The 57,671-nt window shown below is 69.0% G+C and carries 48 protein-coding genes (2 of these 48 running past the window's edge); 13 read left to right on the top strand and 35 right to left on the bottom strand.

Going from position 1 to position 57,671, the window contains the following annotated elements; all coding sequences use genetic code 11:
• A protein-coding gene (locus AR539_RS13560) for a quinone-dependent dihydroorotate dehydrogenase (RefSeq protein ID WP_066437819.1) crosses the window boundary here: on the bottom strand, positions 1 to 739 show its 5' portion. 335 nt of this gene lie to the left of the window's left edge; 739 of the gene's 1,074 nt are visible here — the first part of the coding sequence; its start codon is at positions 737 to 739; its stop codon lies off the left edge, out of view.
• A 67-nt stretch (positions 740 to 806) separates the two neighbouring features.
• On the opposite strand from AR539_RS13560, the gene AR539_RS13555 reads away from it, so the two are divergent.
• The 3 genes from AR539_RS13555 to AR539_RS13545 are packed head-to-tail and all read left to right on the top strand — an operon-like array spanning position 807 to position 4,564.
• Positions 807 to 2,501, top strand: a complete 1,695-nt coding sequence (locus AR539_RS13555; protein WP_066437817.1) for an FAD-binding dehydrogenase — start codon at positions 807 to 809, stop codon at positions 2,499 to 2,501.
• A gap of 21 nt (positions 2,502 to 2,522) precedes the next feature.
• A complete protein-coding gene (locus AR539_RS13550) occupies positions 2,523 to 3,509 on the top strand; it encodes an alpha/beta hydrolase (protein ID WP_066437814.1) in 987 nt (328 codons plus the stop codon).
• Positions 3,506 to 4,564: an alpha/beta hydrolase gene (locus tag AR539_RS13545; RefSeq protein WP_066437810.1), complete on the top strand. Its 1,059-nt coding sequence runs from the start codon at positions 3,506 to 3,508 to the stop codon at positions 4,562 to 4,564. The genes AR539_RS13550 and AR539_RS13545 overlap by 4 nt, the downstream gene beginning before the upstream one ends.
• 74 nt (positions 4,565 to 4,638) lie before the next feature.
• Here the strand turns inward: AR539_RS13545 and AR539_RS13540 are convergent, their stop codons facing one another.
• The 3 genes from AR539_RS13540 to leuA all read right to left on the bottom strand — a co-directional run bounded on the left by AR539_RS13540 (position 4,639) and on the right by leuA (position 8,101).
• Positions 4,639 to 5,466, bottom strand: coding sequence for an isoprenyl transferase (locus AR539_RS13540; RefSeq protein WP_066439987.1), 828 nt, complete (start codon positions 5,464 to 5,466; stop codon positions 4,639 to 4,641).
• 20 nt (positions 5,467 to 5,486) lie between these two features.
• Positions 5,487 to 6,242 (bottom strand): DNA repair protein RecO, encoded by a 756-nt coding sequence (gene recO / locus AR539_RS13535; protein ID WP_066437805.1) that lies wholly within the window; start codon positions 6,240 to 6,242, stop codon positions 5,487 to 5,489.
• A gap of 119 nt (positions 6,243 to 6,361) precedes the next feature.
• Positions 6,362 to 8,101, bottom strand: coding sequence for a 2-isopropylmalate synthase (leuA, locus tag AR539_RS13530; protein WP_066437803.1), 1,740 nt, complete (start codon positions 8,099 to 8,101; stop codon positions 6,362 to 6,364).
• Between the two features lie 253 nt (positions 8,102 to 8,354).
• On the opposite strand from leuA, the gene AR539_RS13525 reads away from it, so the two are divergent.
• Complete coding sequence (locus tag AR539_RS13525; protein ID WP_066437800.1) at positions 8,355 to 10,307, top strand: M13 family metallopeptidase; 1,953 nt, start codon at positions 8,355 to 8,357, stop codon at positions 10,305 to 10,307.
• 128 nt (positions 10,308 to 10,435) lie between these two features.
• Here AR539_RS13525 and AR539_RS13520 read toward each other — a convergent pair whose 3' ends face one another.
• The 5 genes from AR539_RS13520 to AR539_RS13500 all read right to left on the bottom strand — a co-directional run bounded on the left by AR539_RS13520 (position 10,436) and on the right by AR539_RS13500 (position 15,973).
• Complete coding sequence (locus AR539_RS13520; RefSeq protein ID WP_066437797.1) at positions 10,436 to 12,010, bottom strand: LCP family protein; 1,575 nt, start codon at positions 12,008 to 12,010, stop codon at positions 10,436 to 10,438.
• Between the two features lie 115 nt (positions 12,011 to 12,125).
• Positions 12,126 to 13,103: a GTPase Era gene (gene era, locus AR539_RS13515; protein ID WP_066437794.1), complete on the bottom strand. Its 978-nt coding sequence runs from the start codon at positions 13,101 to 13,103 to the stop codon at positions 12,126 to 12,128.
• Positions 13,087 to 14,418: a hemolysin family protein gene (locus AR539_RS13510; protein WP_066437793.1), complete on the bottom strand. Its 1,332-nt coding sequence runs from the start codon at positions 14,416 to 14,418 to the stop codon at positions 13,087 to 13,089. The genes era and AR539_RS13510 overlap by 17 nt, the downstream gene beginning before the upstream one ends.
• Positions 14,415 to 14,888: an rRNA maturation RNase YbeY gene (gene ybeY / locus AR539_RS13505; protein ID WP_066437790.1), complete on the bottom strand. Its 474-nt coding sequence runs from the start codon at positions 14,886 to 14,888 to the stop codon at positions 14,415 to 14,417. Before ybeY ends, AR539_RS13510 begins: the two co-directional genes overlap by 4 nt.
• Positions 14,885 to 15,973: a PhoH family protein gene (locus AR539_RS13500; RefSeq protein ID WP_066437787.1), complete on the bottom strand. Its 1,089-nt coding sequence runs from the start codon at positions 15,971 to 15,973 to the stop codon at positions 14,885 to 14,887. Before AR539_RS13500 ends, ybeY begins: the two co-directional genes overlap by 4 nt.
• 440 nt (positions 15,974 to 16,413) lie before the next feature.
• Between AR539_RS13500 and AR539_RS13495 the strand changes: the two genes are divergently transcribed.
• Complete coding sequence (locus tag AR539_RS13495) at positions 16,414 to 17,289, top strand: GerMN domain-containing protein (protein WP_066437783.1); 876 nt, start codon at positions 16,414 to 16,416, stop codon at positions 17,287 to 17,289.
• A gap of 37 nt (positions 17,290 to 17,326) precedes the next feature.
• Here the strand turns inward: AR539_RS13495 and AR539_RS13490 are convergent, their stop codons facing one another.
• From AR539_RS13490 to hrcA, 3 genes are all read right to left on the bottom strand, one after another.
• Positions 17,327 to 18,106, bottom strand: coding sequence for a 16S rRNA (uracil(1498)-N(3))-methyltransferase (locus AR539_RS13490; RefSeq protein WP_066437781.1), 780 nt, complete (start codon positions 18,104 to 18,106; stop codon positions 17,327 to 17,329).
• A gap of 2 nt (positions 18,107 to 18,108) precedes the next feature.
• Entirely contained in the window at positions 18,109 to 19,239 is a 1,131-nt protein-coding gene (dnaJ, locus tag AR539_RS13485) for a molecular chaperone DnaJ (RefSeq protein WP_066437780.1), read from the bottom strand.
• A 93-nt stretch (positions 19,240 to 19,332) separates the two neighbouring features.
• The gene (hrcA, locus tag AR539_RS13480; protein WP_066439986.1) at positions 19,333 to 20,346 is read right to left on the bottom strand and encodes a heat-inducible transcriptional repressor HrcA; all 1,014 of its coding nucleotides are present in this window, start codon (positions 20,344 to 20,346) and stop codon (positions 19,333 to 19,335) included.
• Between the two features lie 209 nt (positions 20,347 to 20,555).
• On the opposite strand from hrcA, the gene AR539_RS13475 reads away from it, so the two are divergent.
• Both AR539_RS13475 and AR539_RS13470 read left to right on the top strand, forming a co-directional pair.
• Complete coding sequence (locus AR539_RS13475; protein ID WP_066437777.1) at positions 20,556 to 21,401, top strand: DUF3097 domain-containing protein; 846 nt, start codon at positions 20,556 to 20,558, stop codon at positions 21,399 to 21,401.
• Between the two features lie 171 nt (positions 21,402 to 21,572).
• Positions 21,573 to 21,992 carry a DUF4870 domain-containing protein gene (locus AR539_RS13470; protein ID WP_066439985.1) on the top strand — a complete coding sequence of 140 codons (420 nt, stop codon included), beginning with the start codon at positions 21,573 to 21,575 and terminating at the stop codon, positions 21,990 to 21,992.
• A gap of 108 nt (positions 21,993 to 22,100) precedes the next feature.
• Here the strand turns inward: AR539_RS13470 and hemW are convergent, their stop codons facing one another.
• Positions 22,101 to 23,339 carry a radical SAM family heme chaperone HemW gene (gene hemW, locus AR539_RS13465; RefSeq protein WP_066437774.1) on the bottom strand — a complete coding sequence of 413 codons (1,239 nt, stop codon included), beginning with the start codon at positions 23,337 to 23,339 and terminating at the stop codon, positions 22,101 to 22,103.
• Positions 23,340 to 23,381: 42 nt separating this feature from the next.
• Positions 23,382 to 25,235, bottom strand: coding sequence for a translation elongation factor 4 (gene lepA, locus AR539_RS13460; protein WP_197410639.1), 1,854 nt, complete (start codon positions 25,233 to 25,235; stop codon positions 23,382 to 23,384).
• A 190-nt stretch (positions 25,236 to 25,425) separates the two neighbouring features.
• On the opposite strand from lepA, the gene AR539_RS13455 reads away from it, so the two are divergent.
• On the top strand, positions 25,426 to 26,016 hold the full coding sequence (locus tag AR539_RS13455; RefSeq protein WP_066437769.1) for a type II toxin-antitoxin system PemK/MazF family toxin: 591 nt from the start codon (positions 25,426 to 25,428) through the stop codon (positions 26,014 to 26,016).
• Between the two features lie 197 nt (positions 26,017 to 26,213).
• Positions 26,214 to 26,474 (top strand): 30S ribosomal protein S20, encoded by a 261-nt coding sequence (rpsT, locus tag AR539_RS13450; RefSeq protein WP_066437767.1) that lies wholly within the window; start codon positions 26,214 to 26,216, stop codon positions 26,472 to 26,474.
• A 141-nt stretch (positions 26,475 to 26,615) separates the two neighbouring features.
• On the opposite strand, the gene holA is transcribed toward rpsT, so the two are convergent.
• From holA to AR539_RS13405, 9 genes are all read right to left on the bottom strand, one after another.
• Positions 26,616 to 27,635, bottom strand: a complete 1,020-nt coding sequence (gene holA, locus AR539_RS13445) for a DNA polymerase III subunit delta (RefSeq protein ID WP_066437764.1) — start codon at positions 27,633 to 27,635, stop codon at positions 26,616 to 26,618.
• A complete protein-coding gene (locus AR539_RS13440) occupies positions 27,563 to 29,347 on the bottom strand; it encodes a ComEC/Rec2 family competence protein (RefSeq protein ID WP_231728615.1) in 1,785 nt (594 codons plus the stop codon). The genes holA and AR539_RS13440 overlap by 73 nt, the downstream gene beginning before the upstream one ends.
• A gap of 320 nt (positions 29,348 to 29,667) precedes the next feature.
• Entirely contained in the window at positions 29,668 to 30,582 is a 915-nt protein-coding gene (locus AR539_RS13435; protein WP_082699365.1) for a helix-hairpin-helix domain-containing protein, read from the bottom strand.
• A gap of 79 nt (positions 30,583 to 30,661) precedes the next feature.
• On the bottom strand, positions 30,662 to 30,934 hold the full coding sequence (locus AR539_RS13430) for a hypothetical protein (protein ID WP_066437757.1): 273 nt from the start codon (positions 30,932 to 30,934) through the stop codon (positions 30,662 to 30,664).
• 12 nt (positions 30,935 to 30,946) lie between these two features.
• A complete protein-coding gene (locus tag AR539_RS13425) occupies positions 30,947 to 31,942 on the bottom strand; it encodes a DegV family protein (RefSeq protein WP_066437756.1) in 996 nt (331 codons plus the stop codon).
• Positions 31,943 to 32,028: 86 nt separating this feature from the next.
• Entirely contained in the window at positions 32,029 to 34,566 is a 2,538-nt protein-coding gene (leuS, locus tag AR539_RS13420) for a leucine--tRNA ligase (RefSeq protein ID WP_066437755.1), read from the bottom strand.
• Positions 34,567 to 34,920: 354 nt separating this feature from the next.
• Positions 34,921 to 36,435: a glycerol kinase GlpK gene (gene glpK, locus AR539_RS13415; RefSeq protein ID WP_066437751.1), complete on the bottom strand. Its 1,515-nt coding sequence runs from the start codon at positions 36,433 to 36,435 to the stop codon at positions 34,921 to 34,923.
• A gap of 52 nt (positions 36,436 to 36,487) precedes the next feature.
• Complete coding sequence (locus AR539_RS13410; protein ID WP_066437750.1) at positions 36,488 to 37,240, bottom strand: MIP/aquaporin family protein; 753 nt, start codon at positions 37,238 to 37,240, stop codon at positions 36,488 to 36,490.
• Positions 37,241 to 37,399: 159 nt separating this feature from the next.
• Complete coding sequence (locus AR539_RS13405; RefSeq protein WP_066437748.1) at positions 37,400 to 39,184, bottom strand: glycerol-3-phosphate dehydrogenase/oxidase; 1,785 nt, start codon at positions 39,182 to 39,184, stop codon at positions 37,400 to 37,402.
• A 126-nt stretch (positions 39,185 to 39,310) separates the two neighbouring features.
• Here AR539_RS13405 and AR539_RS13400 point away from each other — a divergent pair, with 126 nt between their 5' ends.
• From AR539_RS13400 to AR539_RS13385, 4 genes are read left to right on the top strand one after another with little or no spacing between them, the layout of a single operon-like run.
• The gene (locus AR539_RS13400; protein ID WP_066437745.1) at positions 39,311 to 40,273 is read left to right on the top strand and encodes a sugar-binding transcriptional regulator; all 963 of its coding nucleotides are present in this window, start codon (positions 39,311 to 39,313) and stop codon (positions 40,271 to 40,273) included.
• Positions 40,274 to 40,322: 49 nt separating this feature from the next.
• The gene (locus AR539_RS13395; RefSeq protein WP_066437742.1) at positions 40,323 to 41,201 is read left to right on the top strand and encodes an aldo/keto reductase; all 879 of its coding nucleotides are present in this window, start codon (positions 40,323 to 40,325) and stop codon (positions 41,199 to 41,201) included.
• A 39-nt stretch (positions 41,202 to 41,240) separates the two neighbouring features.
• Complete coding sequence (locus tag AR539_RS13390; protein ID WP_066437739.1) at positions 41,241 to 42,167, top strand: alpha/beta fold hydrolase; 927 nt, start codon at positions 41,241 to 41,243, stop codon at positions 42,165 to 42,167.
• Positions 42,164 to 43,264, top strand: coding sequence for a glycosyltransferase family 4 protein (locus AR539_RS13385; RefSeq protein ID WP_066437737.1), 1,101 nt, complete (start codon positions 42,164 to 42,166; stop codon positions 43,262 to 43,264). Before AR539_RS13390 ends, AR539_RS13385 begins: the two co-directional genes overlap by 4 nt.
• 25 nt (positions 43,265 to 43,289) lie before the next feature.
• Here the strand turns inward: AR539_RS13385 and AR539_RS13380 are convergent, their stop codons facing one another.
• The 12 genes from AR539_RS13380 to AR539_RS13325 all read right to left on the bottom strand — a co-directional run.
• Positions 43,290 to 45,449: a primosomal protein N' gene (locus AR539_RS13380; protein ID WP_082699364.1), complete on the bottom strand. Its 2,160-nt coding sequence runs from the start codon at positions 45,447 to 45,449 to the stop codon at positions 43,290 to 43,292.
• 243 nt (positions 45,450 to 45,692) lie between these two features.
• Positions 45,693 to 46,928 (bottom strand): methionine adenosyltransferase, encoded by a 1,236-nt coding sequence (gene metK / locus AR539_RS13375; protein ID WP_066437731.1) that lies wholly within the window; start codon positions 46,926 to 46,928, stop codon positions 45,693 to 45,695.
• Between the two features lie 78 nt (positions 46,929 to 47,006).
• Positions 47,007 to 48,293, bottom strand: a complete 1,287-nt coding sequence (locus tag AR539_RS13370; RefSeq protein WP_066437725.1) for a bifunctional phosphopantothenoylcysteine decarboxylase/phosphopantothenate synthase — start codon at positions 48,291 to 48,293, stop codon at positions 47,007 to 47,009.
• A 23-nt stretch (positions 48,294 to 48,316) separates the two neighbouring features.
• Positions 48,317 to 48,577 (bottom strand): DNA-directed RNA polymerase subunit omega, encoded by a 261-nt coding sequence (rpoZ, locus tag AR539_RS13365; protein WP_011692102.1) that lies wholly within the window; start codon positions 48,575 to 48,577, stop codon positions 48,317 to 48,319.
• Positions 48,578 to 48,616: 39 nt separating this feature from the next.
• Complete coding sequence (gene gmk, locus AR539_RS13360; protein WP_066437724.1) at positions 48,617 to 49,189, bottom strand: guanylate kinase; 573 nt, start codon at positions 49,187 to 49,189, stop codon at positions 48,617 to 48,619.
• A 24-nt stretch (positions 49,190 to 49,213) separates the two neighbouring features.
• Positions 49,214 to 49,549 carry an integration host factor, actinobacterial type gene (gene mihF, locus AR539_RS13355; RefSeq protein WP_066437723.1) on the bottom strand — a complete coding sequence of 112 codons (336 nt, stop codon included), beginning with the start codon at positions 49,547 to 49,549 and terminating at the stop codon, positions 49,214 to 49,216.
• 513 nt (positions 49,550 to 50,062) lie between these two features.
• Positions 50,063 to 50,941 carry an orotidine-5'-phosphate decarboxylase gene (gene pyrF, locus AR539_RS13350; RefSeq protein ID WP_066437720.1) on the bottom strand — a complete coding sequence of 293 codons (879 nt, stop codon included), beginning with the start codon at positions 50,939 to 50,941 and terminating at the stop codon, positions 50,063 to 50,065.
• Entirely contained in the window at positions 50,934 to 54,266 is a 3,333-nt protein-coding gene (gene carB / locus AR539_RS13345) for a carbamoyl-phosphate synthase large subunit (protein ID WP_066437717.1), read from the bottom strand. The genes pyrF and carB overlap by 8 nt, the downstream gene beginning before the upstream one ends.
• Positions 54,266 to 55,540, bottom strand: coding sequence for a glutamine-hydrolyzing carbamoyl-phosphate synthase small subunit (gene carA, locus AR539_RS13340; RefSeq protein ID WP_066437714.1), 1,275 nt, complete (start codon positions 55,538 to 55,540; stop codon positions 54,266 to 54,268). Before carA ends, carB begins: the two co-directional genes overlap by 1 nt.
• Positions 55,521 to 56,039, bottom strand: coding sequence for a PH-like domain-containing protein (locus tag AR539_RS13335; RefSeq protein WP_066437711.1), 519 nt, complete (start codon positions 56,037 to 56,039; stop codon positions 55,521 to 55,523). The genes carA and AR539_RS13335 overlap by 20 nt, the downstream gene beginning before the upstream one ends.
• Positions 56,039 to 57,430 (bottom strand): dihydroorotase, encoded by a 1,392-nt coding sequence (locus AR539_RS13330; protein ID WP_066437708.1) that lies wholly within the window; start codon positions 57,428 to 57,430, stop codon positions 56,039 to 56,041. The genes AR539_RS13335 and AR539_RS13330 overlap by 1 nt, the downstream gene beginning before the upstream one ends.
• A protein-coding gene (locus AR539_RS13325; RefSeq protein WP_066437706.1) for an aspartate carbamoyltransferase catalytic subunit crosses the window boundary here: on the bottom strand, positions 57,430 to 57,671 show its 3' end. The gene runs 796 nt beyond the window's last position; 242 of the gene's 1,038 nt are visible here — the last part of the coding sequence; its start codon lies beyond the right edge, outside the window; its stop codon occupies positions 57,430 to 57,432. Before AR539_RS13325 ends, AR539_RS13330 begins: the two co-directional genes overlap by 1 nt.

Genomic DNA, 57,671 nt, shown 5'->3' with positions numbered 1-57,671 from the left:
CCAGCGCGAGGCGGGCGACGTCGTCAATGTCCTCGTTGCTGAGGTCCGGGGCAATCTTCACCAGCAGCGGCACGTGCCGGCCGGCAGCCGTGTCCGCGGCCTCCCCCACTGCGGTGAGCAGCGGGCGGAGGGTCTCCACGTCCTGCAGCAGCCGCAGGCCGGGGGTGTTCGGGGAGCTGACGTTGACCACCAGGTAGTCGGCGGCGGGGGCCAGGCTCCGGGCGCTCACCAGGTAGTCCGCCACCGCGTCCTCGAGTTCCACCACCTTGCTCTTGCCGATGTTGACGCCGATGACGGGCCGCACCCCCGGGTGGCGGCGCTGCAGGGCGGCCCGGGCGGACTTCAGGCGGGGCGCCACGGCGGCTGCGCCGTCGTTGTTGAACCCCATGCGGTTGATCACGGCGCGGTCCGCGATGAGGCGGAACAGCCGCGGGGCGGGGTTGCCGGGCTGTGCCTGGCCGGTGATGGTGCCCACCTCCACGTGGCCGAAGCCCAGCTCGGCCAGGGCCTCGATGCCGAGGCCTTCCTTGTCGAAGCCGGCCGCAAGGCCGAAGGGGGACGGGAACGTGAGTCCGAAAGCCTGTGTCTGCAGTGCCGCCGCCGGTGCGGTGAATTTCTGCAGCAGCCGCCCGGCGCCGCAGGTGTGGACGGCCCTGATGGCCTTGAAGCCGATTTTATGGGCGCGCTCGGCGTCCATCCATGAGAAGGCCAGCCGGAAGAAGGTGGGATATACGCGCATGGCTCTAGTTTTCCGGTTCCGGCGGTCCAGACCAAACCAGCGTTCCTCCGGGCGCTAGCATGAAGCCATGACCAGCGATGATGCAGTCCGCAGCAGCGGCCCGGCGGCCCAGGGGGCACGGATCGAGGCCGACGTCGTGGTGGTCGGTGCCGGTCTCGCCGGGTTGGTGGCCGCGGCCGAGGCGTATGCGGCGGGCAGGCGGGTGGCGGTCCTGGACCAGGAACCCGAGGCGTCGGCGGGCGGCCAGGCGCATTGGTCCTTCGGTGGCCTTTTCCTGGTCAACACCCCGGAGCAGCGCCGGCTTGGCGTCCGCGACAGTGTGGAACTTGCCCTTGCGGACTGGCTCTCCTCCGCCGCCTTCGACCGGCCCGAGGACGCCCTGGCCCGGCAGTGGGCAGCAGCCTATGTGGACTTCGCGGCCGGGGAGAAGCGCGCCTGGCTCGCCGCGCTGGGGGTGCGACTGTTCCCGCTGGTGCAGTGGGCCGAGCGCGGGGGCTACGGCCCCGACGGCCACGGCAACACCGTGCCCCGCTTCCACGTCGCTTGGGGCACCGGCCCGGCGCTGGTCGCACCATTCCTCGCGAAGCTCCGTGAAGGCGTTGCCGCCGGACGGGTGTCTTTCCACTTCCGGCACCGCGCCAGCGAACTGACAATGACGGCGGGCCGGCTCAGCGGCGTCAGCGGCGAGGTCCTGGCACCCAGCACCGCCGCCCGGGGCGAACATTCCTCCCGCGTTGCCGCCGCCGCCTTCGAGGCCTCCGCCGGGGCTGTGGTCGTCACCAGCGGCGGCATCGGCGGAAACCACGACGCGGTCCGGCGGCAATGGCCCGGCGGCGGCGCCCCTGGGTCCATGCTGAGCGGTGTCCCGGCGTCGGTGGACGGCGACTTCCTGGCCGCGGTGGACCGGGCCGGCGGCCGGCTGATCAATGGCGACCGGATGTGGCACTACCCCGAAGGCATCCACAACCACGCCCCGGTCTGGCCGCAGCACGGGATCAGGATCCTCCCCGGCCCCAGCGCGCTCTGGCTCGACGCCACCGGCAGGATGCTCCCGGCCCCGCTGTTCCCGGGGTTCGACTCACTCGGTGCGCTTCGGCACATCCTCGGCACCGGGCACACGCATTCCTGGTTCGTCCTGAACAAGACGATCGCAATGAAGGAATTTGCGCTTTCCGGCTCTGAACAGAACCCGGACCTCACCGGCAAGGACCTCCGCTTGCTCGCCAAGCGCCTCAAACCGGCCGGGGACAGCCCGCTGCAGCGCTTCCTGGACCGGGGTGTCGACTTCCTGCAGGCAGACAACCCCCGGGGGCTCGCCGCGAAGATGAACTCCCTCACGGGTGCTCCGCTCATCGACGCCGCGGAGCTGGACCGGCTGGTCCGGTCCAGGGACAGGCAGTTCGCCAGCGGGTTTGGCAAGGATCCGCAGCTCGCGGCGATCCGGGCCGCCCGGCGCTTCACCACGGACAAGATCATGCGGGTGGCGCCGCCGCACAGGATGCTCGACCCCCGACACGGGCCGCTGCTGGCGGTGCGACTCTCGGTCCTGACCCGCAAGAGCCTCGGCGGGATCCAGACCGATCTGCACTCGCGGGTCCTGGACAGCGCCGGTTTCCCGGTGGCCGGGCTCTACGCCGCCGGCGAGGCGGCCGGGTTTGGCGGCGGCGGCATCCATGGGTACCGCGCTTTGGAGGGCACGTTCCTGGGCGGGTGCCTGTTCTCCGGGCGCGCGGCGGGCCGCGCCGTGGCCTCCGCCCTCTAGCCGGCAGAGAGGAAGAATCAGATGGACTGGCAGACTGACATCCTGGGTGAGGACTTCGCGGCGTGCCCTTTCCAGACAACCGGCCCGGACGGGGTCGAACGCACCGCCACCTTGGTCCGGCACATACCCGCCTCGGGCGCCGGCAGCGCACCCCGGCGTGCGGTGCTGTTCCTGCACGGCTGGAGCGACTACTTCTTCAACGAGGAGCTCGCGGAGTTCTGGACCGGCCAGGGTTTCGTTTTCTTCGCCCTGGACATGCACAACCACGGCCGGAGCCTGAGGCCCGGAGCCCACGGCGGCTACGTCGCGGACCTGGCCGACTACGACGCCGAGATCACGGCCGCGATCGGCATCATCGAGTCCCTGGTGCCCAAGGGGGCCGCTCCCCCGCCGGTGACCCTGATGGGGCATTCCACCGGCGGACTCATCGCCGCGCTCTGGGCGAGCCGGCACCCGGGCCGCGCCGCCGAGCTGGTCCTCGACAGCCCCTGGCTGGAGATGCACGGCAGCCCCGCCGTCCGTCGCGCGGCGCGGGCCATGGTGGAGCCGCTGGCGCGGTTCCGACCCGAATCCGTGATCCGGCTGCCCGAGCGGTCCTTCTACTGGCGCAGCATCAGCAGCGCCGCGGAAGGCGAGTGGGTCCTGGATGACAACTACCGGCCGCCGCGGGCGTTCCCGGTGCGGGCCGGCTGGCTCAGCGCCGTCCTGGCCGGCCAGTCCCGGGTGGAACGGGGGCTGGATATCGACGTGCCCATTCTGGTGCTGATTTCCGGCGCCAGTGCCAACGGAATGTTCTGGAAGGAGTCGATGCGCCGCACGGACGCGGTCCTGGATGTTAACACGATCGCCCTGCGCGCGCTTAGCCTGGGCCGCACCGTGACCCTGGAGCGCATCGACGGCGCCTTGCATGACGTCTTCCTCTCCGCCCCGCGGGTCCGGGCCGACGCTTATGCGCGGCTCGCCCGCTGGATCCGGGCCTACGCCACGGACGACGGCGGGCAGAAGTGACGGTACCTGCGGCCCCCACGTGGCGGCCCGACGTACTTGGCAGCCGGTTTGAGTCCCTGGAGCTGGCATTGGCTCCGGACGATGAGGGACCCGTCGTCGCTACCCTGGTCCGGCACGCCGGCGCGGGCGTCGCGGAGGACGGCTTCCCGGATGCCGGCGCAGACACACAACTCCCGGAACATCCGGCCGGTCCCGGCCGGAGCCCCCGGCCGAAAGCCGTCCTCTACCTGCACGGCTGGGCCGACTACTTCCTGCAGGCCGAACTGGCCGAACAGCTCGTGGCCGGAGGGTTCCACTTCTATGCCCTGGACCTGCGGAAGTTCGGGCGCAGCCTGCGGAGCTGGCAGACAACGGGCTATACGACCGACCTGGCCGTCTACGACGAGGACCTCGCCGCCGCACTCGCCGCCCTCAAGGCGGACGTCGCCGGCCGCACGGGCATCCGGGAAGAGCCGACGGTGCACCTGCTTGCGCATTCGTTCGGTGGCTTGGTGGCCGCGTTGTGGGCCGACCGGAACCCGGGCGCCCTTGGCACCCTCGTACTCAACGCGCCCTGGCTGGAACTGCAGGGCAGCAGCCTGATCCGGAACATTGCGATGCAGCTGGTGGAACCGCTGGCCCGCACCGACCCCAGGCGGCCGTTGCTGCTGCCCAGCATGCCCGGCTACTGGGACAGCGTCAGCGGCACAGCCCACGGCGAGTGGGATCTGGACCCGCAATGGCGGCCCCGGGCGTCGTTCCCGATCCGCCCGGGATGGACCAAGGCGGTCCTGGCCGGCCACGCTGCCGTGCAGCGGAAGCTCGAGATCACGTCCCCGGTGCTGGTGCTGCTGTCCGGACGCACCCGGATCCAGGCCGAATGGTCCGAGGGGCTGATGGACCTCGACGCGGTGATCGACGTCGAGGAAACAGCGCGCCGGGCACTCGGGCTGGGCCGCCGGACCGCCGTCTTCCGCTACCCGGGGGCTATCCACGACGTCTTCCTCTCGCGCCGCGCGGTGCGGCAGGAAGCCTACGCGGATCTGCTGCTCTGGCTGAGCCTGTATCCCGGATGACCGGCCCGGCCGGCTGACACGACCCGTCCCCGGCGGATCAGTCCGGCGGTTCACGCCATGGGTCAGGGCATGAGTCAGGCGGGGTTCTGCGGGCCGGCGGCGTCGACGGCGCCGCCGTAGCGGCGGTCACGCTGGGCGTAGATTTCGACGGCGTCCCACAGGGTGCGCCGGTCCACGTCCGGCCACAGCGTGTCGAGGAAGACGAACTCGGCGTAGGCGGACTGCCACAGCATGAAGTTGGAGAGACGCTGCTCCCCCGAGCTGCGCAGGAACAGGTCCACGTCCGGGAGGTCTGGCTCGTCCAGAAACTTCTGGATGGTCTTCTCGGTGATGGAGCCCGGCTTGAGCCGCCCGGCGGCGACCTCTTCCGCGATGGCGGAGACGGCGTCGGCGATTTCCGCACGCCCGCCGTAATTAACACACATGTTCAACGTGCAGGTGGTGTTGCCGCGGGTGAAGTCTTCGGCCTCCTCCAGCTCGCGGATCACCGAGCCCCACAGCCGCGGCCGCCGGCCGGACCAGCGGATCCGGACGCCCCACTCGTCGAGCTGGTTGCGCTGCCGTCGCAGCACATCCTTGTTAAATCCCATCAGGAAGCGGACCTCCTCGGGTGAGCGGCGCCAGTTCTCGGTGGAGAACGCATAGACGCTCAGGTGCTCGATGCCGAGCTCGATCGCACCGGCCACCACGTCCAGCAGCGCTGGCTCCCCCGCTTTGTGGCCCTCGATCCGGGGCAGGCCGCGCTGGTTGGCCCAGCGGCCGTTGCCGTCCATCACGATGGCGACGTGCCGCGGGATGAACTCCGCGGGGATGGCCGGGGGCACGGCGCCGGAGGGATGCGGGTAGGGGCTCACCACGGGGGTGCTCCGCTGCCGGACCGGACTCTTCTTACCCAAGGACACAGACTTTCCCAACGCCACAGTTACGTTCGCTCCACATGTTTGAGGGATTTAAGGACACGTTCCAGATGCCACTGCAGGTAGCTGGCCACCAGGCCCGCCGCCTCGCGGCGGTGCACGGGAACGGATGCGTCCGCCGTCGCCCAGTCGCCGGTCAGCAGCGCGCCGAGCAGCAGCACGGTTTCGGCGGCGGGGGCGGGTGAACCCGGCGGGCGGCAGTCGGCGCACACCATGCCGCCGAGCGGCGCCGCGAACGCTGTGTGCGGCCCGGGCGCCCCGCAGCGGGCGCAGTCGGTGAAGCTCGGCGCCCAGCCGCCGGTGGCCAGTGCGCGCAGCAGGTAGGAGTCGAGGATGAGTTCGGGGGTGTGGTCGCCGCGGCTCAGTGCGGCCAGCGCCCCGACCAGGAGGTTGTACTGAGCGGTGCCGGCCTCGCCGTCGACGTCGGTCAGCTTTTCCGCCGTCTCCGTCATGGCGGCGGCCACGGTGTAGCGGCCGTAGTCCGCGGCGATGGCACCGCCGTAGGCGCCTTTGGCGACGGCCTGCGTCACGATGTCCAGGGTGCGGCCGGAGATCAGCTGCAGGTCCACCACCATAAAGGGTTCCAGCCGGGCGCCGAAACGGCTGGAGGTCCGCCGGACACCTTTGGCCACCGCGCGGACCTGGCCGTGGTGCTTGGTGAGGATGGTGATGATGCGGTCCGCCTCGCCGAGCTTGTGCGTACGGAGCACGACGCCGTCGTCACGGTACGCGCGGGAGGCAAAGGAAGAGGGTTGGGCCACGGTTAATCTTCGCACTGCATGTCAGGAAACTCCGCTTTTCGGGAAACGCCGCAGTTCAGCGTGCCACCGTCCGGCAGGGCCGCGCCGCCGGAGGTTCCGGCGGCGCAGCAGCTGACGGCTTAGGCGCGGGCGTCCCGGATGGCGCGGTTCACGGCCGAGATGACGGCCTTCAGCGAGGACGTGGAGGTGTTGGCGTCGATCCCGACGCCCCACAGCACGCGTTCCCCGACGGCACATTCAACGTAGGCGGCGGCGAGGGCGCTGCCGCCTTCGGACAGGGCGTGCTCGCTGTAGTCCAGGACCCGGACGTCCACGCCGTCTTCCCGCAGGATGCTCAGCAACGCCGCGATGGGACCATTCCCGGTGCCGGTGCGCTGGACCGGGGTGCCGTCGATCTTGAGCGTGGCGTGCAGGGTCATGGACCCGTCCTCGTCCGTTTCGGTGCTGAACGGGCCGAGGGCGTAACGGCCCCACTGCCGGTCCGCCGCGCCGGAGGGCAGGTACTCATCCTGGAAGACCTGCCACAGCTGCGCGCCGCTGACTTCGCCGCCCACCGTGTCGGTCTGCTTCTGGATCACGCCGGAAAACTCGATCTGGGCGCGGCGCGGCAGGTCCAGGTTGTGCTCGTTCTTCAGCAGGTACGCCACACCGCCCTTGCCCGACTGGGAGTTCACCCGGATGACCGCCTCGTAGCTGCGGCCGAGGTCCTTCGGGTCGACCGGCAGGTACGGGACCTGCCAGGGGTAGTCCGCGACGTCCTTGCCGGCTGCGTCTGCATCCTTCTGCAGCGCTTCCAGGCCCTTTTTGATGGCGTCCTGGTGCGAGCCGGAGAAGGCGGTGAAAACGAGGTCCCCGCCGTATGGCGTGCGCTCGGCCACCGGCAGCTGGTTGCAGTATTCCACGGTGCGGCGGACTTCATCGATGTCGGAGAAGTCGATCATCGGGTCGATGCCCTGGACGAACATGTTCAGGCCCAGGGTCACCAGGTCCACGTTGCCGGTCCGCTCGCCGTTGCCGAACAGGCAGCCCTCGATCCGGTCCGCGCCGGCGAGGTAGCCCAGCTCCGCGGCCGCGACGCCGGTGCCGCGGTCGTTGTGCGGGTGCAGGGACAGGATGATGCCCTCCCGCGGGTGCAGGTTCCGGCTCATCCACTCGATGGAGTCCGCGTAAACGTTCGGGGTGGCCATCTCCACGGTGGCCGGCAGGTTGATGATGACCTGGCTGTCGGCGGAGGCCTCGAACACGTCGGCGATGGCGTTGCACACGCGGACGGCGTACTCCAGCTCGGTCCCGGTGAAGGATTCCGGCGAGTACTCGTAGGTGATGTGGGTGTCCTGGAGGGTTTCCTCGTACTTCTTGCACAGCCGGGCGCCTTGCAGGGCGATGTCCAGGATGCCGTCCTCGTCCTGGTTGAACACCACGCGGCGCTGCAGGACCGACGTCGAGTTGTAGAGGTGCACGATCGCCTGCTTGGCGCCGACCAGGGACTCGTAGGTCCGCTCGATCAGGTGCTCGCGGGCCTGGGTGAGGACCTGGATGGTGACGTCATCGGGGATGTGGTTGCCCTCGATCAGCTGCCGGACGAAGTCGAAGTCGGTCTGCGAGGCGGAGGGGAACCCGACCTCGATCTCCTTGTAGCCCATCCGGACCAGCAGCTGGAACATTTTCAGCTTGCGGGCGGGGCTCATGGGGTCGATCAGGGCCTGGTTGCCGTCTCGCAGGTCCACGGCGCACCAGCGCGGGGCCTTGGTGATGACCTTGTCCGGCCAGGTGCGGTCCGGCAGCTCAACCGTGATGAGGTCCTGGAACGGGACGTAGCGGTGGACGGGCATTCCTGAGGGCTTCTGTGCGTTTCGCATTACAATCGGGGCCTTTTCTGTGATTCCTGGTGAAAGGGTGGCCGGGCAACACAAACTCCGCAGCGAGGGTGGGCCTTGCGCTAGATCGCGTCTGAAGCCTCGCCGCGGCAGCTAAGAAGAAGCAGTTCTGCGCGCACCTTTTCACAGTAACACGGGTGCGTAAGATGAAGGAGCCATACCTCCGTAACGTCCACCATGCAGACCGGCAGTCACTGACTCAGCGGCGGCCGGGCTGCTTCTCAAAGGAGCATCCGTGCCAATTTCGGGTATCGCCCTGTCCAACATCGACTCCAGTGTGCGGCCGCAGGATGACCTGTACCGGCATGTCAACGGCACCTGGCTCAACAGCACCGAAATCCCGGACGACCGGCCCCTGGAGGGGACCTTCACGGCACTGCGGGACGGCTCGGAGCTCGCGGTCAAGGAGATCATCGAGGATGCGGCTGCCCGCGGCGCGGAGTCCACCGGCATCGAGCAGAAGATCGGGGACCTCTTCAACAGCTTCATGGACGAGGCCGCGGTGGAAGCCAAAGGGCTGGACCCGATCCGGGAGCGGCTCACGGAGGTGTTCGCCACAGAGTCCCCCGAAGCCCTCGTGGCGCTGGCCGGGCGGCTGTTCCGCGCCGACGTCGGCGGGCTCTTCTACATCTATCCCGCGCCCGACGCCGGGAACCCGGACCGCGTGCTGCTGTACACCGGCCAGGGCGGCCTGGGCCTGCCCGATGAGTCCTATTACCGCGAGGCCAAGTTCGAACCAATGGTCCAGGCCTACCGGGAGCACGTGCAGGCGATGTTCGGACTGGCCGGCGTCGCCAATCCCCAGGAGGCGGCCAACCGGGTGGTGGAACTGGAGACCGCGCTGGCCTCGCACCACTGGGACAAGGTCACCCTGCGCGACCCGCAGAAGACGTACAACCTGAAGTCCGCGGACGAGGCGGCGCAGCTTTTCCCGCTCCTGGCGACCTGGTTCGATGCCGCCGGGATCGCGCCGGAGAAGCGCGCCGAACTGGTGGTCAGCACGCCGGACTTCTTCGCCGGCGCGGCGTCGCTCCTGGAGTCCCGGCCGCTGTCCGCCTGGCAGGAGTGGCTGGCAATGCGCGTCATCAGCGCGGCCGCCCCGTACCTGTCCGCGGCGTTCGTCGACGCGAGCTTCGCGTTCTACGGCACCAAGCTCAGCGGGACCCCGCGCAACAAGGACCGGTGGAAGCGCGGCGTCGCCGTCGTTGAGGCCGCCCTGGGCGAGGCCGTCGGCCAGATCTACGTGGCCAGGCACTTCCCCGAGACCCACAAGGCCCGCATGGAGTTGCTGGTCGGAAACCTGATCGAGGCCTACCGGGAATCCATCACCGGCCTGGCCTGGATGGGCGAGGACACCCGGCATGAGGCGCTCAAGAAGCTCGACTCGTTCCGGGCCAAGATCGGCTACCCGGACAAGTGGATCGACTACTCCGCGGTGGAGATCGACCCGTCCGACCTGCTGGGCAACGTGGAGCGCGCCCACAGCGCCGACGTCGACCGGCACCTCGATGAGGTGGGCAAGCCGGTGGACCGGGACAAGTGGCTGATGACGCCGCAGACGGTGAACGCCTACTACCACCCCCTGCTCAACGAGATCGTGTTCCCCGCCGCCATCCTGCAGCCGCCCTTCTTCACCGCAGACGCCGACGACGCCGTGAACTACGGCGGGATCGGCGCGGTGATCGGCCACGAGATCGGCCACGGCTTCGACGACCAGGGGTCCCAGTACGACGGCAGCGGGTTGCTCCGCAACTGGTGGACCGAGGACGACCGCGCCGCGTTCGAGGCGCTGACGTCCAAGCTGGTGTCCCAGTTCGACGCGCTCTCCCCCGCCGCGGCGCCGGGGCACAACGTCAACGGAAAGCTGACGCTGGGCGAGAACATCGGTGACCTTGGCGGCCTCACCATCGCGTACAAGGCCTACCTGATCAGCCTTGACGGGCAGGAGCCGCCGGTCCTGGACGGCCTGACCGGCGTGCAGCGGTTCTTCGCGTCCTGGGCGGCCGGCTGGCGGCAGGTCATCCGCAGCGAGGAGGCCATCCGCCGGCTCGCCACGGACCCGCACTCGCCGAACGAGTTCCGCACCAACCAGATCGCCATGAACCTCGACGCGTTCCATGACGCGTTCGGCACGGCGGAGCAGGATGGCATGTGGATGCCGCCGGCCGAGCGGGTCAGCATCTGGTAGCCGGCCGCAGGCGGCAGGTACCAGGCACAAGCGGCAAGAATCAGGCAGCTTAAACGGAAGGGCCGGCCCTGGGGGAACTCCCCCGGGGCCGGCCCTTCGCCGATGCCGGAACGGTCTGGCCGGTCGAGCTACCGGGTGATCAGCGCCGGGTTGGCCTGCTGGCACACCACGTCCCCGGCGGTCTGGTTGACAATGTCGGACGGCAGCTGCACGGGGGCTTCCGCGCCAGGCGTGCCGCCCACAAGGTCGGTGCCCAGGTAGACCTGGACGCCTGCCACGCCAGCGGCCGGAAGCACCTGCGTCGCCGGGATGCCCAGCAGCGCGGCGACGTCGGCGGCCACGGCCTCGTAGCCCGCACCGTAGTACACCGCGGTGGCGGCGACGGGCTGGGCGGCCAGCTGGCCGAGCTGGGTGAAGCCGCCGGTGGTGAGGAGGGCCATGATTTCCTGCGTCCGGGCGGGAACGCCCGAGCCGTTCGCCACCGTGACGGGCTGCAGCGCCTTGTCATAGGCCGGCGCAGTCTCGGTGGGTGTCGGCTCGGCGGTGGGGCTGGCGTCCGGGGACTCCGAGGGGCTGGGCGGCGCCGTGGGATCGGTGAGGTCAATGTCCTTGCGCATCGCCTCGAACAGCTGGGAGGCGGCAGGCTCGGCGACCTGCAGGCGGTTGGGGTCAGTGTCCGCCGGGACCGTCGGGACCGCCACGAAGGCGATCTTGCCGACGTCGATGTCCTTGAGCCGGTTGCCCACCGTCACCAGGGTGGGGATGGATGCCAGACCCTCGTCGATGGTCAGGTTTTTGGTGACGACGTCGGCGATCTCCAGCATCTTGCCGGGGTTGGAGAGCGTTCCGTCGGCCTTGATCTTCCGGGCCAGGGCGGACAGGAACCCCTGCTGGGCCTTGATCCGGCCGAGGTCGCCGCCGTCGGCGAAGGCGTGCCGGGTGCGCAGGAACGCCAGTGCCTGCTCGCCCTGGACCGAGGAGGTTCCCTTGGGCAGGCGCAGCCTGGAATCCGGGTCGTAGACGGCGTCGCTGATGCAGACTTCCACGCCGCCCACGGTGTTGGACAGTTCCTTGACGGCGTTGAAGTCGGCCATCATAAAGTGGTCGATCTCCAGGCCCGTGAGCTTATTGACCGTGTCCACGGCGCAGCCGATGCCGGCCTCCGACATGGCGGCGTTGATCATCACGTTGGACTGTGCCGGGAATTCCTTCTTGGTTTCCTGGTCGACGCACTTCGGGGTGTCCACCAGGAGGTCGCGGGGGAAGCTCACCACGTTGACACGCTTGTTGTCCGCGGAGATGTCCATCAGCATCATGACGTCGGAGTGGCCGTAGCCCGTGGCGTCGTCAGAGGTCCCGTACTTCGAGTTTTTGCCGTCACGCGTGTCGGAGCCGAGGATCAGGATCTGCATCCGGTCCCGCGAATTGTCCAGGGCACCCTCTGTTTTGTCGCTCCCGGCGCTCAGGGCCGCCTTGCTGATGTTGCCCTGCAGCCGGAACACCCAGTAGGCGCCGAACGCGAGGACGCCGACTAGCAGGATGGAGACGACGGCGGTCCCCATCTTGAGCCAGCCGGGCATGCCGCGGGTCAGGCCGAGGTGCCGCGCGGGCCCGACGTCGGGATCGTCCGTGTGCCGGGCAGCAGAACCTGGCCGAACCGGGGATCCGGTTCCGCCTCCACGGTCTTCACGGGGTCGGGACACAGGTGAGCCTTCTTTCACAAACGGGGTTCGTCTATTTTAGGGCCGAAATCTGGGAATTCCCCGATGGCGGGCTCCACAGGGGCGGCGCGCGCCGCCGCCCCGTCCGGATTTCCGGTCAGAAACCGAGCTTGACGAGCTGCTTCGGGTCGCGCTGCCAGTCCTTGGCGACCTTCACGTGCAGGTCCAGGTAGATGCGGGCACCCAGCAGCGCCTCGATCGCCTTGCGCGCCGTGGTGCCCACCTCGCGGAGCCTGGCGCCGCCCTTACCGATGATGATGGCCTTCTGCGACGGGCGCTCGACGTACAGGTTGACCCGGACATCCAGGAACGGACGGTCCTCGGGACGGTCCTCCCGCGGAACGATCTCCTCGACGACGACGGCCAGGGAGTGCGGCAGTTCGTCGCGGACGCCTTCGAGGGCCGCCTCGCGGATGAGTTCGGCGATCATCACGGCTTCCGGCTCGTCGGTCAAGTGGCCGTCCGGATACAGCGGCGGCGACGCCGGCATGTGGCTGATCAGCACGTCGGCCACGGTGTCGACCTGGAACCCGTCCGTGGCGGAGACCGGGACGATGTCCTTCCAGCCGTCCTCACCGAGGACCTCGCGGCCCAGGGCTGCGACGGCCAGCAGCTGCTCGGTGAGTGCCTGGCGGTCCACGGTGTCGGCTTTGGTGACGATCGCGATGACCGGCTTGTTGCCGAGGGCAGCGAGCTGGGCGGCGATGAACTTGTCCCCCGGGCCGATCTTCTCGTTGGCCGGCAGGCAGAAACCGATCGCGTCCACCTCGGCGAGGGTGTCCGCCACCAGTTCGTTGAGCCGCTTCCCCAGCAGGGTCCGCGGGCGGTGCAGGCCCGGCGTGTCCACGAGGATCAGCTGCGCGTCCTCCCGGTGGACGATGCCGCGGATGGTGTGCCGCGTGGTCTGCGGCTTCGCCGAGGTGATGGCGACCTTTTGCCCCACCAGGGCGTTGGTGAGGGTGGACTTGCCCGCGTTGGGCCGGCCCACCAGCACCGCGAAGCCGGCGCGGTAGCCGTCCTGGGCCGCGCCGCCGCCGGACTTGTTCTGGCCGTCGGAATTATTCTGCTTGCTCACGTGAGACTCCCTGCTGGATTGGTGCGGCCTCGTCGAGAAGGTCTTCAAGGTCAGTTTCTTCTTTTGGTGCGGCAGCCGCAATGATGTGGCTGACGCGGTTCCGCCGGCCCTCCAGCCGGTCGGCCCGGAGGGTCAGCCCGTGGACCTCGACGGTGCTGCCGACGATCGGCACCCGTCCCAGCGCCTTGGCGAGCAGGCCGCCCACGGTGTCCACTTCGTCGTCGTCGAGCTCCAGGTCGAAGAGCTCGCCCAGGTCATCAATGCTCATCCGCGCGCTGACCCGGTAGCTGCCGTCACCCAGCGCCACGGCCTCGGCGCTTTCGGTGTCATATTCGTCGACGATCTCGCCGACAAGTTCCTCGATGAGGTCCTCGAGGGTGACCAGCCCGGCCGTGCCGCCGTATTCGTCGATCACGATCGCGACGTGTGTCGATTCTTTCTGCAGTTCGCGCAGCAGGTCGCTGACCGGCTTGGAGTCCGGGACATACCGGACCTCGCGGGCCAGTTCGTCCACTAGCGGAGGCTCCTCGCCGGGGGCCAGGTTGTGGATGACCGCGGCCACATCCTTGAGGTACACGATGCCCAGGACCTGGTCCGTGTTCTCGCCGATCACCGGAATCCGCGAGTACCCGGAGCGCAGGAACAGCGACATCGCCCGGTGCAGGCTGGAGCCGGAGTCGATGCTGAGGATGTCGGTGCGCGGCACCATGACCGAGCGCACCAGGGTGTCGCCGAAGTCGAACACGGACTGGATCAGCTCGGCCTCGTTGTCCTCGATCACGTCGGATTCCGTGGCGCGGTCCACCAGTTCGCGGAACTCTTCCTCGCTGAAGAAGGCTTCGTTGTCCGCGGGGGCGCCGGGGGCCACAGCGCTGCCCAGGGTGACCAGCCAGCCCGGAATCGGGCCCAGCACCCAGCACAGCCAGCGGATCAGCGGCGCACTGAAGCGGACCAGGCCGGCCGAGTGAACCCGGCCGAACTGCCGCGGCGAGACGCCGACGATCACGAAGCCCAGCAGCGCCATCACACCCGTGGCGATCAGCCCGGAGAGCCAGACGTTGTCCAGCAGGCTGTTCAGCAGCACGGTCACGGCCACCGCGGAGGCCATGTCGAACCAGATGCGCCAGAACCGGAGTGCGCGCATGTGCGCCACGGGCTGCGCCATGATGCGCTTCAGCGCGGTGCCGCGGCTCTGCAGGATCGCGGCCTCGGCGTCGTGCCGGGAAAGGTAATTGAAAGCGGATTCAGCCGCGGTGAGGAATGCGGCAAAACCCAGGAACACCAGCGCCATGCCGGCGAGGATCAGTGGCGTCACTGAATCGTCTCTGACGGGGCCTCTTTGCCGGTGAAGGCGGAGAGCAGCTCGCGCTGGAGCCCGAACATCTCCTCCTTCTCCTCCGGCTCGGCGTGGTCGAATCCGAGGAGGTGCAGGATGCCGTGGGTGGTCAGCAGCAGCATCTCGTCCTGGGTGGAATGGCCCGCGTTCTGCGCCTGGACCTCCGCCACCTGCGGGCAGATGGCGATGTCGCCGAGCATGCCCTGGGGCGTGGGCTTGTCCGGCGTGCCGGGGGTCAGCTCATCCATGGGCACGGACAGCACGTCGGTGGAACCCGGCTCGTCCATCAGCTCGATGTGCAGTTTCTCCATGGCCGGTTCGTCCACGAGCAGGATGGACAGCTCGGCCTGCGGGTGGATGAAGAGGCGCTCGAAGATGAACCGGGACAGCTGTACCAGCTGGGCCTCGTCGACGGCCACGCCGGATTCGTTGTTGACCTCGATGCTCATGCCTGTTCTCCCCGCTTGTCGCGCGCCACCGAATGCTTGACCCTGTTCCGTTGGACCTCGTCCCAGACGCTGTAGGCGTTGACGATGTCGCCCACCAGGCGGTGGCGGACGACGTCGGACGCGTCAAGGACGGTGAAGTTGACGTCCTCGATGTCCTGCAGGATCTCCTCGACGATCCGCAGCCCGGAGCGCGTTCCGAAGGGCAGGTCCACCTGCGTGACGTCGCCGGTCACCACCATCTTGGAGCCGAAGCCCAGGCGGGTCAGGAACATCTTCATCTGTTCCGGCGTGGTGTTCTGCGCTTCGTCCAGGATGATGAAGGCGTCGTTGAGCGTGCGGCCGCGCATGTAGGCCAGCGGGGCCACTTCGATGGTGCCGGCGGCGATCAGCCGCGGGATGGATTCCGGGTCCATCATTTCGTGCAGGGCGTCGTAGAGCGGCCGCAGGTAGGGGTCGATCTTGTCGCTGAGGGTGCCCGGCAGGAACCCGAGCCGCTCCCCCGCCTCGACGGCGGGCCGCGTCAGGATGATGCGGGTGACTTCCTTCTGCTGCAGCGCCTGCACTGCCTTGGCCATCGCCAGGTATGTCTTGCCGGTACCGGCCGGGCCGATGCCGAAGATCACCGTGTTGGCGTCGATCGCGTCCACGTAGTTCTTCTGGTTCAGCGTCTTGGGCCGGATGGTCTTTCCCCGGCTCGAGAGGATGTTGTGGGTGAGCACCTCCACCGGGTTCTGCAGCGACTGGGTGCGGAGCATCGAGACGAGCTGCTGCAGGACGGCGGGCGTGATGACCGTACCCCGGGCCACGAGGCCGCGGACCTCGGTGAGCAGGCGCATGATGCGCGGCACATCGGCGGCGGGCCCACTGATGGCGAGTTCGTTGCCGCGGACATGGAAGTCGACGGCCGGGTACTGGGACTCAATGAAGCGCAGGGCTTCGTCATGGCTGCCGAGGGACTGGACCATCTGATCGGAACTGTCGAACAGGACTACCTCCGTCCGCAGCCCTGGGAGGGAGTGGGGGAATTCCCCTGCGGAGCGCTCTCCGGCGCTGATCCGGGCCTTGCCGTTCGCTGCTTCAGTCATGGTGATGGCCCGCGGGCCTCTGGTCCCCTCCAGTTGGAAATGGTCTGCCCCCTGACACCGGTTCCGGGTCCCAGCGGGTCCTCTTATCTTACGCCAGCACCCGGCTCTGCATGCCGCCGGGCGCAGGGCCTGTCGGCCCGCGGGCACGCACCGTTCCCGGTTTTAGGTATCAACTTCGTATCGGCCTCATATCGTTACCGTTGCAGTTCCGGCCGTGCGGCCGAAACCCCGGTTCCGCGCCGAAGGCGTGTGCCATGCTGGAAATCGGCCACCCCTGGCAGTTCCGGCGGGCGGCCCCACGATCCCAGGCACCAGGCAGGGCGCCGGGCGCAAGACCACCGGCAGTAGACACCAAGCAGACAAGGGCAGCGGCGATCAGGAAACGCGGAAACGGGCAGGCAGCAGCAGGCAGGCGGGTACGTCCGCGGTTGCTGCTTTTGATGCTGCCCGCGGCGCTGGCCCTGTCCGGGTGCGTGGCAACCCCCCAGCCCGGCGTCACCAACGCCAACACGCCCTCGCAGGTGATGCCCGCACAGGCGTCGGCCACCAGTGCGCCGCTGGAGACCACCCAGGCATCCAACAAGGCCCCGGTCTATTGGATCGGCCGGAGCAATGAGGACACCTTCCTGTACCGCGAGTTCCGCGACGTCCCCGAGCAGGACAACCCGGTGACACGGGCCCTGCGGGTCATGATGTCGCAGAAGCCGCTGGACCCGGACTTCTTCACGCCGTGGCAGAACCCGAAGAAACTGGCGACGTCCATCTCCGGCAAGAACGTCATTACGGTGGACATGTCCGCCGATGCCTTCAACAGCAACGTCGATCCCGCCATGGCCGAGCGCGCCGTCCAGCAGCTGGTCTACACCGCGACGGCGGCCGCCGCCAGCGCCGGGCTGATCGATGCCGGGCAGCAGATCCAGGTGGTGGTCCTGGTGGACGGCCACACCGATTACGTCGCCTTCAACCATGTCCGGCTCGGCGCGCCGACCGCGCGGAGCGCCGGAATGGTGGCCCCGGTCTGGATCATCGATCCGCAGGAGGGGACCTCGGTGGACGACGGCGCCGTCAAGATCTCGGGCCGCAGCACCGACCCCGGCGGAGAGCTCCGCTGGGAGATCCTGCGTATCGACGGCAGCATCACCACCTCGTACCTGAACGGAACGGTCACGGCGTCGGCCGGGACCGGCGAGGCGGGAGCCTTCAGCCTCTCGGTCAACCTCGGGCCCGGGAACTACGAGGTCCGGGTGTCGCAGCTCGAAGAAGCAAACCCGGCAGAGGACCTGAACGTCGACACGCGGGGCTTCACGGTCAAGTAGGCACTCTCCGTCTGGGGTGGCGCTGGCACGCTAGGTGCTACCAGCGGCCCAGGATGTCGCTGGCGAGGACCGTGGCGGCGGGGCCTGCCGTGGACGAGCGCAGGACGTGGTGTCCCAGCAGGGCCGTGACAGCGCCGGCATCGCAGAGCCGGGTGACTTCCCGCGGGCTGATGCCGCCTTCCGGTCCCACAATCAGCAGTATTTCGCGCTCAACGCCGTGCCCGTCGGCAGCGGATCCCGACGCCTGCCAGGCCTCCAGCACCTGGCGCAGCGGGCGCACCGCGTCCTCGTGGAGGATCACGGCGAGGTCTGCGGCGGCCACGGCCGCCTGCAGCCCGGCGGTGTCGACGGCGGAACGGACCTCAGGGATCCAAGCACGGCGTGCCTGTTTGGCCGCCGCCGTGACGATCGACTGCCACTTGGCGTGGGCTTTCGCCGCCCGCTCTGCCTTCCACCGGACGATGGAACGTTCCGCCTGCCACGGCACCACGGCGTCGATCCCGAGTTCGGTGGCGGTCTCCGCCGCGAGTTCGTCCCGGTCCCCCTTCGCGAGGGCCTGCACCAGGACCAGCCGGACCAGGGGCCGGGGCTCGTCGGAGAGTTCCGCGCACGTCACCGTCAGCTGGTTCGGGCCGACGGCGGCGACGGCACCGGTGAGGCGTTTCCCGGCGCCGTCGGCGATGTCCACGGATTCACCTACGGTGAGCCGTTTGACCGTGACGGCATGCCGGGCCTCGGCCCCGTCCAGGATGAACTCGGAACCGGGGGCCAGCCCGTCCAGGGTGCCGGGGGCCGTGAAGAAAACGGGGTTGCTCACCGCTACAGGTTACCGAGGCGGTCCCGGAGTTTCGCGAAGACGCCGCCGCTCGCCGCGAGCTTTCCCTCGGTGAACTGCTCGCCGCGCAACTTGGCGAGCTGGCGCAGCAGGTCTTCCTGGGCGGCGTCGAGCTTGGCGGGGGTATCCACCTGCAGGTGGACCTTGAGGTCCCCCCGGCCGTAGCCACGCAGGTGGGTGACGCCGAGCCCGCGGAGGGTGATGACCTCACCGGACTGCGTGCCGGCCTTGACGTCGATCTCCTGCTGGCCGTCGAAGGTGTCCAGCGTGAGCTCGGTGCCCAGGGCGGCAGCCGTCATGGGGATGTTGAGGCTGGCGTGCAGGTCGTCGCCGTCGCGCACGTAGGTGGCGTCGTTGTTGACGCGGATCTCCACGTACAGGTCGCCGGCAGGTCCGCCGGCGGGACCGGCCTCGCCCTGGCCGGAGAGCTGGATGCGGGTGCCGGTGGCAACACCGGCGGGAACCTTGACCGTCAAGGAACGCCGGCTGCGGATCCGGCCCTGGCCGGCGCATTCGTTGCAGGGGTCCTTGATGACGGTGCCGAAGCCCTCGCAGGAACCGCAGGGCGCCGTGGTCATGACCTGGCCGAGGATGGAGCGGACGGCGCGCTGGACCTGGCCGCTGCCGCCGCAGATGTCGCAGCGCTCGGGGTGGCTGCCTTCGCGGCAGCATGAGCCCTCGCAGGTGGGGCAGGTGACAGCCGTGTCGACTTCGATTTTCTTGTTGACGCCGAACACGGCGTCGCGGAGGTCGATCCGGACGCTGATCAGGGCGTCCTGGCCGCGGCGGACGCGGGAGGCCGGACCGGCCTGGCCGCCGCCGGCGCCGAAGAAGGTCTCAAAGATGTCCTGGAACGCGAAGCCCTGGCCGGAGTAGCTTCCGCCGCCGAACCCGTTCTCGGTGCCGTTCTCGTTGCCGGTGGTGTCATAGACCCGGCGCTTCTGCGGATCGGACAGCACCTCGTACGCATGCGTCACGGCCTTGAACCGCTCCGAGGCATCGTCCCCGGGGTTCACGTCCGGGTGGAGGGTCCGCGCCAGCTTGCGGTAAGCCTTCTTGATCTCTTCACCCGTAGCTTCGCGGGAGACTCCAAGAACGTCGTAATGGCTGCTCAAAGTGTGTATCTCTTCCTGGTTGTACTGCCGGTTGGGGGCAAGCGGTAAGGGCAAGAAGCCTGGTTGCTACCCGGGCGGGCCGGGTGTGGTCCGTCAGGGTCCGAGGATCCGTGACAGGTAGCGGGCCACCGCCCTGACGGCGGCCATGGTGGTGGGATAGTCCATCCGGGTGGGGCCGAGCACGCCGACCTTGGCGGTCGCGTCCGGCCCGTAGCCGGTTGCCACCACCGAGGCCTCCGCGAGTCCGTCGTAGGGGTTCTCCCGGCCGATGCTGACCGTGACACCGCGCGGGTCCGCGGCCATGTCGCTCAGCAGGCGGAGCATGACCACCTGCTCCTCCAGGGCCTCCAGCACCGGGCCGATGCTCAGCGGAAAATCCACGTTGGAGCGGGCCAGGTTGGCCGTGCCGGCCATGACCATGCGCTCCTCGCGGCTGCTCACGGCCAGGGCCTCCAGGCCGCGGGCCAGCGCCTGGGCGACGCTGCGCCGTGCGGGCGGGCAACTGGCCACCACGGCCTGCAGCGACTGCGGCAGGAGGTTCAGCGGGGTGCCGGAGAGGGAACCGAGGAACCGTGACCGCAGGTCGGCGAGGGCGTCGTCGGGGAGGTCCTGCCCGACGTCGATGACCCGCTGTTCCACTTTGCCGGTGTCAGCGATCAGCACTGCGAGCACCTTGCGGGGCGCCAGCAGGACGAATTCGATGTGCCGCACCTTGGCCCTGCTGAGGTGCGGGTACTGCACGACGGCGACCTGGTTGGTCAGCTGCGCGAGCAGCCGGACGGTCCGGTCCAGGACGTCGTCGAGGTCCTCGGAGCCCTCCAGCAGCGCCTGGATGGCGCGGCGTTCCGCCGGCGAGAGGGGCTTGACCGCCGAGATCTGGTCGACGAAGAGCCGGTAACCCTTGTCCGTGGGGATGCGCCCGGCGCTGGTGTGCGGCGCCGTGATCAGCCCCTCGTCCTCCAGGGCGGCCATGTCATTGCGGATCGTGGCACTGGACACGCCCAGGTGGTGCCGCTCGACGAGGGCTTTGGAGCCGACGGGTTCCCGTGAATGGACATAGTCCTCCACGATGGCGCGCAGCACTTCGAGTTTGCGTGGTTCGCTCACGTTCCACCTCCAATCGACGGTCCGGTGTCCGGTGCCGCCGGTCACCGGACGCACCGCTGTGGTTAGCACTCGACATGCCTAAGTGCTAACCAGTCTAATATGAGTCGCCGCATTGTTAGCATTGGATTCGCTCCGGGCGTTCTTCCTGGGGCTGGTGTTTTCGGGCACAGCCCGCCGTCACAGACCAAGCGCAAAGCAGTGTGGAACCAATGTCGTACCAGAACTGGGGCCCCCAGGACCTGTCCGCCCCCGCCAAGACCCAACTGCCGGAGGTGCCGGTGGAACGCGGCATGGTGCTGGAGGAAGTGCAGTCCGGCTGGGTGGGGGCCGTGACCCGGGTCGAGAAGTCCGGCGGAATGCACGTCGTTGCCCTGGAGGACCGCCGCGGCAAGTCCCGGTCGTTCCGGCTCGGCTTCGGCTTCCTGCTCGAAGGACAGCCGATCCGGCTGATGCCGCCGGCACCGCGGGCCGCGGCCCCGGCCGGCACCCGCACCGCTTCCGGCTCCGTCCGGGTCGCCGGGCAGCGCGCCCAGGTGGCGAAAGCGAGCCGGATCTGGGTGGAAGGCAAGCACGACGCCGAACTCGTCGAGAAAGTCTGGGGCGACGACCTCCGGGTGGAGGGCATCGTGGTCGAGCCGCTGCACGGCATTGACGACCTCGCCGGCGCTGTGGCCGCCTTCCGGCCCGGCCCCGGCCGCCGGCTCGGTGTCCTGGTGGACCACCTGGTTCCCGATTCGAAGGAATCCCGGATCGCCGACGCCGTGATGGCCTCCCCCGGCGCGGCAGGCAACGTGCTGATTGTGGGCCACCCGTATGTGGACGTCTGGCAGGCGATCCGGCCGGCAGTGCTCGGGATCGAAGCGTGGCCCGTGATCCCCCGCGGCGTGGACTGGAAGACCGGCATCCTCATGGCGTTCGGCTGGCCGCACAGCACCAAGGAGGACATCGGCCTGGGCTGGCAGAAGCTCCTCGGCGCGGTGCGCAGCTACGCCGATTTGGAACCGTCCCTGCTGGGAAGGGTGGAGGAAGTGATCGACTTCCTTACGGTGCCCTGACTTTCCTGTCCGGATTTTCCCGTCCTGGCTTTCCCGTCCGGCCGCCCGCGACAGCGGGCTGATCCTCGATTCCGCCCCCAAGCAAGTATTCTTGGTAAGGCGGCTTCGCTCCCGGCGCAGCCCTGGCATTTCCAGGCACCAATGCAACACAGCAATCCGAAGGACGACACCGTGGCAGAAGATGCACGCGAACACCCCGGCGACCAGGCCGGCCATGGCCAGCCGCCTTACCATGGCGTTCCCGCCAATGCGCTGCCCCTGACGGCAAACGAGGACCGCCAGTGGGCCACCCTCGCGCACTTCGGCGGCATCCTCGGGTGCGTTCCCGCGCTGCTGATCTACCTGATCTTCAAGGACCGCGGGCCGTTCACGGCACAGGAGTCCAAGGAAGCACTCAACTTCACGCTGCCGCCCACAATTGCGGCGGTGGTCTGCAACCTGCTGGTCTTCGTCCCGGTGGTGGGCAACATCTTCGCCGTCCTCGCCACGGTGATCTGGATTGCCGTCACCTGCTTCTCCGTCGCGGCCGGCATCCACGTCAACCGCGGCCAGCCGCACCGCTACGAGTTCAACCTCCGCTGGATCAAGTAGCCGACCGGCACCAGCACCCGATCGGACCAGAAAAGCCGGCCGCAGCCCCACGGGGCGGCGGCCGGCTTTTGGGTTCAATTCCGTTGGTCGGGCAGGATCCTCCGGACCCTAATCGGGCAGGATCCTCCGGACCACGGCGTCGGCGAGCAGACGGCCCTTGAGGGTCAGCACGAGGGTGCCGTGGAAGGCCGCCGCCGGCTCGATCAAGCCGTCGGCGATCAGCCCGGCGACGGCGTGCCTGCCGGTGTCGCCCAGTCCGCCCAGGCTGGGTATCTCCAGCCCGGAGCTGAGGCGGGCTTCCAGCATGACCCGCTCCACGTTGCGGGTTTCGGAATCGAGGGTTTCCCGTCCGGCGGCCGGTGACAGTCCGGCGGCCATCCGGCCCGCATAGGCCGTGGGGTGCTTGACGTTCCACCAGCGCACGCCCCCGACGTGGGAGTGTGCCCCGGGGCCGATCCCCCACCAGTCGTCCCCGCGCCAGTACGCGAGGTTGTGGCGGCAGGCCTGCTCCGGTGTGCGGGCCCAGTTGCTGACCTCGTACCAGGACAGCCCGGCGGCCGAGATGAGCTGGTCGGCGAGTTCGTATTTGGCGGCGTGGTCGTCGTCGTCGATTCCCGGGACCTCGCCGCGGCGGATCTGGGCCGCGAGTTTGGTGCCGTCCTCGACGATCAGCGCGTAGGCGCTGATGTGGTCGGGCCCGTAGGACAGTGCCGTCTCCAGCGAGTAGCGCCAGTCGGCCAGCGACTCCCCCGGGGTGCCGTAGATCAGGTCAAGGCTGACGGCGAGGCCGGCGTCCCGCGCCCACTGGACCGCCTGCGGCACACGGCTGGGGGTATGGGTGCGGTCCAGGACCTTCAGAACGTGCGGCACCGCCGACTGCATGCCGAACGACACGCGGCTGAAACCGGCGTCGGCCAGCAGTTGCAGGGAAGCAGGCGTGACGGAGTCCGGGTTGGCCTCCGTGGTGACCTCGGCGCCCGGCGCAAGGCCCCACGCCCCGATCGCCGCCGTGAGGACAGCGGCCAGGTCCTCGGCGGGCAGCAGCGTGGGTGTCCCGCCGCCGAAGAAGACCGTGCTGAGCGGGCGTTCCGGCAGCCCGGACGCCGCCAGGGCTTGCGCGGCGAACTCCACCTCAGTCACGGCGGTGACCGCGTAAGCGTCCTGGGAGGCGCCCCCGCCCAGTTCCGTGGCGGTGTAGGTGTTGAAGTCGCAGTAGCCGCAGCGCACGGCGCAGAACGGGATGTGCACGTATAGCCCGAAGGCCCGGGAAGCGGCGCCCTCCAGCGCCTGGGCGGGCAGCAGCCCGTCCGGCGGCGCCGGGTCGCCCAGCGGCAGGGCGCTAGGCACGGGCGGGGCCCGCCTGCGGGAGGACAGTCATGACGGGCACCGCTACTTCTTGGCCTTGTCTTTGGACTCATCCGTGGTGAGCGCTGCGATGAAGGCTTCCTGCGGTACCTCGACCCGGCCCACCATCTTCATGCGCTTCTTGCCTTCCTTCTGCTTTTCCAGCAGTTTGCGCTTTCGGGTGATGTCGCCGCCGTAGCACTTGGCGAGCACGTCCTTGCGGATGGCGCGGATACTTTCGCGGGCGATGATCCTCGACCCGATGGCGGCCTGGATGGGCACCTCGAACTGCTGCCGCGGGATGAGCTCACGCAGCTTGCTGGTCATCATCACGCCGTAGGCGTAGGCCTTGTCCCGGTGGGTGATGGCGGAGAATGCATCCACCTGCTCGCCCTGGAGCATGATGTCCACCTTGACGAGGTCGGCGACCTGGTCGCCGTCGGCCTTCCAGTCCAGCGAGCCGTAGCCGCGGGTCTTGGACTTGAGGATGTCGAAGAAGTCGAAGACGATCTCGGCCAGCGGGAGCCGGTACCGGATCTCCACCCGGTCCTCGGAAAGGTAGTCCATGCCGCCCATGACGCCGCGGCGGCTCTGGCACAGCTCCATGATGGCGCCGACGAAGTCGTTCGGAGCCAGGATGGTCGCGGACACCATCGGCTCGCGGACCTCGGCCACCTTGCCGGTGGGGTATTCGCTCGGGTTGGTGACGTGGACAACCCGCTTGTCCTCCAGCGTGACCTCGTACTCCACGTTGGGCGCGGTGGAGATCAGGTCCAGGTTGTATTCACGCTCCAGCCGTTCACGGGTGATTTCCAGGTGCAGCAGGCCCAGGAAGCCCACCCGGAACCCGAAGCCCAGGGCCGCGGAGGTCTCCGGCTCGTAGACGAGCGCGGCGTCGTTGAGCATCAGTTTCTCCAGCGCGTCGCGGAGCACCGGGTAATCCGTGCCGTCCAGCGGATACAGGCCGGAGAACACCATCGGCTTGGCGTCGGCATAGCCGGGAAGCGAGTCGGCGGCGGGCTTGGCCAGGTTGGTGACGGTGTCGCCCACCTTGGACTGGCGGACGTCCTTCACGCCGGTGATGAGGTAGCCCACTTCGCCGACGCCGAGTCCCTTGGACGGAGTGGGCTCCGGGGAGCTGACGCCGATCTCGAGGAGCTCGTGGCTGGCGCGGGTGGACATCATCTGGATGCGTTCGCGCGGGTGCAGCATGCCGTCGACGACGCGGACGTACGTGACCACGCCGCGGTAGGTGTCATACACCGAGTCGAAGATCATGGCCCGGGCGGGGGCGTCGGGGTCGCCCACCGGAGCGGGGAGGTCGCGGACGATCTTGTCCAGCAGGGCCTCGACGCCGGCGCCGGTCTTGCCGGAGACGCGGAGGACATCGTCCGGGTCGCCGCCGATCAGGCTGGCGAGCTCGGCAGCGTATTTCTCGGGCTGGGCAGCCGGGAGGTCGATCTTGTTCAGGACCGGAATGATGGTGAGGTTGTTTTCCATCGCCAGGTAAAGGTTGGCGAGTGTCTGGGCCTCGATGCCCTGGGCCGCGTCCACCAGCAGGACGGCACCTTCGCAGGCCGCGAGCGAGCGGGAGACCTCGTAGGTGAAGTCAACGTGGCCTGGCGTGTCGATCATGTTCAGCGCGTAGCTGGTGCCGTCGAGTTCCCATGGCATACGGACGGCCTGGGACTTGATGGTGATGCCGCGTTCGCGCTCGATGTCCATGCGGTCCAGGTACTGGGCCTTCATGTCACGGGACTGGACCACGCCGGTGTACTGGAGCATCCGGTCGGCCAGCGTCGATTTGCCGTGGTCAATGTGCGCAATGATGCAAAAGTTCCGGATGATGGCCGGATCTGTTGCGGCGGGCACCGGGGCGGTGCGGGCCATGGGAGACACGCAGGGTCCTTACTGTTGGCTTTACTGTTGGCTATTCCACGGTTTGGCGCCCGGGGCCGGTTTCCCGTCCTGCAACGCACCGCATTTTCTCTCCCTATAGTCTCCCACGTCCGGACCTGCGGCATTACATCCCCGGTTCCCGGCGGGCCGGCAACCGGGCGGCCCCAACCGCTGCCGGTAAGGTTTCCCCATGGCTTGGAATCTACGTTCACTTGGCAATGCAGTCCGCAGCACCCTGCGCTTCCTGGAGGGGCGCTCCGGCGCCGCGCCCGGCAGCGCCGGCACGAAGGCAAGGACTACCAGGCCCACCAAGGCCGTCAAGGCCAGGACCGCCACTCCCGGCGCGCGCCCCGGCACCAACCGCCCCGCCGGGTTGAACGGCCGGTACCCCGGCGACTTCCAGGGAACTGCCACGGTCAGCTATGCGCCCTCCCCCAACGGCCGCCCGGAGCCGGGTGAGGTGGTCTGGACCTGGGTTCCTTATGAAGAGGACCATTCGCAAGGCAAGGACCGCCCGGTGCTGCTGGTGGGCTCCAGCGGCCGCTACCTGCTGGGCTTGATGCTGACCAGCAAGGACCATGACGGGGATGCCCGTCGCGCGGATGACTATGTGGACATCGGCACGGGCCCGTGGGACCGGCAGTGGCGTCCCAGCGAGGCAAAACTGGACCGGATCCTGCAGGTCAGCCCCCAGGACGTCCGGCGCGAGGGTGCCATCCTCGACGTGGGACGCTTCAACATGGTCGCCGCCGCGCTGCGCACCCGCCACGGCTGGCGCTGACGCGCCGGAGGATGGCTCCGGGATCGCCACTCTGTTCGTGCCTGCGGCGTCATCTCTGCTATTATTGACAGCTGTGTGTCCGTGCAGGTCGACGGCCACAGATGGTTGGTCGCCATAGGTATCCCCACGCCGCTCAGTCGATGGCCAATCTGAAAGCCCTCTAGACCATTTTCCGCATTGAAAAAGAGAGTTCACACGTGGCTAATATCAAGTCCCAGAAAAAGCGCATCCTCACCAACGAGAAGGCCCGTCTGCGCAACAACGCAGTCAAGTCCGAGCTGAAGACGGCCATCCGCGCCGTCAACACCGCCGTTGAGTCCACCGACAAGGATGCTGCGGCCGCTGCACTGCTCACCGCCAGCCGCAAGCTGGACAAGGCTGTCAGCAAGGGCGTTCTCCACAAGAACAACGCTGCTAACCGCAAGTCGGCCATCTCCAAGAAGGTCAACGCGCTCTAAAGGCTTCCAGTTCACTTGAACTGATGATTGTGGCCGGCACCCCCAGGGTGCCGGCCACTTCCAGTTAATGCGCAGGGTTTGCGGTGCCCTTGTTCCGCGGAGTGCACGGCGCCCGCCTGTCCGGCGCCGTTCCACCTCCGGTCAGCGGCGCACGGAGGTCGCAATCACCGTGACGGCGTGCTCCACCGCATAGACCGGGTCCCGGGACAGGCCCTTGACCTGGGCGTCGGCTTCGGCGGTGACCTGGATGGACCGGACCAGCCCCTCCGGAGTCCAGCGCCGCACTTCCCGCTGGGCCTGCTCAACAAGCCAGGGCTGCATGCCCAGCTGCTTGGCAATCTGGGCCGAGGACCCCTGGGCGCCGGCGACCTTGGCGAGGGTACGGAGCTTCGAGGCCAGTGCGGCTACGAGCGGCACCGGGTCGGCTCCGGTGTCCAGGGCGTGGCGCAGCGTGGACAGGGCCAGCGGTGCATTCCCGGCCATTGCGGCGTCGGCCACCTTGAAGGCGGTGGCTTCCACCCGGCCCCCGTAGTAGCGGTCCACCATCGCCGCATCCACCCCGGTGGAGGCATCCGCGATCAGCTGGCTGCAGGCAGCGGCCAGTTCGGCCAAGTTTGCGCCGACTGCGTTAACGAGCGCGTGGACGGCGTCGGGATCGATGCGCCGCGATGCAGCCCGGAACTCCGAGGTCACGAACGCGATCTTGTCGGCGTCCTTTTTCAGGGGCTGGCAGTCCACCACCGGCCAGCCCCCGGCCTTCACCGCGTCGAGGAGTTTCTTGCCGCGCACTCCCCCGCTGTGGCGGAGGACCAGCACGGCGTCCGGTTCGGGCTGCTGCAGGTACTTGAGCCCGTCGGCCAGGAAGGCGTCGTTCATGCCCTCGAGCCCGTCCACTTCGATCAGCTTCTGCTCGCCGAAGAGCGACGGGCTGATGTTCATCGCAAGCGAGCCCGGCTCATAGCTGCCGGCGTTGAGCCTGGTGACCTCGACGTCGGGGGCTGCGGCGCGGACCTGCGCACGGATGCGGTCCATTGCGCGGGACCCCAGATAGTCCTCCGGCCCGGCGACCAGCACGACGGGGGCCGGGGTCACATCCCGCCAGCTGGCGGTGGCGGTCTTCGACGCGGCGGACCGGGCACGCGGGGTCTGGGCAGCAGCCACTGAGGTTTCCTCCCGGAAGATTGTTTGCAGAGTCTAAGCGTGCCACGGGCCGGGCGGTGCACCAAGCCGGGCACCTGCCGCGGTACGGACCCAAACCCGGCACCAGCCGCGGCCCCGGAGCCGGAAGGTGCCCGGGCGCCGCCGGCGGAGGACGCCGCCCGGTCAAGCAGGGCCACCGTCTGCGCATGGGCGGCCAAGGCCAGCGTGAGGGTGCGGGCCGGGTGGAACGCCAGCCAGCATGCGGCAAGGGCGCAGGCGGAGAAGAGCGCCATGGTGGCGGCGCCGAAGCCGCCCTCAGGCCACGGCAGCACAGCACCGGGCAGTCCCGCGAAGAACCGGGCGATCGCTCCCACGCCGGCTGCGAAGGCCGCGGCGACGCCCAGCGGCACGGCGGCCAGGACCGGTGCGAGCGGCACCAGCGGCACGGACGCCGTCCCCAGCAGCGTGACCGGGGCGACGAGCACCGCGGCGGCCATGTTGGCTGGCAGCGCGTACGTGGAGAACTGCGGCTGCAGCAGCACAATCACCGGTCCACAGAACGCCTGTGCGGACAACGGCACCGCGATGCCCGCAGCGGCCCACCGCGGCACGGCCGCCGGAAACCACTCCATGACGGGCCGGCCGGCCAGGACGATGCCGAGTGTGGCGAGCACGGACAGCAGGAATCCGAAGCTCGTGGACAGGGACGGCTGCGCCAGCACCAGCGCGATCACCGCAACGCACAGGAAGCTCAGGCCCCGGCCGGGACGCCCGCCGGACACGGCCACCAGCCCAACACCACCCATGACCGCAGCACGCAGCACGCTGGCGTCAGGGCCGACCATCAGGACAAACAGGCCCAGCCCGGCGAGGCCAAGGGCCGCCGCGGACAGCCGGGCGAGCCGCAGGCTCCGTGCGGCCAGCAGGAACGCGCCAAGGACCAGGCTGCAGTTGGCCCCGCTGACGGCGGTCAGATGGGTCATGCCCACAGACTTCATGGCCTGGTCCAGTCCGGCATCAAGGGCGCTGGTGTCTCCGGTGACCATGCCCGGCAGCAGTCCCCGGGCGTCGCCGTCGAACCGCCCGGCGGCTGCGGTGAAGAGGTCGCGGAGCTCGCCCGGGCCGCGCTGCCACGGGCCTGGTTGCGCCAGCGGCAGCGGGGTGGAGCTGGCCGAGAGGACGGCAGCCTCGGGCTGGCCCGGGCCGGGCGGCGCAAGTTTGCCGGTGGTCCGGATCCGCTGCCCGGGGGCTGCATGCTCCCAGTCGGTGCCGCCCAGGACCAGCAGCCGGGCCGGTGCCCGCACGCGCCGTGCGTCGTAGGTCATCTCGACCAGGGACACCGGCACCGCCCATCGGTCCACGAGTCCTGTCCGCGCCGGCGCCTTCAGCCTCCGCGGCGCACCCGTGACCTCGATTTCCAAGGCAACGGATGCACGCGCGCCGGCAGCCTGGGCCAGCGCGCCCTCATGCCGCGGGGTGGAACCAGCGGCGCTGTGCCCGCCCGCTGCCGCAGCGAGGAGCAGCGCCACGGCCATCGTCGCGCGGAAACTTCTCCGGACGGGCCTGCCGGGCCGTCCTGTCCGCCGCCGGGCCGCTGCAGAAGGCGCCGGCCAGAGCAGCAGACCGGCGGCAACCACAAGTACCGAACAGATGACGGCCAGCGCCGCGGGCTGCACCTGGTGTCCCGCGGCCGCCGCAGCCCACACGAGTATCGCGGCCGGGACCAGGCGCACGTCGATCCTGCGTAGGTCATCTGCGCGGCCCGGACGGAAGCGCACCGGCCCTCGAAACGGGAGCAGCACGTCCCTGGCCCCCTGCCTCCAACGTTTACGGTACGGTTCCCCCGGCTGCTCCCTGTGCTGCTGTTCATGAGGCTCACTGCGCTGCTCCCCCGGCTGCCCCATGTGCTGCTCGCTGCGTTGCTCCCCCGGCTGCCCCCTGTGCTGCTCGCTGCGTTGCTCCCCCGCCTGTCTCCTGTGCTGCTCTCTGCGTTGTTCCCTGTGCCGTTCACTGCGCTCTTCCCTGTGCCGTTCGCTGCCCATGCCGGTGCCCCTCAAACCCGGACCAGCGGCAGCAGCGCCTCCAGCAGCTTTGGTCCGAACCCGTCCACGGCATCCAGCTCCTCAACCCGCTGGAAGTTGCCGTGCTGGGTCCGCCAGTCCACGATCCGCTGCGCCAGGACCGGGCCCACGCGCGGCAGTGTTGCCAGTTCGTCGGCCGGCGCCGTGTTGAGGTTGACCTTGCCGCCTGCAGGAGCGGAGCCGTCAGCACCGGGCGGGCTTCCCCGGGCCCCGGCGTCACCGGCGGCAGCGGGGCCGCCAGGAACGGTTTCGCCCACCTTCGGCACCAGGACCTTCTGGCCGTCCTCAAGCACGGATGCGAGGTTGAGCTGGTCCGGGTCAGCGTCCGGGGCACTGCCCCCGGCCGCGGCGATGGCCTGGTGCAGGCGGCTGCCGCGGGGCAACTCCACGATGCCGGCACGGAGCACCGCACCAGCCACGTGCACGATGATGGTTGCGCTGGCGTCTGCATCCCCGTCGGTTCCGCCAGGGGAAACGTCCGGCGGTGCGTCGGCGGCGGCGGACGGTCCGGCGTCGGGGTCCGGAGCGTGGACGTCCTCCGCCTCCGGCGGGCTGATGGAGCTCAGCGGGCTGACTTCCGCGGTGGCGTGCGCTGCCTGCCACCAGAACCAGCCAAGAAGCGCCACGGCCAGCAGGCACAGCAGCGCCGCAGCCCGGCCTCCCGTGCGCCACCTGAGCCGGGGGCCGCGGGGCGGCGGTTGGTCCGGGGCGGGTTCGCGTGGTCCTGCGGCCGGGGTGACCGCGGGTGCCCGGTCGAGCAGGCCCGCCGGGACGTCCCGGTCCTCGGCGTCCGGGTGTGCGGCTTCCGGGTACACGGCGGCCGCCAGCCTGCGGCCGGAGTGGCCCTGTCCGGTGTTGTGCAGTTCCCCCGAAATGTGGCGCGGCATGCGCCCATCGTACGAAGGGGACGAGACGCAGTTCAGGGCCGGTGTGTCCTATGTGGATAGTGGCGTTCCGGGCCGGGTGTCAGCCGAGGCGGCTGAAGTTTTCCAGCAGGCCCATCAGGGTCAGGCACAGGTCGCCGACCAGGTGCTCACTCCATCCTTCACCGGCCCGCGGGTAGGTGAGCACCCACTGGCTGAGTCCCTCGAGCAGTTCGGCCACTGATTGGTACTCGCGCTTCTTGATGAGCATCCCGATCGCGGCGACTGCCTCGTCTTCGGTATCGAAGGTGATGGTGCCGTCCCTGATGCAGCGGACAATCTCCCGCGCCTGCGCCGAAACTTCGTCCTGTGTCATGGCTGAGACCTTTCACTGGCTATGTGCTGCAGTGTAGCCTCCCTTGCTGTCCTCACCCACGATCACAGCCAGGACACCGAGGCCGGCGTGGGCGGCCAGGACCGCCGGCAGGGCACTGATCTGGACGGGCGGACCGCCGGGAACCGCGGCTGCCAGCTGCTCCGCCAGGTCGCCGGCCTCAGCCGGATTGCCGAAGTGGTGGACGGCAAGCCGCGCATGCCCCGGAGGCCGGGAGGCAGCGTCGGCCACCGCGATCTCCTTGAGCCGTGCGACGGCTTTGGCCGCGGAGCGGACCTTTTCCAGCGGGACCACCTTGCCGCCTTCGACGGCGAGGATGGGCTTGATGGCGAGCATGGTTCCCCACAGCGAGGCCGCAGCGCCGATCCGTCCGCCCCGGCGCAGCTGCTCCAGGCTGGGCACGTAGAAATACACCTTGGTGCCCGCCAGGCGCTGCTCGGCGGCCTGCCGCACCTCGGCCGCAGCCCCGCCGGCGGCTGCAGCGGCGACGGCGGCCTGGACGCCCATCCCCTGCGCCATGCCGACCGTCCGGGAGTCCAGAACCTCCACCGGAATTTCCACGCGGGCGGCGGCGAGGCGGGCCGCGTCGGCCGTGCCGGACAGTTCCCCGGAGATGTGGACGGACACCACGGACTCGAAGCCGCGGCGGTGGGCCGCCGCATAGGCTTGTTCGAACTGGCCAGGGGAAGGGCGGGATGTCTTGACGGGTTTGCCGCTCGCCAGGGCGACGGCGATCGTGTCGGCGATGTCGTCCTCGCCCTCGCCGTAAATCTCGGTCCCCACCATCACCGGCATCGGGACAACTGTGAGCCGCCCGTCAGCGGCGAGTTCCCGGGCCCAGCCGGCCGGCAGTGCGGCGGCGGAGTCCGTGACCACGGCAGTGCGGACCACGGCGGGCTCACCGGGTGCCGCACCCGGCCGTTTCGCCGGACGGAAACCGCCCAGGCGCTCCTTCAGCCAGGGCCAGCCCGACGGGTCGCGGTGCGGCACGGTGCACCTCCTGCTGTCTGCGCTGGCTCCCGGACCGTGCTGGTACTGCCTGCCGCCGGTGGTTCACCGGCGGCAGGCATCCCCTGCTAGGCCGGGACGATGTTGACCAGTTTAGGCGCCCGCACGATCACCGTGCGGATCCCCCGCCCGTCGAGGGCGCGCTGGACGTTCTCGGAGGCCAGGGCCAGTTCCCGCAGTTCGTCCTCGCCGATCCCGGGCGAGACCTCCAGGCGGTCCCGGACCTTGCCCTGGACCTGGACCACTGCGGTCACCGTGTCCTGCACCAGCAGGGCAGGATCGTGCGCGGGCCAGCCGGCGTTGGCCACCGACGCCGGGTGCCCCAGCACGTTCCAGAGGTCCTCGACCGTGTACGGCGCGAAGAGGCTCAGGATGACTGCGACGGTTTCGACGGCCTCGCGGACGGCCGGGTCGGCGCCGCCGGCACCGGTGGCCGCGCCTCTGTCGATCGTCTTGCGCGTGGCGTTGACCAGCTCCATGAGCTTGGCCACCACCACGTTGAACTTGTTGGCGTCCAGCAGGGCTTCCGCGTCGGCGATGGTGCGGTGCGTGACGGCACGCAGCGCCCGGTCGCCGGTGGCGAAGTCGACGCCGGGTGCACTGGAGACGTCCTGTCCCAGGCGCCAGGCGCGGGCCAGGAACTTGGCAGAGCCCGACGGCGAGACGTCCGCCCAGTCGACGTCGTCCTCCGGCGGGGAGGCGAAGATCATGGTGAGGCGGACGGCGTCCACGCCGTACTTGTCCAGCTGTTCGCCGAGGTCCACACCGTTGCCCAGGGACTTGCTCATGGCCTTGCCGCCGTTGAGCACCTGGCCCTGGTTCAGCAGCGCGCTGAAGGGTTCGTCGGCGTCGATCATGCCCAGGTCGTGGATGACCTTGGTGAAGAAGCGGGCGTACAGCAGGTGCAGGATGGCGTGCTCGACGCCGCCCACGTACTGGCCCACCGGCATCCAGTCGTTGATCTTCGCCGGATCGAACGGGCCTTCAGTGAACTGCGGGGAGACGAAGCGCAGGAAGTACCAGGAGGAATCCACGAACGTGTCCATGGTGTCCGTGTCGCGCTTGGCCGGGCCGTGGCAGGAGGGGCACTCCACGTTGACCCAGGCCTCGGCGGCGGCCAGCGGTGAGGTGCCCTTCGGGGACAGGTCCTCGCCGCGCAGGTCGGCCGGCAGGGTGACGGGCAGCTGCTCGTCCGGGACCGGCACTTCGCCGCAGGCGGGGCAGTGGATGATGGGGATCGGAGTGCCCCAGAACCGCTGCCGGCTGAGCAGCCAGTCGCGCAGGCGGAAGTTCACGAACTTCTCGCCCGTGCCCTGCTCCTGCAGGATGCCGATGGCAGCCGGGATGGCTTCGGCCTTCGGCAGCCCGTCCAGGGCGCCGGAGTTGATCAGCGTCCCCTCGCCGGACGTGGCCGTCCCGCTGACCGCGGGATCCTCCTCGCCGGTGTCCAGCACGGCCCGGACCGGCAGGTCGAAGGTGCGGGCGAAGTCCAGGTCGCGCTGGTCGTGCGCCGGGACCGCCATGATGGCGCCGGTGCCGTAGTCCGCCAGCACGTAGTCGGCGGCCCAGACCGGCAGCTTCTCGCCGTTGAGCGGGTTGATGGCGTAGCGGCCGGTGAAGACGCCGGTCTTCTCCCGCTCGGTGGACTGGCGTTCGATTTCGGACAGCGCCTTGACCTGCTCGCGGTACGCGTCCAGGGCGGCGGCGTGCTCGTCCGTGACCAGCTCGACGGCGAGCGGCGCATCGGCGGCGACCACAAAGAACGTTGCGCCGTAGAGGGTGTCGGGGCGGGTGGTGAACACCGTGACGTCCTTGGCGGGGTTTTCGCCGTCGGCCTCGATCACGAAGTTGACGTGCGCGCCTTCGGAGCGGCCGATCCAGTTCTTCTGCATCGCCAGGACGCGCTCGGGCCAGTGGCCGCGCAGCTCGTCCATGTCATCGAGCAGCCGGTCGGCGTAGTCGGTGATTTTGAAGTACCACTGGTTCAGCGATTTCTTGGTGACGGCGGTGCCGCAGCGTTCGCAGGCGCCGTTGACCACCTGTTCGTTGGCCAGCACGGTCTGGTCCTTGGGGCACCAGTTGACCGGGGAATTCTTGCGGTACGCCAGGCCGCGCTCGTAGAAGCGCTTGAACAGCCACTGCGTCCAGCGGTAGTACTCCGGATCGGAGGTGTGCAGCCGGCGGGACCAGTCGGCGGAGATCGCGTAGCGCTTGAACGACGCCGCCTGGGTGTCGATGTTGGCGTACGTCCACTCGCTGGGGTGGGCGTTGCGCTTGATGGCGGCGTTCTCGGCGGGCAGGCCGAAGGAGTCCCAGCCGATCGGGTGCAGGACGTCGTAGCCCTTCTGGCGCAGGTACCGCGCGACGACGTCGCCCATGGCGAACGCTTCGGCGTGGCCCATGTGCAGGTCGCCGGAGGGGTACGGGAACATGTCCAGCACATACCGGCGCTCCTTCGAGCCGTCGTCGAGCGGCGTGAAGACCTTCAGGTCCTCCCAGACCTGCGGCCACTTCGCTTCCATGGCCGCGAAGCTGTAGGCGCCCTCCTCGGGGCTCTCCGCTGCGACTGCTGGTGTTCCGGTCTCTGTCTCCGGCTGAACGCTCACTGCTGCCCTCTTCTGTTCTGTCTAGCCTTGTGTTCCGAAACGTCATATTCCGGCACGACGGCCTGATCCCTGCTTGCTGGTGTTTGCTGCCGGGAGTACCCCAGACACACAAAAGCCCCTCGACATGGAGGGGCGGCCGCTCGGCAATCCGTAGTCGGGATACCGGGCGGCTAGCTAAGCACAAGGATCGCACGCATAGGACTACTCTAGCGCACCGCGAATCGCCTCACCGTAAGCCGCCACGAGCGGCTGAAGTACGGGCGCACGAGAGAGGGAGGCCGCACCCCGCCAGGGTGTGGTGGGCACCGCGAAGCGGGCAGGGCGGGTGCGGCCTCCCTCGATAGAGGCTGGGGCCTACTTCACGTCCTCGTCGACCCAGTCCATGGACTTGGTGACGGCCTTCTTCCAGAGGCGCATCTGGCGCTCCCGCTCGGCCTGGTCCATGGTGGGCTCCCAGCGCTTGTCCTCCGACCAGTTGGCGGAGCACTCGCCGAGGTCCTTCCAGAAGCCGACCGCCAGCCCTGCGGCGTAGGCGGCGCCCAGGGACGTGGTTTCCACGACCTTGGGCCGGATCACCGGTACGCCCAGGATGTCGGCCTGGAACTGCATCAGCGCGTCGTTGGCGACCATGCCGCCGTCGACCTTCAGCTCGGTCAGCGGCACACCCGAGTCCGCGTTGACGGCGTCGAGCACCTCGCGGGTCTGGAAGGCGGTGGCCTCCAGCGCCGCCCGGGCAATGTGGTTCTTGTTCACGTAGCGGGTCAGGCCGACGATCGCGCCGCGGGCGTCGGAACGCCAGTACGGAGCGAACAGGCCCGAGAACGCCGGAACGATGTAGACGCCGCCGTTGTCCTCAACTGAGGCCGCCAGCGTCTCCACTTCGGGGGCGCTGCTGATCATGCCGAGGTTGTCTCGCAGCCACTGCACCAGCGACCCGGTGACGGCGATGGAGCCTTCCAGGGCGTAGTGCGGTGCGGCGTCGCCGAGCTTGTAGCCGACGGTGGTCAGCAGCCCGTTCTTGGAGTGGACGATTTCCTCACCGGTGTTGAAGATGAGGAAGCAGCCCGTGCCGTAGGTGTTCTTGGCTTCGCCGGCGTCGAACGCCGCCTGGCCGAACGTCGCCGCCTGCTGGTCGCCGAGGATGCCCGCGACGGGAACCTCACGCAGCAGCTGGGACGTGTGCACCGTGCCGTAGACCTCGGACGAGGACTTGATGGCCGGCATCATGGACGCCGGAACCCCGAACGCGTCCAGGATCTCCTGGTCCCAGGAGAGGGTCTCGAGGTCCATGAACATGGTCCGCGACGCGTTCGTCACATCCGTGACGTGGACGCCGCCGTCGGTACCGCCGGTCAGGTTCCAGAGCACCCAGCAGTCGGTGTTGCCGAACACCAGGTCCCCGGCCTCGGCCTTGGCGCGGGCGCCCTCGACGTTGTCCAGGATCCATTTGATCTTGGTGCCGGAGAAGTAGGTGGCCAGCGGCAGGCCGACCTTCTGCTTGAACCGGTCCGGGCCGCCGTCCTTGGCCAGCTCGTCCACGATCGACTGCGTGCGGGTGTCCTGCCAGACGATCGCGTTGTAGACGGCCTCACCGGTGGTCTTGTCCCAGACGACGGCGGTCTCGCGCTGGTTGGTGATGCCGACGGCGGCGATGTCGTGGCGGGTCAGGTTCGCCTTGGATAGGGCGGAGGCGATGACCTCGCGGGTGTTGTTCCAGATCTCCGCTGGATCGTGCTCCACCCAGCCGGCCTGCGGGAAGATCTGTTCGTGTTCCATCTGGCCCGAGGACACGATGCTGCCGCTGTGGTCGAACACGATGGCGCGGGTGCTGGTGGTGCCCTGGTCAATGGCGATTACGTACTGGTTCATGTTGACGTCCTTGTCGTTGGGGGCTGGCGGTTGAGAGTACGGGTGGAACGGATCAGGCAGCTGCGGTGGCGATGATCGGCACGACGGCGGCGACGAGGCCTGCGAGGCCACCGCCAACCAACGGGCCGACAACCGGAATCCAGGAGTAGCTCCAGTCGGAGGAACCCTTGCCCTTCATGGGCAGCAGGGCGTGGGCGATGCGGGGGCCGAGGTCACGGGCCGGGTTGATGGCGTAGCCGGTGGGTCCACCGAGGGAGACACCGATGCCGACAACCAGCAGAGCCACGGCGAGCGGGCCGAGCCCCGAGGGTGTCCCGCCGAAGGTCAGGATAACGAACACGAGGACAAAGGTGCCGATGATCTCCGTGATGAGGTTCCAAGGCGTGGAGCGGATCGCCGGTCCGGTGGAGAAGACTGCCAGCTGGCTGGCGGGCTCCGCATCCGAAGCGTCGAAGTGCTGCTTGTAGGCCAGCCACATGACCACGGCGCCGAGGAAGGCACCGAGCAGTTCACCGCCGAAGTAGGTAAGGGTGGAGGCGAAGTCGACGGGCACGCCGGGCGCGTATTCCGTCTTGCCGTTGAGCAGCAGGCCGAAGGTCACGGCGGGGTTCAGGTGCGCCCCGGACATCGCGGCAACGTAGACACCGGAGAAGACGGCAATGCCCCATCCCCAAGTGACCATCAGGAACCCGCCGTTGTTGCCCTTGGTGCCTTTGAGTGCAACGTTTGCCACAACGCCGCAACCCAGCAGGGTCAGCATTGCGGTGCCGAATACTTCGGACAGGAAAACTATTCCAAGAGACATCTTTGACTCCTCTATTTTCTGTTGTCAGCCCCTCGCGAGTTTGAGGGGCCGTTGGGCCGGCGGCGCCGCGTTGGCGCCGCCGGCCGGCAACTGCGCCAGTGCCCCAGAGGGTACCACGCAGTCCTTGGGGCCGGACGTCCCCCGTCCGGCCCCTGATTTCTAGGAGACCAGGCTGTGGACCTGGACGCCGTGGAATCGCTTGAGCACCTCCTGAGCGTGGCTGATCTCGGAGGTCTGTGTAGCCGCGTCCCAGCCCAGCGGGCCGGCGAGGATTCCGGCAACTTCGTTCAGCAGTTCCCCGGTCACGAGTCCCCGGAAAGCGAGGGACGTGCGGCGGACCAGGACGTCGATCAGGTGCCCGATCTGCTCGTTCCGGGCCATGAACTCCAGCTCGCGCACGCTGAGCTCGCGGGTGGAGTGCAGGAGGCGGTCCGGCTCGGAGCCGGGTGCGTCGAGGAAGCTGATGACTTCCTCGGCGCGCGTGCCGTAGCGGGTCAGGAGCCCGGCCGTGCGGTCCGCGTCGCGTCCGTTGGCCATGTGTGCCTTGATCCAGCGCTGCACGCCGTCCTCGCTGTCCGGGAAGCCGGCTCCGCCGCCGATGGCGAGTTTGCCGGTGGAGACTTTCCGCTCCATGCCGAGTTCGGCCAGGACGTCGTTGCTGAGGTGTTCGGCGAGGGCGCGGAACGTGGTCCACTTGCCGCCCACCAGGCTGAGGACGACGGCCCCGTCTGCTGCGCCGGCGCGGCGTTCGATCCGGTAGTCGCGGCTGACGAAGCCCGGCTGGGTGGCGTCGTGCTTCGGCAGCGGACGCACACCGGAGAAGGTGTAGACAATCTGCCCGCGGTCCACGCTGATGTCCGGGAAGACGTGCCCGATCAGGTCGAAGAAGTAGTCGATCTCCGATTCGGTGCAGACGGCGTCTTCAGCCATGTCGGCGTCGACGTCGGTGGTACCCACCAGGACCCGGTCCCCCATCGGATAAATCAGGACGATCCGGCCGTCGGTGTGTTCGAAGAAGATCTCGCGGCCGTTGCAGGCGGCGAGCAGTTCGGGGTGGTCCAGCACGATGTGTGAGCCCTTGGTGCCGCCCATAAAGGACGACGCCGCGCCCATCGCCTGGTTCGTGAGGTCAACCCACGCGCCGGTGGTGTTGACGATGACGTCCGCGGTGAAGTCGAACAGTTCCCCGGTGAGCTCATCGCGGAGCTGCACGGTGCTGCCGGTGCGGCCCGGGCCTGCACTGTCGCGGACTGAGACCAGAGAGAGGTAGTTGCTGGCGCGCGCGTCGCTGGCTCCGGCGGCACCGGCCTTCTCGCCGTCCTGCAGGACGTCGAGGGTGAGCCGTTCCGGGTTGTGCACGGAGGCGTCAAAGTAGGTGGCGGTGTATTTGATGCCCGGGTGCAGGCGGGGCAGCTCGGCGAGGGCACTCTTGCGGCCGCGGAACTGGTGGCGGGGCACGGTGCCGCCGTCGCGGGAGAAGAAGTCGTACATGCTGAGCCCGAGCTTGATGAGGAAGGCTCCGCGTTCCTTGGGCTTGCCCTGCTGCTTGTGGGTCAGGAACCGCAGCGGCGCGGCGAGGACGCCGGAGAAGGTGCTGAAGATGGGGATGGTGGTCTGCAGCGGCTTGACGTAGTGCGGCGCGATGCGCAGGAGCCGGTTGCGTTCGACCACCGATTCCTGGACCAGGCGGAACTCGCCGTTTTCGAGGTACCGGATGCCGCCGTGGATCATGTGCGAGGAGGCGCCGCTGGCGCCCTGGCAGTAGTCGCCGCGCTCGACGAGGGCGACGTCAACGCCCTGCAGCGCGAGGTCCCGGAACGTGCCCACTCCGTTGATGCCGCCGCCGATAATCAGCACCTGTGCGTGCGGCCGCTGCCGCAGACCCTGCACCGATGCGCGCTCGCCGGCCGATGCCTGGTTGCGGGCTGAATCCTTCTGTCCCAAGAACTGCTCCTTTGGGTCTTGTTTTTGTGCGGCGCGCCCCGTGGCGCGGCGCCGTTCATCACTATTGTTTGGAGTAATGGAAAATGGAGTCAAGCACTATGCACAAACGTGCAGAACGGAAATGGGATGACACCCTCACGCCACTCCGACGCCCTCCGGGCGGCCCAGTTGTATTACCTGCAGGACCTGACCATGGACGCGATCGCGCGCGAGCTCCGGACCTCCCGGTCCACCGTCTCGCGGCTGCTGTCCTCCGCCCGGGAATCGGGGCTGGTCCAGATCCAGATCCGGAGCCCGCTGGACACGGGCCCCGAACTCGCGAGCATGATCCGCGCCGAATACAAGGTGGATGTGCACGTCGTTCCGGTGGTTGACACCCTGAATGAGGCAGAGACGCTGGACCGCGTGGCCATGCAGGCAGCACGCACCATCGGGCCGCTGGTGGACTCGAACGCCATCATCGGCGTCGCGTGGGGGTCCACCCTGAGCGCCGTGAGCCGGCACCTGACCCGGAAGATCACCCATGACAGCGTGATCGTCCAGCTCAACGGCGCCGGCAACATGCAGACCACGGGCATCACGTATGCCTCCGACATCATGCGGCGCTTCGGCAGCGCCTACGGCGCGCGGGTGGAACAGTTCCCCGTCCCGGCCTTCTTCGACCACGCGGCGACCAAAAGAGCGATGTGGAATGAGCGCAGTGTGCAACGGATCCTCGAGCTGCAGTCGCGCATGAGCATTGCGATTTTCGGCGTCGGGTCGGTCGACGCCGACTACCCCAGCCATGTCTACGCCGGCGGTTACCTCGATGAGGACGACCTGGCCATATTGGCCACCTCCGACGTTGTGGGCGACGTGGCCACCGTGTTCTTCCGCGCAGACGGCTCCTCGGACGGCATCACCCTGAACGAACGTTCCACCGGCCCTGACCTCGCCCAGCTGCGCCAGGTGCGGCGGAGGATCTGCGTGGTGTCCGGCGCCTCGAAGATCAACGGCCTGCGCGGTGCCCTCGCCGCGGGGCTGGCCACCGACCTGATCCTGGACGAGGCAAGCGCCCGCAGGCTTGTCAGCTTCGACGGCCTGGGCTGAACCGGCCTGCCGTGGGAAGCAGCGGCGCCGGAGTCGGTAAAGTCGAGGTATGAAACCCTCACTCCGGCTCAGCCTCAACAACGGTGTCCTGATCGACCAGCTGGGGTTCGGTCTCTATAAAGTGCCGCCGGAGGACGCCGCCGGACTGGTGGCCATGGCCCTCGAGGCCGGCTACCGCCACTTCGATACCGCCGCCATGTACGGGAACGAGACGGGCGTCGGCCGGGGCATCGGCACCCTCTCGGGTTCTTCTAGCCGCGACGGCGCCCGCGGCGGGTCCGGCGAGGCCTTCCCGCCGCTGTCGCGCGAGGACCTGTTCGTGACCACCAAGCTCTGGAACGACAGCCAGGGCTATGACGCCACCCTGCGCGCTTTCGACACCTCCATGGCCAACCTGGGCCTCGAGTACGTGGACCTGTACCTGATCCACTGGCCCTGCCCGCAGCGCGGCCTCTACGCCGAAAGCTACCGTGCGATGGAGACGCTGTACCGCGAGGGCAGGGCCCGCGCCATCGGCGTCTCCAACTTCCAGCCGGCCCACCTGGACCGCCTGCTGCAGACGGCCGAAGTGGTCCCGGCCGTCAACCAGATAGAACTGCACCCCTGGCTGCAGCAGGAGGAGCTGCGCGCCGTGCACCGCGAACTCGGCATCACCACTGAGGCGTGGAGCCCGCTGGGCCGGGGCCAGGTCCTGCAGGACCAGGTGGTGCTGGACCTGGCCGCCGCGCACGCCGTCACCGCGGCGCAGATCATCCTCCGCTGGCACGTCCAGCTCGGCCACGTCGCCATCCCCAAGGCGAGCTCCCACGACCGGATCCGCGACAACCTGGACGTCTTCGGGTTCAGCCTCGACGACGCGGCCATGGCGGCCATGGCCGGCCTGGAACGTGGCGTCCGCACCGGGTCCCACCCGGACTCCGTCAACTAGCGCCTCCCGACAACCATCGAGAAGACCAGGACATACCGAATGGAATCCGTGGACACCGAGTCCTCCCCCGCCGCCCTGTTCAGCGACGACCTGGAAGGCCGCACCCATGCTGACACGGTGGTCCTCGACGGCACCACGGTGGCGTACTGGCGGTACGAGCCTGTCCGGGTGACGCCCGAGACCCGGACCATCCTGGTGGTCCACGGCTTCCGCGGCGACCACCACGGCCTGCTCCGCGTGGCCGACCAGCTGCCCGAGATGCGGCTCATCATGCCCGACCTTCCCGGATTCGGCAGCTCGTCCGCCTTTGCAGCCGCCGAACACAGCGTGGAGAACTACGGCCGGTTCATCTCGGACTTCATGGCCGCCCTGGGCCTCGGCCCGGACACGGTCCTGCTGGGTCACTCCTTCGGCTCGATCGTCGCAAGCCACTACGTGGCGGCCCACCCCGGAGCCGTTGCCGAGCTGATCCTGGTCAACCCGATCGCCGCGCCCGCCCTCGAGGGGCCCAAGGGGCTTATGACCAAACTCGCCGTGCTGTACTACGAGGCCGCGGCGCGCCTGCCCCGCCGGCTGGGACAGGGCCTCCTGCGCAGCCAGCTGATTGTCCGGATCATGAGCGAGACGATGGCGAAGACCCGGAACAAGGAGCTGCGCCGCTTTGTCCACGCCCAGCACAGCGCCTACTTCTCCGCCTTCGCGGACCGGGAAAGCCTGCTTCAGGCGTTCAAGGCCTCGGTGGGCGGCAACGTGGCGGAAGTCGCCGGCAGCCTTACCCTCCCCGTGCTGCTGATCGCCGGGGAAAAGGACGAGATCGCGACGTTGCCGGACCAGCACACGCTGCTGGCCCTGCTGCCGGACGCGCACCTGGACGTCATTCCCGGCGTCGGCCATCTGATCCACTACGAGACCCCGGAACCCGCCGCGGGTTTCATCCGCCGCTTCCTGAAGGACCACTCCGCGTGAAAATCCTCATCGACGCCCGCTTCACCCGTTTGGACCACCATGACGGCATCAGCCGCTACGGCGCCAGCCTGATCGCGGCCACGGCCAAAATCGCCGACGTCTCCATGCTGATCAGCGACGTCCGCCAGCTGGCCCTGCTCCCGGATGTGCCCTACACCCTGGTCAACAGCCCGCTGTCCCCGGCCGAGCTGTTCGTGGCCGGCAAAATCAACAAGCTCGGCGCCGACGTGGTGGTGTGCCCCATGCAGACCATGGGCAGCTGGGGCCGGAAGTACGCCCTGGTGCTCACCCTGCACGACCTGATCTACTACGAGCACCCGGCGCCGCCCGGCTTCCTGCCCGCCCCGGTCCGGGTCCTGTGGCGGCTGTACCACAAGGCGTTCTGGCCGCAGCGCCTCCTGCTGAACCGGGCCGACGTCGTCGCCACCATCAGCTCCACAACGGCCGCACTGATGTCGAAGTACCGGCTCACCCGGCGTCCCGTCAGGATTGTGGGCAATGCCCCGCAGCACGGCCACACCCCGCGGGATCCGGGCGCCGGAGCGGACAAGACCCTGCTGTATATGGGCTCCTTTATGCCGTACAAGAACGTAGAGACCATGATCCGGGGCATGGCGGAGCTTCCGGACATGAGCCTGCACCTGCTCAGCCGGATCACCCCCGAGCGCCGGGCCGAACTTGAGGCCCTGGCCCCAGCCGGCGCGGACATCGTGTTCCACAACGGCGTGACGGACGCCGAGTACGAGGCCCTGCTGGGGCGCACCACGGCCCTGATCAGCCTGTCCAAGGCCGAGGGCTACGGCCTGCCGCTGGTCGAGGCGATGTCGCACGGCACCCCGGTGATCGCCAGCGACATCCCGATCTTCCGCGAAGTGGGCGGCGACGCCGTCAGCTACGTCCACCCGGACTCGCCCGCGGAATTCGCCGCCGCCGTCCGGAAACTCGAGGACCCGGATTTGTGGAAGGCCCGCTCCCGCCGTTCGGTCGAACGCGCTGCCGACTTCAGCTGGGACGACTCGGCGCGCAGGCTGGTTGAGGCCGCCGAGGAGGCGGTGGCGCTCCGTGCCCGCCGGGGCCGCCAGGGTTTGTCCGCCTAGTGCACGTCCACCAAGGGCACCGCGCCTAGAGCACGTCCACGCCGTCGAGCCGCAGCTGCACCGGCTGGTCGGCGCGTTTGGCGGCGGCAGCGGCTCTGACCGCCCGCAGCACTTTGGTGACGTCCGCGGCCTGGGCGTACGGGATGAACAGGAGCGTGCGGACATCCTCGGCGGCGGCCGCTCCGGGTTTCGGCGGGGCCCCGCCGGGCCCGGCGGCCAGGACCAGCGGTGCCGGCCCTGCGGTCCGTAGCACGATTCCGCGGGGTTCCAGTTGCTGTTCCACCGCTGTGCTGAAATGCCCGACGGCGGTCCGGCCGCCGGTGATGGAGGCGACCCGGACGGCCGGAGGCAGCTGCAGCTCCCGGCGGAGGGCCAGTTCCCGCTGGGCGTAGCCGGAGGCGTCCCAGCGGAGCAGGGCCCCGACCCCGGCGGCGTCGTCCGCGGTGATGACCACCAGGCCGCCGTCAGCGGCGGGCCGGACCAGGGCCGCGGCGTTGAACCAGCGGCGGACGGCGTCCTCCCCCGCCCGCAGGTTTTCCCGCCGCAGCAGTGAATCGCCGTCGAGCAGGAGCGCCGCGGCGTACCCTCCGGGGGCCACCGGTTCGGCGCCGACCGTGGCCACCACCAGCGCCGGGGTGTCCGGAACCGTGGCCAGCACCCGGTCCCCGGACGAGGTGACCACCGGTTTGCCCGGGAAGGCGCGGCCCAGCTCTTCGGCGGTGCGCAGCGCACCCGTGGCACCGCGCCGGAGCCGGACGCCGTTGCAGGTGGCGCAGCGCCAGGCGGGGGCCGGCGTCGAACACCAGCGGCATTGCGGCACGGCGGAACTTCCGCTGGCCCCGGCGACGGCCAGCGGGCCGCTGCAGGCGGTGCAGCGCGCCGGTTCACGGCAGTTCTCGCAGGCGAGGGACGGCGCGTAGCCGGCCCGCGCCACCTGGACCAGGACCGGTCCGCGCTCCAGTCCGTCCTTGGCGGCGCGCCAGGCGGCACCCGGCAGCCGGGCGATCCGGGCCAGCGGGTCATGCTCCAGCTCGTAGCTGTCGGCGGTGTTGAGCACCCGCGGCACGGCCCGGCGGACGGCGGGGCGGTCAGCCTCCACCGGGAGCGCCCACCCTGCCTCGACCAGACGCTGGGTTTCGGTGCTCCGGGTGTGGGCGGCCAGCAGGCAGGCGGCGCCCTCCTGCTCGGCGCGCAGCAGCAGCACCTCGCGGGAATGGGCGTAGGGTGCGCGCTGCTCGATGTGGAGGTCGTCGCCGTCGTCCCAGCAGACCACCAGCCCCAGGTTCTGGACCGGCGCGTAGGCGGCGGAGCGGGTGCCGACGGCCACCCCGGCGGCGCCGCTGAGGACCCGGAGGAAACTGCGGTAGCGGGGGGTCTGGCCGTCGTCGGCCGTCAGCCGGGCGACGTCCCCGGCGGGCAGGAGGTGCAGCAGCGCCTCCTCCACCCGGTCGAGGTCGCGGTAGTCGGGGACCACCACGACGGCGCCCCGGCCGGACAGGCGCACGGCCGCCACGGCCTCGGCAACCAGCCGGGGCCAGCTCCCCGGACCATATCCTTGGAGCGCGCTGAGCACGGCGCGGGGAGACTCCCCCGCGCCGAGGTGGCGCAGGAACGCCGGGCCGTTGCGGTAGGTGGACCAGGCGGAGGCTCCGAGGCCGGCAGGAGCCGTCCCGGCCCCGCCGCCGCCCCCGTCGTCGGCAAGAAGCGCCGGATCCAGGACGCCGTCCGGGGCCAGGTCCTTTTCGAGCTTCGCCATCCGGGGAGGCACGGCGACGCGGAGAACATCGCTGACCGTGCCGGCGTACCGTGCCGCGACGCGTCCGGCCAGTTCGGCGACCGGCGGCACCAGCACCGGGACGGCAGAGACCACTTTGTGCAGCGGGACCAGCGGATGCCCGGCGTCGGATTCCGCCACCCGTTCCAGGAGATAGCCGGAAAGGTCCTGCCCGTTGAACTTCACTTTGACCCGGACGCCCGGCTGCGCGGAGGTATCCAGCGCGGCGGGCACGCTGTAGTCGAAGGGCCGGTCAAGGTGCGGAAGGGAGGACTCGATCAGCACCCGGGCCACGGGCAGGTGCGGGGCCAGGGCCGGACCGGACGCCGGGGCGGCGGGAGCCGGAAGGCCGTGGAGCAGGGAGAGCTGCTGGGGTCCGCCGGACACACCGCCTGCAGGCTGAGGATCCACGGCTGGCCCCTCCTCTCACACTCGATCGGTCCGACAACGTCCTAGTGGCCAAGGCCAGGAAGGCAACTGGCCCAGCAGCCAAGAATCTTCAGCCAGAAACCCCAGTAGCCAAAAACCCCAGTAGCCAGGCCCCGTCATGGCGGCCTGGCTACAGCAGATCACACGGCACTGACAATTCCGCGTCTGTGGGCTGCCGGCACGGGCAGATACCGGCAACGACGCGTGCCAGCTGCCGGCGCGGGATCAGGCGTTGAAGAAGGCCTTGAGTTGATCCACCCGGTCCAGCCGCTCCCACGTGAAGTCCGGCTCCTCGCGGCCGAAGTGCCCGTGCGCAGCGGTCTTGGCGTAGATCGGGCGCTTGAGGTCGAGGGCGTCGATGATGGCGCGGGGGCGCAGGTCGAAGATCTCGGCGATCGCGGCGCTGATCTGGGCCGGGTCCACGGTCTCGGTGCCGAAGGTCTCCACGTAGGTGCCCACCGGGCGGGCCTGGCCGATCGCGTAGGCGATCTGGATTTCGGCGCGCTTCGCCAGTCCTGCGGCCACAACGTTCTTAGCCACCCAGCGCATCGCGTACGCGGCCGAGCGGTCCACCTTGGACGGATCCTTGCCGGAGAAGGCGCCGCCGCCGTGGCGGGCCATGCCGCCGTAGGTGTCGACGATGATCTTGCGCCCGGTGAGGCCTGCGTCGCCCACCGGACCGCCGATCACGAAGGCGCCGGCGGGGTTCAGGATGTTCCGGGTCCGGGAGGTGTCCAGGTTGGACATTGCCAGCACCGGGTCCACCACGTGGGTGGCGAGGTCGGCGCGGAGCTGGTCCAGGCTGGCGCCTTCGGCGTGCTGGCTGGAGATGACCACGGTCTCGACCGAGACGGGCCGGTCGCCGTCGTAGCCGACGGTGACCTGGGTTTTGCCGTCGGGGCGCAGGTAGGCGAGCTCGCCGTTTTTGCGGACTTCGGTGAGCCGCTCCGAGAGGCGGTGCGCGAGCCAGATCGGCACCGGCATGTAGGAGGGCGTCTCGTCGCTGGCGTAGCCGAACATCAGGCCCTGGTCGCCGGCGCCCTGGAGGTCGTAGTCGTCCTCCTGGCGGCCTTCGCGGGCCTCGAGGGAGTTGAAGACGCCGCCGGCGATGTCGTTGGACTGCTGGCCGATGGAGACCGACACGCCGCAGCGGGCGCCGTCGAAGCCGTTGGCCGAGGAGTCGTAGCCGATGCCGAGGATGGTTTCCCGGACGATCTGCGGGATTTCCACGTAGGCGTCGGTGGTGACCTCGCCGGCGACGTGGACCAGCCCGGTGGTGGCCAGCGTTTCCACGGCGACGCGGGACTCGGGGTCCTTGGCCAGGAGGGCGTCGAGGATCGCATCGCTGATCTGGTCGCAGATCTTGTCGGGGTGTCCTTCGGTCACCGACTCGGACGTGAAGAGCCGGAGCGAGGCGGGCGTGGACCCGTGGAAGTCAGGGATGTGCAGCGGTAAAGTCACTCAACTACCTTACTGGTTGGAAAACGGACGTCCGGGGGCGTGTGTCCCTGTGCTAAGGAGACGTTGCTGACACCGGTTTCAGGCTGGCGGGACAACGCGGCTCAGCTCGGCGCTGATGCGGTCAATCACGGCAGCCGCGACGTCGGATTTGGAACCCGACGCCTCTTGGGGTTCGGAGCCGGCGCGCGAAAGGATGACTACGGAGTTGGTGTCCTCGCCGAAGACCCTGTCCTGGCCCACGTGGTTCACCACCAGAAGGTCACATGCCTTGCGGCGCAGCTTGGCCATGGCGTAGTCCAGCACGTCGCCGTCGGCGTCGCCGGTTTCCGCCGCGAACCCGACAATGAGCTGGTCGCGGGAGGCCGCGTCGCGGACTTCGACGAGTTCCCGCAGGATATCCGGGTTCCGGACCAGCGTGATGACGGGATCGGCGACGTCGTCGCGCTTCTTGATCTTGGTGCCGGCAACATCGGCGGGGCGGAAGTCGGCGACGGCGGCGGCCATGATGATGACGTCCGAATCGGCGGCGGCATGCAGGGCCGCGGCGCGGAGCTCGAGGGCGGTCTCCACCTTTGTCGTCTCAACGCCGGCCGGCGGCGGGACGTCCATATGGGCGGCCAGGAGCCGGACGCGGGCGCCGGCGTCGCGGGCCGCGGCGGCCAGCGCCACACCCTGTTTTCCGGAGGAACGGTTCCCGAGGAACCGGACGGGATCCAGCGGTTCGCGGGTGCCGCCGGCGCTGATGGTGACGGTGAGCCCGGCCAGCGGGCGGGCCGACGGCGGCGCAACGGGCTCCTCGTTCGTGCCGGGCTGCGGGACCGTCGTGGGCGCGGCCGGAGCACCAGCGAGGGCCAGGGCCGCTGCGAAAATGGCTTCGGGGTCGGGCAGCCGGCCGGGGCCAGTATCGGAGCCGGTCAGCCGGCCGGAGGCGGGCTCCAGCACGGTAACACCCCGGCTGCGGAGCGTCTCAACGTTGGCCTGCGTGGCCGCGTGCTGCCACATTTCGGTGTGCATGGCCGGAGCCATCAGCACCGGGCAGCTGCCGGCCATAAGCAGCGTGTTGGTCAGCAGGTCGTTCGCCTGGCCCGCGGCGGCCCGCGCCCGCAGGTCCGCCGTGGCGGGCGCCACCACAATCAGGTCGGCCTCGTGGCCCAGCCGGACGTGGTTGACGGTGTGCACGTCGTCGAAGACGCTGTTGCTGACCGGGTGCCCGGACAGCGCTTCCCACGTGGCGACGCCCACGAACCGGGTCGCGGCCTCCGTGGGGATGACGGTGACGTCATGGCCGGCTTCAGTAAAAAGCCGGAGGAGCGACGCCACCTTGTAGGCGGCTATCCCTCCCCCGACTCCGAGGATTATGCGCACGTTATCCGCCCGAGTCTGCGGAATTACTCGGCAGGTTCGATCGGGGTGGAAACGAGCTTGCCTTCGTTGATCTCGCGCAGGGCGATGGAGAGGGACTTCTCGTTGAGCTTGGTGTCGACCAGCGGGCCGACGTACTCGAACAGGCCCTCGTGCAGCTGCGCGTAGTAGGCGTTGATCTGACGTGCGCGCTTGGCGCCGAAAATCACCAGTCCGTACTTCGAGTCGGCAGCCTTCAGCAGTTCGTCGATCGGCGGGTTGATGATGCCTTCAAGGTTCGTGGACACGAATTCTCCAAATTTTAGCGGGCTGATGGCGTTCCGCGCCTAGCGCGGGTGGGGGGTCAGCCCCATGAGTGAAACAAGCTCGTCTGCTGCCCGGCGAACGTCATCATTGATAACGGTGTGATCGAACTCCGGTTCAGCAGCTAGCTCTACTTTACCGGTTTCCAGCCGCCGCTGCTGTTCCTCGGCGCTTTCCGTGCCGCGGCCCACCAGCCGGCGCACCAATTCGTCCCAGCTGGGCGGGGCCAGGAACACGAACTGTGCGTCCGGAACGGCCTCCCGGACCTGGCGTGCTCCCTGCAGATCGATCTCCAACAGCACCGGGCGGCCCTCGGCGATCGCCTGGTTCACCGTGCTCTTGAGGGTGCCGTACGTGTTCTGTCCGTGCACCACGGCCCACTCAAGGAGTTCGCCCGCTGCGATCAAGGATTCGAACTCCTCCTTCGACTTGAAGAAGTAGTGCACCCCGTCGATTTCGCCGGGCCGGGGAGCCCGTGTGGTGGCCGAAACGGACAGCCATACCTCGGGGTAGTTGTCCCTGATGTAGGTGGACACGGTGCCTTTACCAACAGCCGTCGGGCCGGCGAGGACTGTCAGTCCGGGTTTCTTGCTCACGTATTCCTTTGGGCGGGATTGAAGTCAGCGCGGCGGACCGGGCTGTTTGTCTTTTATAAAATCTACCAGCGCGCGGCGCTGGTGGATTCCCAGGCCGCGGACTCGGCGCGACGCCGCGATGCCGAGCTGTTCCATGATGGCCGCGGCACGCACCCGCCCGATCCCGGGCAGCGCCTCAAGAAGCTCCACGATTCGCATCCGGGCGATCGCATCGTCGGTGTCCCCGGAACTGAGGAGTTCGTCGATGGACAGCTCTCCGGTCTTGAGCCTGTCTTTGGCTGCGGCCCGGGTGGTCCTGGCGGCGGCGGCCTTGCCCAAGGCGTCGGCACGCTCCTGCGGTGTGAGGGGTCGCAGACTCACTGAATGCCTCCCTGCATTGTCGGACGGACCGCGCAAACGGTCCGGCCCTGCGGGCGGGACCTCCCCAGCCGGCGCCGCGGACTTGTCCTGAACCTACCGTCTGGAGACAGAAGAAATCAATGGACGTTTGCCCCGGCCCCAGCTTGTCCCAAGGTCAGGCAGCGCGCAGCTCCTCGAGGGTCCGCTGCGCGGCGTCCCGCAGTGTTCTCACCCGTATGCCACAAATGGCCGGGAAAGCCTTCCCCGCTGCACCCGTTCACCACGAATGGCCGCCTTGACCGCCCCGATAGCGGCCATTCGTGGCAAATCGGCGACCCCGAATGAGACGACGGCTGCCCGACGCGCGGCCACATCTGAGGTCGGACCCGCAGCATCCGTTCGCCACGGCTGGCCGGCAAGACCTCCAGATATCCCCGGCTGCATCGATTCACCACGAATGGCCGCCTTGACCGCCCCGATAGCGGCCATTCGTGGCAAATCGGCGACCAGACCAGGAAATCGCCGCGGCGGCGCCTAGGCCGCGCGCAGCTCCTCGAGGGTCCGCTGCGCGGCGTCCCGCAGCGCCTGGACCTGCGGGCCGGCGCCGAGGATGTCGCGGCTGGACGTGCCCAGCACCTGGCCGTACGCGCTGCCGAAGGTGCGGCGCAGGTCCGCGGCCGTGGCGCCCTGCGCACCGAGGCCGGGAGCCAGGATGGGGCCGCACACCGCGGCCAGGTCCAGGCCAAGGTCGGTCAGTGCCGGGCCGACCGTCGCGCCGACAACGAGGCCGGTTGAACCGAGCTCCCCGCCCTGCGCCACGCCGTATCGCCGGTTTTCCGCCGCGGCGGCCTGGACGATCCGGCGGGCCACCGAGTCCGCGCCGCCCACGTGCTGGACGGAGGCACCCTCCGGGTTGGACGTCAGCGCCAGGACAAACACGCCGCGGCCGGTCTGCGCCGCGAGGTCCAGGGCCGGGCGGAGCGATTCGAAGCCGAGGTACGGGCTCAGCGTGACCGAGTCCGCGGCTAGCGCGGAACCGTCCCGCAGCCAGGCGTCGGCGTAAGCGGCCATGGTGGAGCCGATGTCGCCGCGCTTGGCGTCGGCGATGGTCAGCACCGCAGCCTCGGCCGCTGCGGCGAGGGTGCGCTCCAGGACCGCCATCCCCGCCGAGCCGTGCCGCTCGTACAGTGCCACCTGCGGCTTTACCGCGGCAGCGAGCGGTGCCACGGCGTCCAGGACGGTGAGCGAGAAACGCTCCAGCCCGGCGACGTCGTCGTTCAGCCCCCAGCCGGCCATCAGGGCCGGGTGCGGGTCAATGCCGACGCAGAGCGGGCCGCGCTCCGCCATGGCCCGGCCGAGCCGGGAGCCGAAGGACTCCCGGCCGGCCGTTGCTGCCTTGTCCGCCTCAGGCATTCTGCGGGACCCCGGCTGCGGCCTGGGCTGCGTTCTGCGACGCCGCCAGTGAGGCGGCGTGCTCCTGCAGGCTGGTCACGGACCACTCGTAGGTGCGCTGCGCCTCAATAGCCTGGACCGCGGCGTTGAACTCGGCCACCGTGGTGATGCACGGGACGCCGATCGACGTCGCTGCGGCACGCAGTTCGTACCCGTCGCTGCGGGCCTCGCCGCCCGAGGGGGTGTTGAAGACCATGTCGATCTCGCCGGCGACGATGAGGTCCGCGATGGTGCCCTCGCCTTCGGCGCTGGAGCCTTCCGCGACCTTCCGGACCGGGGTGGCCTGGATGCCGTTGCGGCGCAGGACGTCCGCCGTGCCGCCGGTGGAAACGATCTCGAAGCCGAGGTCCGAGAGACGCTTCACGCCCATGATGACCGAGCGCTTGTCCCGGTTGGCCACGGAGACGAAGATCTTGCCCTCGGTGGGCAGCGCGTTGTTCGCCGCGGCCTGGCTCTTGGCGAAGGCGGTGTCGAAGTGCTTGTCGATGCCCATGACCTCACCGGTGGAGCGCATTTCGGGCCCGAGCAGCGAATCCACCACCTTGCCCTCCATCGTGCGGAAGCGGCTGAACGGCAGCACGGCTTCCTTGACGGAGACCGGGGCGTCCAGCGGCAGCGTGGAGCCGTCGCCGGTTTCCGGCAGCATCTTGTAGGCGCTGCGCAGCTGGTTGATGGTGACGCCGGTGCCGATCAGGGCAGCGGCCTTCGCCATCTGCACGCCGGTCGCCTTGGAAACGAACGGCACGGTGCGGGAGGCGCGCGGGTTGGCTTCCAGGACGTAGAGCACGTCCGAGGCGAGGGCGAACTGGATGTTGATCAGGCCACGGACGCCCACGCCCTCGGCGATCGCCAGGGTGGCGGCGCGGACCCGCTCCAGCACGTTGTTGCCCAGGGTGATGGGCGGCAGCACGCAGGCGGAGTCGCCGGAGTGGATGCCGGCTTCCTCGATGTGCTCCATGATGCCGCCGAGGTACATCTCGGTGCCGTCGTACAGGGCGTCGACGTCGATTTCGACGGCGTCCTCGAGGAAGCGGTCAATCAGCACCGGGTGGTCCGGCGTGATTTCCGTGGCGTTGGCGATGTAGCGCGAGAGGTTCGGCTCGTCGTAGACGATCTCCATGCCGCGGCCGCCGAGCACGTACGAGGGGCGGACCAGCACGGGGTAGCCGATTTCGTCGGCAATCTTCTTGGCGTCGTCGAAGGACACGGCGGTGCCGTTCTTCGGCGAAATGAGCCCGCCCTTGTCGAGGACCCGGGAGAAGGCGCCGCGGTGCTCGGCGAGGTCGATCGCTTCCGGGGAGGTGCCGAGGATCGGCACGCCGGCGTCGGCGAGCTGCTGGGCGAGCTTGAGCGGGGTCTGGCCGCCGAGCTGGACGAACACGCCCATCACGCCGCCGGTGCGTTCCTCGGCCGCGATGACTTCCAGCACGTCCTCGAGCGTGAGCGGCTCGAAGTACAGCCGGGTGGAGATGTCATAGTCGGTGGAGACGGTCTCGGGGTTGCAGTTGACCATCACGGTCTCGTACCCGGCCTTGCGCAGCGCCATGGAGGCGTGCACGCAGGAGTAGTCGAACTCGATGCCCTGGCCGATCCGGTTCGGGCCGGAGCCGAGGATGAGGATGGACGGTTTGGCGTGCAGCGCCACCTCGTCCTCCTCGTCGTAGGAGGAGTAGTGGTAGGGGGTGTACGCGGCGAATTCGGCCGCGCAGGTGTCCACGGTCTTGTAGACCGGGCGGATGCCGAGGGCCTGCCGGACGCCGCGGACCACGTCCTCGGAGTTGTGCGTCAGGGCGCCGATCTGCTCGTCCGAGAAGCCGTGGCGCTTGGCGCGGGTCAGCATCTCCGGCGTCAGGGCGGCGGCCCGGCGGATTTCCGCCGAGATCTCGTTCAGCAGCTGCAGCTGGTCCAGGTACCAGGGGTCGATCTTGGTCGCCTCGAAGAGCTGCTCCACGGTGGCGCCGCCCAGAAGGGCGCGCTGGACCTGGTGCAGGCGCTCCGTGGTGGGGCGCTTGGCCTTTTCGATCAGCTCGGCCACTTCCCATTCCGGAACGTGGCTGAAGTCGAGCTGGGAGCCCTTCTGCTCGAGGGAGCGGAGGGCCTTCTGCAGGGCCTCGGTGAAGTTGCGGCCCATGGCCATGGCCTCGCCCACCGACTTCATGGTGGTGGTCAGCGTCGGGTCCGCCGCGGGGAACTTCTCGAAGGCGAAGCGCGGGACCTTCACGACGACGTAGTCCAGGGTCGGCTCGAAAGAGGCCGGCGTCTTCTGGGTGATGTCGTTCGGGATCTCGTCCAGGGTGTAGCCGAGTGAGAGCTTCGTGGCGATCTTGGCGATCGCGAAGCCGGTGGCCTTGGAGGCCAGCGCGGAGGAGCGGGAGACGCGCGGGTTCATCTCGATGACGACGACGCGTCCCGTGCTGGGCTCGACGGCGAACTGGATGTTGCAGCCGCCGGTGTCGACGCCGACTTCGCGGATGACGGCGATGGAGATGTCGCGCAGCCGCTGGTATTCGCGGTCCGTGAGGGTCAGGGCGGGGGCAACGGTGATCGAGTCGCCGGTGTGCACGCCAACAGGGTCGAAGTTCTCGATGGAGCAGACCACCACGACGTTGTCGTTCTTGTCCCGCATCATCTCGAGCTCGTACTCCTTCCAGCCCAGGATGCTCTCTTCGAGCAGCACCTCGGACGTGGGGCTGTACTGCAGGCCCTGGCCCACGATCCGGCGGAGGTCGGACTCGTCGTACGCCAGGCCGGAGCCGAGGCCGCCCATGGTGAAGGAGGGCCGGACCACCATCGGGTAGCCGAGGTCCTCGGCAGCGGCGAGGGCCTCATCGATGGTGTGGATGATGTGGCTGCGGGCGGATTCCGCGCCGCAGCGCTCCACGACGCCCTTGAACTTCTCGCGGTCCTCGCCGAGCTCGATCGCGGCGATGTTGGCCCCGATCAGTTCCACGTTGTACTTCTCCAGCACCCCGTTCTTGTCCAGCGCGATCGCGGTGTTCAGCGCGGTCTGCCCGCCCAGGGTGGGCAGGACGGCGTCCGGACGTTCCTTCGCGATGATCTTCTCGACCACCTCGGGGGTGATCGGCTCGATGTAGGTGGCGTCGGCGAACTCCGGATCGGTCATGATGGTGGCCGGGTTGGAGTTGACGAGGATGACCCGGAGGCCCTCCTCCTTGAGGACGCGCAGTGCCTGGGTGCCGGAGTAGTCGAATTCGGCTGCCTGGCCGATCACGATCGGGCCGGAACCGATGACCAGGACGCTCTTAAGGTCAGTTCTCTTGGGCATTACTTCTTGTCCTCAGTCTTGGATTCGGTGGAAGTCGTTGCAGCTGCTGCGCTCTTCGGGGCAGCGTCCGCCATCAGATCGATGAAGCGGTCGAAGAGGTAGGCGGCGTCGTGCGGGCCGGAGGCCGCCTCGGGGTGGTACTGGACCGAGAAGGCCGGGATGTCGAGGCAGGACAGGCCCTCGACGACGTCGTCGTTGAGGCTCACGTGGCTGACCTCAACACGGCCGAAGCGCTCCTCGGGGGCCTGCGTGGCACCCTCAAGCGGGGCGTCGACGGCGAAGCCGTGGTTCTGCGAGGTGATCTCCACCTTGCCGGTGCGGCGGTCCATCACGGGCTGGTTGATGCCGCGGTGGCCGTAGCGCAGCTTGTAGGTGCCGAAGCCCAGGGCGCGGCCCAGGATCTGGTTGCCGAAGCAGATGCCAAAGTACGGGATCTTCTCGTCCAGGACGGAGCGGAGCAGCTTGACCTGGTTGTCGGCGGTGGCGGGGTCGCCGGGGCCGTTGGACATAAAGAAGCCGTCCGGGTTGACCGCCTGGACGTCCGCCAGGGTGGCGGTGGCCGGGAGGACATGCACCCGGACGCCGCGCTCGGCGAACCGGATGGGGGTCATCCGCTTGATGCCCAGATCGATCGCGGCGATGGTGAACCGCGGTTCGCCGTCCCAGCCCCAGTCCTTGGGCTCCACGATGTAGGCCTCGTCCACGCTGACTTCCTCGGCCAGCCGCGAGCCCTCCATGGGGGCGCTCGCCAAGACCGCGTCCAGGAGCTCCTTGTCGGTGCCGACGGCGTCGCCGGAGAAGATCCCGGCGCGCATGGTCTTGTGTTCGCGCAGGTGGCGGGTGATGGCGCGGGTGTCCACGCCCTGGATGCCGACGACGCCCTGCTCGGCCAGCTCCTCGTCCAGGGAGCGCTCGGAGCGCCAGTTTGAGGGGCGCCGGGCGGCCTCGCGGACAATGTAGCCGGCCACCCAGATGCGCCGGGACTCGGCGTCGTCCTTGTTCACACCGGTGTTGCCGATGTGCGGGGCGGTCTGCACCACCAGCTGCCGGGCGTAGGAGGGGTCCGTGATGGTCTCCTGGTAGCCGGTCATGCCGGTCGCGAACACGGCCTCGCCGAGGGCGGTGCCGGTGGCGCCGTAGCTGGTCCCGCGGAAGATCCGGCCGTCCTCGAGGACGAGGACGGCGGGTTCCGGCGCTGCGGAGGCTGTTGCAGTTGCTGCGGTTGATGTCATGGGGTTCGGGTCCGTCACGTCGTTACTTTCCACTATCGGCATTGGCCTGGGGGGCCGCGGGGATCAAATCTTGCAGGGCGGTGAGGAGGGTGGCTTTGTCGCCGGCGTGCCGGGTGCGGAACCCGGAGTCCAGTTCACGGCTGCCCAGCATCCAGCTGAGCACCAAGAGGCCGTCCTTTTCGACGAACTTCCCGGCCATGCCGCTTTCCTGCCGCACCCCGGTGAGGCTGGCGGCCGGGATGAACACCGGCCCGGCGCCGGACCGGTCGAACAGCACACCCTCCGGGTGGACGCTGAGTTCGGCGTTGGTCCGGATGCCGAGGTTGTGCACGGCAATGCGGTCCAGCCAGTCACCGGCGGTGGTGGTGGCCACGTACTGGCCGTCCGCCACGGCCAGCGCGGCACCGAGCTCCGCGGGCATTTCCGGCAGGGGCTCGACGTCGGACTGGCGGCGCAGCCGGTTCCGCCAGCCGAGCCAGATGAGGACCAGCGCGACGGCGATGAGCACCAGGGTCAGGATGAGTGAGAGTTCCTTGACCATCAGAGGCTGCCAGCCGCTGCGGTGCCGGGCAGCTCCGGTGTTTCGGCAAGCCAGCGGTACGGGGTGTTGAGTTTGCCGTCCAGCACGGTGGGGTGGCCCTTGAAGAACGTTGCCACCACCTTGCCGGGGAGTTCCCGTCCGGCAAACGGAGAGTTGCGGCCCATGGTTGCCATCTTAGAAGGGTCCACGGTCCAGCGCGCAGCCGGGTCCACGAGTGTGACGTTTGCGGGTTCGCCGGCGTCGAGCCCGCGGCCCTGGTCGGCCACCCGGCCGATCGCGGCGGGGGCGGTGGACGTGACGCGGGCGAAGTCGGCCCAGCCCATCAGGCCGGTTTCGATCATGGTGTGCTGCACCACGGACAGCGCGGTCTCCAGCCCGGTCATGCCCATGGCCGCCTGGGCCCACTCGCATTCCTTGTGCTCGCTCGGGTGCGGGGCGTGGTCGGTGCCCACGACGTCGATGGTTCCGTCGGCCAGCGCGGCGCGCAGGGCCTGGACGTCGGCGTCGGTGCGCAGCGGCGGGTTGACCTTGTAAACGGGGTCGTAGCTGCGGGCAAGCTCGTCGGTGAGCCAGAGGTGGTGCGGCGTGACCTCGGCGGTGACGTTGACCCCGCGGGACTTGGCCCACCGGATGATCTCGACGGATCCGGCGGTGGAGACGTGGCAGACGTGGAGCCGGGAGCCGACGTGCTGGGCCAGGAGGACGTCGCGGGCGATGATGCTTTCCTCGGCGACGGCCGGCCAGCCGGTGAGGCCCAGGACGGCGGAGACGTCGCCCTCGTTCATCTGCGCGCCGGCGGTGAGGCGCGGTTCCTGCGCATGCTGGGCGACGACGCCGTCGAACGCCTTGACGTATTCCAGCGCGCGGCGCATCAGGACGGGATCGTGGACGCAGATGCCGTCGTCGGAGAAGACCCGGACGTGCGCGCGGGAATCGGCCATGGCGCCGAGTTCGGCGAGCTGCTCCCCCGCGAGGCCCACCGTCACGGCGCCCACCGGGCGGACGTCCACCCAGCCGGCTGTGCGGCCCAGGGTGAGGACCTGTTCGACGACGCCGGCGGTGTCAGCCACCGGGGTGCTGTTCGCCATGGCGTGCACGGCGGTGTAGCCGCCCAGGGCGGCGGCGCGGGTGCCGGTCTCGACCGTTTCGGCGTCCTCGCGGCCCGGTTCGCGCAGGTGTGTGTGGATGTCCACCATGCCGGGCAGGGCGACCAGCCCGGCGGCGTCAATTACTGTTGCGTTCCTCACTCTTGCGCCATCCGCGGACAGGTCCTGGCCGCGTTCGGCGATGATCCCGTCGCGGATGAGGAGGTCCTCGGGAGCCCCGCCGAGAATGGCGGCGCCGCGGATCAGGTAGGCGCCGGCGCCGGCGTCGTGGTGCTGTGATGCCATTAGTGGCTCTCCTTGGTGGCGTGGGCCGGGTTGGTCGCTGCGGAATGGGTGGAAGCGGTGTGGTGCGCCGGTTCGCGGGTGTCCCCGGAGAGCAGCAGGTAGAGGGCCGCCATGCGGATGGACACGCCGTTGCGGACCTGCGCCAGCACCGTGGACCGGGGCGAATCGGCGGCGGCGGAGGAGATTTCCAGGCCGCGGTTCATCGGCCCGGGGTGCATGATGATGGTGTCCTTGAAGCCCA

The organism is Arthrobacter sp. EPSL27 (assembly GCF_001512305.1).
Taxonomy (GTDB): domain Bacteria; phylum Actinomycetota; class Actinomycetes; order Actinomycetales; family Micrococcaceae; genus Arthrobacter.
The sequence above is the reverse complement of the archived record's forward strand: the minus strand, read 5'-3'. Positions and strand labels throughout refer to the sequence as shown.

Coding starts and splice junctions, on each gene's coding strand:
- AR539_RS13555 (WP_066437817.1), top strand. CDS start 807: ATGACCAGCGATGATGCAGTCCGCAGCAGCGGCCCGGCGGCCCAGGGG.
- AR539_RS13550 (WP_066437814.1), top strand. CDS start 2,523: ATGGACTGGCAGACTGACATCCTGGGTGAGGACTTCGCGGCGTGCCCT.
- leuA (WP_066437803.1), bottom strand. CDS start 8,101: ATGCGAAACGCACAGAAGCCCTCAGGAATGCCCGTCCACCGCTACGTC.
- ybeY (WP_066437790.1), bottom strand. CDS start 14,888: ATGAGCATCGAGGTCAACAACGAATCCGGCGTGGCCGTCGACGAGGCC.
- AR539_RS13500 (WP_066437787.1), bottom strand. CDS start 15,973: ATGACTGAAGCAGCGAACGGCAAGGCCCGGATCAGCGCCGGAGAGCGC.
- AR539_RS13495 (WP_066437783.1), top strand. CDS start 16,414: ATGCTGCCCGCGGCGCTGGCCCTGTCCGGGTGCGTGGCAACCCCCCAG.
- AR539_RS13475 (WP_066437777.1), top strand. CDS start 20,556: ATGTCGTACCAGAACTGGGGCCCCCAGGACCTGTCCGCCCCCGCCAAG.
- AR539_RS13455 (WP_066437769.1), top strand. CDS start 25,426: ATGGCTTGGAATCTACGTTCACTTGGCAATGCAGTCCGCAGCACCCTG.
- AR539_RS13435 (WP_082699365.1), bottom strand. CDS start 30,582: ATGCCGCGCCACATTTCGGGGGAACTGCACAACACCGGACAGGGCCAC.
- AR539_RS13430 (WP_066437757.1), bottom strand. CDS start 30,934: ATGACACAGGACGAAGTTTCGGCGCAGGCGCGGGAGATTGTCCGCTGC.
- glpK (WP_066437751.1), bottom strand. CDS start 36,435: ATGAACCAGTACGTAATCGCCATTGACCAGGGCACCACCAGCACCCGC.
- AR539_RS13410 (WP_066437750.1), bottom strand. CDS start 37,240: ATGTCTCTTGGAATAGTTTTCCTGTCCGAAGTATTCGGCACCGCAATG.
- AR539_RS13400 (WP_066437745.1), top strand. CDS start 39,311: ATGACACCCTCACGCCACTCCGACGCCCTCCGGGCGGCCCAGTTGTAT.
- AR539_RS13395 (WP_066437742.1), top strand. CDS start 40,323: ATGAAACCCTCACTCCGGCTCAGCCTCAACAACGGTGTCCTGATCGAC.
- AR539_RS13390 (WP_066437739.1), top strand. CDS start 41,241: ATGGAATCCGTGGACACCGAGTCCTCCCCCGCCGCCCTGTTCAGCGAC.
- pyrF (WP_066437720.1), bottom strand. CDS start 50,941: ATGCCTGAGGCGGACAAGGCAGCAACGGCCGGCCGGGAGTCCTTCGGC.
- carB (WP_066437717.1), bottom strand. CDS start 54,266: ATGCCCAAGAGAACTGACCTTAAGAGCGTCCTGGTCATCGGTTCCGGC.
- carA (WP_066437714.1), bottom strand. CDS start 55,540: ATGCCGATAGTGGAAAGTAACGACGTGACGGACCCGAACCCCATGACA.
- AR539_RS13335 (WP_066437711.1), bottom strand. CDS start 56,039: ATGGTCAAGGAACTCTCACTCATCCTGACCCTGGTGCTCATCGCCGTC.
- AR539_RS13330 (WP_066437708.1), bottom strand. CDS start 57,430: ATGGCATCACAGCACCACGACGCCGGCGCCGGCGCCTACCTGATCCGC.